A 54,900-nucleotide genomic window follows, 5' to 3' on the forward strand; every position below is an offset into this window, starting at 1 on the left:
GGGCAGTTGGGCTGAGAGACAGATGAAGCCCCTGGTAGCTGGGTTTTCGACCAAGAGAACCATCGGCTTCCTCGCCGCCCGACTGAGGGAACACCGCCGCACTCTCGGAACCCGATGGCGGCGCCTGAACGCAGGACGGCAGACCCTGCTCACCCTTGCCCCTACCCTCGCCGTATCCGTACGAGCGGTGTCGACGAAGGCGTACGTGATGCTGGACGGGGCGCTCCTGCCCATCGACCGAATCGCCGCCGATCGCCCGTTCTGCTCGTGTAGGCGCGGGCGAGGGGGGCGAGCGGGCTGTCGCTCGCAGCGCAATGGCGACGTCTTTCTCGATGGGTCCCGTTCTCGTACAGGTCGGGGGAGTCCCGGCCCTGTCGTGATCCATCTGGCCGGACACAACGCGCTACACGGCCCACAGGCGGCACGGGGAGCGGGCTGGTCGGGTAGTGGTCCGCACGGTGGCCGCCCCACGCCGCCGTCATGGGCACCTACAAGGGACGTGGCGCCCTGACCTCGACCACCTGGCAGGCGGCGGACGGATTCGACCCGAGCGCGACCTGGGCCCGAGCGCACGCCGTGCTGGGGGCGAGCCCGCCGGGGGCCGGATATCCGGCGCATCACACCAGGGACCTGTGGATTCCCCCTCCCCCTGAACGCAAGGTAATTGGGGGTTCAATCACCTAAACGCCCAATTCAGGCAAAAGGTGTTGACTCCCGGTGCGACGGGGGCGGATGGTGGAAATGAAGATCCTGTAGTAGAGCGGTTCTTGGCAGGTGATCTTTATGCAAGCCGTCATCCGTAGGCGCGCAGCCCTCGCCGCGTGCGGCTTCGCCCTCTGTGGAGCTCTGGCCGCACCGCCGGTCATCGAAGCGGCCTCGGCCATATTCGACACCGGGCAGTCTCAGACCCAGGTCGACGCAGAGCGGAAGAAGCCGAAGAAGCCGCCTCGGCACTAGTCCGTCTTATGGATCATCAGGTGGCGGATCGTGGTGTCGGGGATGAGTTGCCATGAACTCACCGATTTGACACGGGAGTCACTCGCTTCTGACAGATGGTCTGCACCCGCTTTCGCCGGCGCAGGTCGCCCTTGTCCACCCTGCGGGCCGCGCGGCCGGTGAGCTGGTGGAGCCGGCCTTCGGCCCACTGCGCCTGGTCCAGGAGTCGCAGCACCCCTCCGCGGGCCGCTACGTGCCCTATGCCATCTCGATCTACCAGCAGGCGGCTTGGCTCCAAGTGAGACGGGAACTGAGGCGGACGACCCGAAGGGCGGTGCCCCATACGGGTACCGCCCTTCGGGTTTTGCCTGGTCAAGTGCTGGAGGCCGTGGCGGGAATCGAACCCACGTAACTCGCTTTGCAGGCGAGTCCCTGAACCACTCGGGCACACGGCCGGGTCGACAGCGTCAGGGGCGTGATTCCTGTCGCTTCGAACTCGATGGAAAGACCGTAGGCCGGGCTCCGGCGGGGGCTCAAGAGGTCCGGGGGCGCTGCAACGGGACTGCCACACGCCGTTCATGAACGGCGGGGCGTACGACCAAGGTCCCGGGTGGTGGGGGACTTCGGACAGGGGCGTATGTCGGTGGTGCCCCTTACGCTGGCGGGCATGGCCGACTCCGAGGCGCGTGACACGGGCGTCACGCCGAACTCCGCCCCGCCCGCAGCCCCCGACGACGCGGACGGTCTGCTGAGCCGCTCCCACCGAGGGCTCAGTGTCGGGATCGTGTCGGTCGTGCTGCTGATCGCGTTCGAGGCGATGGCGGTCGGCACCGCCATGCCGGTCGCGGCGCGGGAGCTGGACGGGATCTCGGCGTACGGGTTCGCGTTCTCGGCGTACTTCACGACCAGCCTGTTCGGGATGGTGCTGGCGGGCCAATGGGCTGATCACCGGGGGCCGTTGGGGTCGCTGACCGCGGGGATCGGTGCCTTCGCCGTGGGGCTGGTGCTGTCGGGGACCGCCGGGGCGATGTGGCTGTTCGTCCTCGGTCGGGCCGTGCAGGGGCTCGGCGGCGGACTGGTGATCGTCGCGCTGTACGTGGTGGTCGGGCGCGCGTACCCGGAGCGGTTGAGGCCGTCGATCATGGCGGCCTTCGCGGCGAGCTGGGTCGTCCCGTCCGTGGTCGGCCCGCTCGCCTCGGGCGCGGTGACGGAACAGCTGGGCTGGCGCTGGGTGTTCCTGGGCATCCCGGTTCTCGTCCTGCTGCCGCTGGGGCTGGCGCTGCCGCAGATACGGCGCAGGGCCTCCGGGCCGGTGCGGACGCGGGGAGCGGCGCCGGCCGACTCCTCCTCGACGTCCACCCCCGCCTCCGTCTTCGGCGGTCGTCGCATCCGGCTCGCCCTCGGGATCTCGCTCGGCGCCGGGCTGTTGCAGTACGCGGCTCAGGACCTGCGGTGGTGGTCGACCGTTCCGGCGGTCGCGGGGGCCGGGCTGCTGGTACCGGCGGTGCTGGGGCTGCTGCCGCGCGGGACGTACCGGGCGGTGCGGGGGCTGCCGTCGGTGGTGCTGCTGCGCGGGGTCGCGGCGGGGTCGTTCGTGGCGGCCGAGTCGTTCGTGCCCTTGATGCTGGTCACCCAGCGGGGTCTGTCGCCGACACTCGCCGGGTTCTCGCTCGCGGCGGGCGGGGCGACCTGGGCGCTGGGGTCCTGGGTGCAGGCGCGGGCGCGCGTGGAGCCGTACCGGGAGCGGCTGATGACGATGGGGATGCTGCTGGTCGCGGCGGCGATCACCACGCTGCCGGGGGTGCTGGTCGACTCCGTCCCGGTGTGGACCGTGGCCGTCGCGTGGGCCTTCGGGTGCTTCGGGATGGGGCTCGTCATCTCCTCCACCGGCGTTCTTCTGCTCCAGCTGTCCGCCCCCGAGGAGGCGGGGACCAACTCCGCCGCGCTCCAGATCTCCGACGGCCTCACCAACGCGCTGCTCCTCGCGGCGGGCGGCGCCGCCTTCGCCGCGCTGGGTGGCGGCGCGGTCGGCCATACGGCCACCACGGCCGCCGGCACCGCCTCCCACCCGGCGGCCTTCGTCGCGGTGTTCCTGCCGATGGCGGGGGTGGCGCTGGTGGGGGCGTGGGTGACCACGCGGCTGCGGGCCGGTCGGCGCGACCTGGTACCAATGTGACCCCATGCGGTGGTACCGTTTTGGTATGGCCATGAACCTGCGTCTCCGCGACGACCAGACCGAAGCCCTGAAGCTGCGCGCCGAGGAGGAGGGCACCAGCATGCACGCGATACTGCTGCGGGCCGTGGACGACTACCTGGCCAGAACGGCCCACGAGGCACTGGTCCGTAAGGCCGCCAAGGAGCAGACCGTCAAGTGGGCCGAGCTGCTGGAGCGGCTGAAGTGAGCTGTGTCTACCTGACGGCCGAGGACGTCCTGGCCATCGCCGAACACGCGGTCGATGACCAGGTCGTCGTGGTGCGCGACGCCGGTCTGCTGGAGTCCGCCGTGCACCGCCCGTCGGCTGCGATGTTCGGGCAGGAGGCGTACGCCGACCTGTTCGACAAAGCGGCCGCACTCCTGCAGTCGCTGGCGATCAACCACCCCTTCCTCGACGGGAACAAGCGCACGGCCTGGGTGTCCTGTGTCGTCTTCCTCGCGATGAACGAGGTGCAGTTGCGGCCGGACATCGACACGGCGGAGCGCCTGGTCATCGGCGTCTCGACCGGTGACCTCGACGAGGTCAAGGCCATTTCCGAGGTGCTGCGGGACCTGGCCGAGTAGGGATGTGACCTCGGTCCCATCCCCGGGCGGCCCGGCGCAGTTCGCGCGTGGACGCGACCGGGGCGCCGGTAGGGTGGCCCGGTTGTCATACGTAGCCGGGGTGTCCGCGTCGCCGCGCGAGTCGCCCGGGGCTGCCACCTGCCGCTCGACCCCCAGACCGGAGACCGTGACTACCACCGCCACCTCCTCGAACCACCACCTCTCTCCCGCCTTCCCCGGCCGCGCCCCCTGGGGTACCGCCAGCAAGCTGCGTGCCTGGCAGCAGGGGGCGATGGAGCGGTACATCCAGGAGCAGCCGCGGGACTTCCTGGCGGTCGCGACCCCGGGCGCCGGGAAGACGACCTTCGCGCTGACGCTCGCGTCCTGGCTGCTGCACCACCACGTCGTGCAGCAGGTGACGGTCGTGGCGCCCACCGAGCATCTGAAGAAGCAGTGGGCCGAGGCCGCGGCACGGATAGGGATCAAGCTGGACCCGGAGTACAGCGCGGGACCGCTCAGCAAGGAGTACGACGGCGTCGCGATCACGTACGCGGGTGTGGGCGTACGACCGATGCTGCACCGCAACCGCAGCGAGCAGCGCAAGACCCTCGTCATCCTCGACGAGATCCACCACGCCGGTGACAGCAAGTCCTGGGGTGAGGCGTGCCTGGAGGCCTTCGAGCCCGCCACCCGGCGGCTCGCCCTCACCGGCACGCCCTTCCGCTCCGACACCAACCCCATCCCGTTCGTGACGTACGAGGAGGGGGCGGACGGGATCCGGCGGTCGTCCGCCGACTACACCTACGGCTACGGCAACGCGCTCGCCGACAACGTCGTGCGGCCCGTCATCTTCCTCTCCTACAGCGGCAACATGCGCTGGCGGACCAAGGCGGGCGACGAGATCGAGGCCCGTCTCGGCGAACCCATGACCAAGGACGCGGTCAGTCAGGCCTGGCGTACGGCCCTCGATCCGCGCGGCGAGTGGATGCCGAGCGTGCTGCGCGCCGCCGACCAGCGGCTCACCGAGGTCAGGAAGGCCATCCCGGACGCCGGCGCCCTCGTCATCGCCACCGACCAGGACTCCGCCCGCGCCTACGCCAAGCTGATCCGCGAGATCACGGGGACGAGCGCGACGGTCGTCCTCTCCGACGACTCGGGTGCCTCGAACCGTATCGACGAGTTCGCTCACGGCACCGACCGCTGGATGGTCGCCGTGCGGATGGTGTCCGAGGGTGTCGACGTGCCCCGGCTGGCCGTGGGGGTCTACGCCACCACCATCTCCACCCCGCTCTTCTTCGCCCAGGCCGTCGGACGCTTCGTACGGTCCCGGCGGCGCGGCGAGACCGCGTCCGTGTTCCTGCCGACCATCCCCGACCTGCTCACCTTCGCCAACGAGATGGAGGTGGAGCGGGACCACGCCCTCGACAAGCCGAAGAAGGAGGGCGAGGAGGACCCGTACGCCGAGGAGGACAAACTCCTCGCGGAGGCGGAGCGGGAGCAGGACGAGGACACCGGCGACCAGGACATGCTGCCGTTCGAGGCGCTGGAGTCGGACGCCGTGTTCGACCGGGTCATGTACAACGGCGCCGAGTTCGGCATGCAGGCGCACCCCGGGAGCGAGGAGGAGCAGGACTACCTCGGCATCCCGGGTCTGCTGGAGCCGGACCAGGTGCAGCTGCTGCTCCAGAAGCGACAGGCGCGGCAGATCGCGCACAGCCGCAAGAAGCCGGACGCCGAGGCCGACCTGGTGGAGCTGCCCGCCGACCGGCGGCCCGTCGTCACCCACAAGGAACTGCTGGAGCTGCGCAAACAGCTCAACGGCATGGTCGGCGCGTACTCCCACCAGTGCGGCAAGCCGCACGGCGTCATCCACACCGAGGTACGGCGGGTGTGCGGCGGACCGCCGAGCGCCGAGGCCACGGCCGGGCAGCTGCGGCAGCGCATCGCCAAGGTGCAGGAGTGGGCCACCCGGATGAAGTAGCCGGCCCTCGGAGCGCGCTCCGAGGGCCGGTCCCACGGAGTGCGCTCTGCAGGTCCTGTACCGGCGTGCGCTCTGCGCTGGTGCGCCCGCACATTTCGCGACAAATACAAGTAGTCCGTACCGGTCACTGCCCGGATTCTGGACGGAGTCTTCCGCTCAGCGAACCGGCTCGTCTACTGTCCCGCTACGCACACGCCCCGTGGCAGCGCCGCCGCGGAGCGCAGCCGTGAAGCGACTCCGCCCGGATCATCCGGGTTCAGCCGATCGGCGGCCTCTGTGGCGCGACACCGACGGGACCGGTGACGCATCAGCCGTGACAGGGGTCGCCGCCTCACCCAAGAAGGAGTGGGTGTCGTGACCGCGGAGACCTCTCAGACACTCGACCGGGGACTGCGTGTCCTCAAGCTGCTGGCCGACACCGATCACGGACTGACCGTCACCGAGCTGTCCAACAAGCTCGGGGTCAACCGAACCGTCGTGTACCGCCTGCTCGCCACCCTGGAGCAGCACTCCCTCGTCCGCCGTGACCTGGGCGGACGTGCCCGGGTCGGGCTGGGCGTGCTGCGGCTCGGGCGGCAGGTGCACCCCCTGGTGCGGGAGGCCGCGCTGCCCGCGTTGCGGTCGCTGGCCGAGGACATAGGGGCCACTGCCCATCTCACCCTCGTCGACGGGACCGAGGCGCTGGCCGTCGCGGTCGTCGAGCCGACCTGGACGGACTACCACGTGGCGTACCGGGCCGGCTTCCGGCACTCGCTGGACCGGGGGGCCGCGGGGCGCGCGATCCTGTCGGGCCGGCAGCAGCCGGGGGACTGGCCCGGGTACACGCTCACGCACGGCGAACTGGAGGCGGGGGCCAGCGGGGCCGCCGCGCCGCTGCTCGGGGTGACCGGGGTCGAGGGCAGCGTGGGTGTCGTCATGCTGGCGGACGCGGTGCCGGAGCGGGTTGGGCCGCGTGTCATGGACGCGGCCCGAGAGGTGGCCGACGCGCTGCGGTGACGCGTGGAGGGTGACGCGTGGAGGGTGACGGGGACCCGCCGTGCTGCCCCTCTCCTCCTTCAGCCGGTCCGGCTGATCCGGCCGGCCTTTCCTGCCTTTCCGGTCTTGTCGCTCCGGTCGGTCTTGTCGGTCCGGTCGCTCCGGTCGTCCAGTGTGCTCAGCCAGTCCAGCAGATGGTCGGTGAAGGCCTCCGGCTGCTCCATGTTGGGGTAGTGGGCCGTGCCCTCGATCGAGACGGCCCGGCCCTCGCCCGCGACCGTCCTGGTCAGGCGCTCGGCCATGGCGATGAGGTCGGGGGCGTCCAGGGCGCCGTTGACGGCGAGGACGGGGACGGCGATGGTGGCGGCGCGGGCCCAGGTGTCGGTCACCGGGACGTGCCAGTCCGTCTCGCCGAGGGTGTGCTTGGCGGCGGTCGCACGGCTCATCTCCCGGACGCGCCGCACGATCTCGGGGTCCACGTCGTCGACCGTGCGGTGCGGTCCCGCGACGGTCTCGCCGACGATGTCCAGCCACCCCTCGATGTCGCCCGACATCAGCGCGCCGTAGTACCGGGCGGTGCTGTCCTTGGTCCACGGGTCCGTGAACTCGGGTTCGCTGGTCCCGACGCCGCTGACGACGAGGGCGCGTACGAGCCCCGGATGTTCCAGTGCCGTGTCGACGGCGGTGCCGCCGCCCATCGACAGGCCGACCAGGATCGCCGGGCCGGTGTCCAGGTGGCGCAGCAGCGCGGCGAGGTCGTCGGTGAACCGGAACGGCCCGCTCGCGTTGGCGGAGGCGCCGTGCCCTCGCGCGTCCGGGGCGATGACCCGGTGGCCGGCCGCGAGGGCGGGCACCAGATCGCGCCACATGCGGTGGTCCGTGAAGCCGCCGTGCAGCAGCACCAGCGGGGGGCCCGAACCGACGTCCTGATAGGCGAGCGGGCCGTCGTCGGACGCGAACGTGCGCAGGGTGACCTGCGAAGTCTCGGTCATGACAACTAGGGTGTCATGTTGATCCCATGATGACAACCAGGTTGTCATCATGGAGGGTGTGGAGTGCGGAGGTGACCGCCCCGTGGCGAAGAACGGAGAATGGCCCCGTGACCCCCGTGACCCCCGTGACAGAGAACGATGAGCCGCTGCCGCCCGACCTGCTCGCCGGACGGCTGTCCGAGGTGTTCGCCGTCCTCGGCCCCCTCTACCGGCGGACGACCCGTGCGCTGGAGCTGAAGGAACGCAAGGAGGGGTTCCCCGTCGGCGTACGCGCCGTCCTGGAGCTGTTGCGCATGGGCGGGCAACCCATGACCGTGCCGCAGATGGGCCGGACGCTGGCGCTGAGCAGGCAGTTCGTGCAGCGCATGGTCAACGAGGCGGCGGGCCGGGACCTCGTCGAGGCCGTCCCGAACCCCGCGCACCAGCGGTCCTCCCTGATCCGGCTGACCGACACCGGCCGGGCGGCCGTCGACGCGCTGGTCGCCCGGGAGCGTGTGCTGCTGCGGCAGGCGGGCGACGACCTGACCGGCGCCGACATCGACGCCTGCGTACGGGTGCTGACGCGACTCCTCGCGCTCTTCGAGGACGTGGACGTCAACTGAGCCCCACGGTCCACGGCCGGTCCATCGGCACACCAGCCACCGGCCCCCCCCGTCGTCGGCTCAGCCCTCGGCCGACCGCCCCCTGGCCGGAACCGGCCTCACGTTAGATTGACCCCGTGCTCTCTCGTCTCTCCAGCCTTTCGCGTCCCGTGGCCGTAGCCGTCTGCGCCCTTCCCGTGGTGGGGCTGCTCGCCACGGCGGTGTTCGCGCCGTTGCCGTTCTCCGTGGCGCAGCCGGGGATGACGGCGAACGTGCTGGGCGAGAACAAGGGGGACCCGGTGATCACGATCAGCGGCGCGGAGGCCCGGAAGACCAGCGGGCAGCTGCGGATGACGACGATCGAGGCGACCGGACCGGACACCCGCGTCGGACTCGGCGACGTGCTCGACGGCTGGTTCCGCACGGACCAGGCCGTCATGCCGCGCGAGGCGGTCTACCCCAGCGGCGACACCACCGAGGAGATCCAGAAACACAACGAGGCCGAGATGAAGGAGTCCCAGGACACGGCCACCGAGGCGGCGCTCGCCTACCTCGGCGAGGACTCCGGCGACATCGAGGTCACCCTGCGCCTCGCCGATGTCGGCGGCCCCAGCGCGGGGCTGCTGTTCTCCCTCGGCATCGTCGACAAGCTCGACGGCGACGGCAGCGGCGGCGACCTCACGGGCGGCCGTGTCATCGCCGGTACGGGGACCATCGACGCCGCCGGCCGGGTCGGTCCCGTCGGCGGGGTCGCGCTCAAGACCCAGGCGGCCCGTCGCGACGGCGCGACCGTCTTCCTCGTCCCCAAGGCCGAGTGCGCCGACGCGCAGAGCGAACTGCCCAAGGGGCTGCGGCTCATCCCGGTGACGACGCTGAAGGGCACGGTCGGCTCGCTCGTGGCGCTGGAGACGGGCAGGGGCAAGGTCCCCAGCTGCTGAACGGCGGCTTCGTCCTCACCCCGTCCCCCCGAACCCTTCCTCCGCCGTCGGGTCCGAGGCCACCTGGTGAGCCGCCTGTGCCGCCTGCGCCGCCTGCTCCACCAGCGGGATGATCCGCAGCGGAACGGGGTTCTCCATGACGATCGCCGTGGCGGCCCGGACGATGCCGTCGATGCCGACGACCCGGTCGATGACCCGCTGGAGATCGGCGTTCGAACGTGCCACGAGCCGGCACAGCATGTCCCCGCTGCCGGTCGTCGTGTGCAGCTCCAGCACCTCCGGGACGGTCGCCAGGTGGGCCCGTACGTCGGCTCCCTGTCCCTGTCTGATCTGCAGCGTCGCGAACGCGGTGACCGGATAGCCGAGCGCGGCCGGATCGACCTCGGGCCCGAACCCGCGGATGACGCCGTGCGACTGGAGCCGGTCCAGCCGGGCCTGCACCGTGCCCCGCGCGACCCCCAGCCGCCGTGACATCTCCAGCACCCCGATCCGCGGCTCCCGCGCGAGCAGGACGATCAGCCGCCCGTCCAGATGATCGATCGCCATCAGACCTCCCCGGATGGTCACCCTGCACAGAACAAGCAGGTGCATGGGTCCTGCCGTGCACAGATTGTCCTGCGTGAACCCGAAGTGTTGCGCACCTTGCGGGCACGGAGGAGCCTGCGGCCATGGCAGCCACCCCCGCGCACACCCGGCGCGTCCCCGGCACCGCCCGGCAGGCGGACCCTGACAGCGCGGGGGAAGAGCTGGGCTGCGCCCCATGCTTCTCAGGCCCGCAGGGCCGTGTCCTTCAGGGGCGCGGGGAACTGCGCGACCAGCCCCCACGCACCCGCACCCGCTGACGAAACCCGGACCCGCACCCGCACCCGCACCCCCACCCCCACCCCCTCACCCGAGACGCCCGCCCATCGCGAGGTACGGGTTCAGCCGCCGCGCCTCCGCCAGATGCCGCCGCGCGGGCGCCGCCAGCCCCAGCGCCTGCTCGATCACCCCCCGGTGATACGCGCGGGCCGCACTCCGCGCCTCCCCACCCCGCGCCCGATCCGTCGCCCGCCGGGCGAACCCCAGCGCCTCCCCGTCCTCGCCGGCCCGATGCAACGCCCACCCGAGCGCATCGGCCACCCGCAACCCCGGCTGACGATCCCACTCGGCCCGCAGCACCCGCACGGCCACCTCCGGATCGCCGTGCTCCGCCTCCAGCGCGCCCAGGACGAGCGACACGTCGACCCCGGCCGCGGCGGACCGTGCCACCAGCGCACGCACCACGCCGTACTGCTCGCGTGCCTCCCTGCGCCGCCCCAGCGACTCCAGCAACTCGCCCAGCCGTAGCGCGACCTCCGCCGAAGGCCGCCGCGACAGCGCGGTCCGGTACGCCCGCACCCCCTCCGCCGGCCGCCCCAGCGCGGCCAGCGCCCGCCCCCGGCAGGCGTCGGCGTCCGGCTCGCTCCGGGCGGCCTCGCAGTACCGCAGCGACTCCTCCGCCTCTCCCCGCTCCCACGCCAGCTCCCCGGCCAGCGTCCACCACGCGGCGCCCGCGGCCGACGGCCCCGCCGGCGTCGTCTCCGAGGCCGCCGCGTCCGAGATCGCCGTGGCCGCGTCCTCACGCGCCCCCTGGTCCCAGTAGACCCGTGCGGCCCGCGCCCGGGCCGCCGGGCCGGAGTGGAGGGCGAGCATCCGGTCCAGGCTCGCGCGGGCCGCCTTGTACCGGCCGAGCCCGTCGTACGCGTCGACGAGCAGCGCGTACGAGGTCCAGCGCGCCGGCGCCACCCGTACGGCCTTCTCGCCCCAGCGCTGCGCCGTCCGGAAGTCGCGGCGGGCGTTCGCGAGAGCGGTCAGGCCTTCGAGGGCGGCCGCGTTGCCGGTGGGCCGGAGCCGCAGCGAGGTCCGCAGGGCGCGTTCGGCCCTCGGGTAGTCGGCGACACGGCCGGTCCGCCGGGCCCGCTCGGTGTACGCCACGCCGAGCACCGCCCAGGAGGCGTGATCACGCGGACGGGCGCGCACCCGGGCCTCGTGTTCCCGCACGTTCGCCGCGATCTCGGCCGGCGCGACGGGCAGCCCGGCGAGGAGCGCGGCCCCCGCCGGGCGCCCCTCGGGCCCGGCCGCGCCCACCACCCGGGCCGCCCGCCCGCCACCACCGTCACCCCCGTCCGGCGGCACCACCATCAGCACCCCTCCGAGCACCAGGCACCCGACGACGGCCCCGGCCACTCCCCGCCCCCGACCCGGACCCTGGGCCCACCCGGCGACCCGGCGCAGCGCCGCCCGCACCTCGTTCTCCACAGACATGCCGCTCACTGTGCGTCAATACGACGAGCACATCCCGTACTCCCGATGGCTCGTGTCGACGGGTTCACACCGATGGCCGTGGATGCGACCCTGTGATCATGAGCCGTAGCGAAGCCCCGCTCATCGAAGACGCCGAGACGACCGGCGACCTCGTCGACCGTCTGCTGAGCGGACTGCCCACGGAGGCGGTCCTCGTCGATCCCGATGTCACGGCCTCGTACGCCAACGACATGGCGAGCTTCTGCGAGGCGGGCGTCCCGGCGGTCGTCGTGCTGCCCCGGACCGTCGAACAGGTCCAGCACGTCATGCGCGTCGCCACCGAACTGCGTGTGCCGGTCGTCCCCCAGGGCGCCCGCACCGGTCTGTCCGGCGGGGCCAACGCCTCCGAGGGGTGTATCGCCCTGTCCCTGACCAGGATGGACCGGATCCTGGAGATCAACCCGGTCGACCGCGTCGCCGTCGTCGAACCCGGTGTGGTCAACGCGACGCTCTCCCGCGCGGTCAACGAACACGGTCTCTTCTACCCGCCGGACCCCTCCAGCTGGGAGATGTGCACGATCGGCGGCAACATCGGCACGGCCTCCGGCGGCCTGTGCTGTGTGAAGTACGGGGTGACCGCCGAGTACGTCCTCGGCCTGGACGTCGTGCTCGCCGACGGACGGCTGATGTCCACCGGCCGGCGCACCGCGAAGGGCGTCGCCGGCTACGACCTCACCCGGCTCTTCGTCGGCTCCGAGGGCTCGCTCGGTGTCGTCGTACGGGCGATCCTCGCCCTGAAGCCGCAGCCACCGCGCCAACTGGTGCTGGCGGCGGAGTTCGCGTCGGCCGCCGCCGCGTGCGACGCGGTGTGCCGGATCATGGCCGGCGGGCACGTCCCCTCACTGCTCGAACTCATGGACCGTACGACGGTGAAGGCCGTCAACGACCTCGGGCACATGGGCCTGCCCGAGACCACCGAGGCACTGCTCCTCGCCGCCTTCGACACCCCGGACCCGGCCGCCGACCTCGCCGCCGTGGGGGCGCTGTGCGAGGCCGCGGGCGCCACCCAGGTCGTCCCGGCGGACGACGCGGCCGAGTCCGAACTGCTCCTCCAGGCACGGCGGATGTCGCTCACCGCCCTGGAGGCGGTGAAGGGCACGACGATGATCGACGACGTGTGCGTGCCGCGCTCGAAGCTCGGCGAGCTGATCGAGGGCGTGGAACGCGTCGCCGGGAAGTACGACCTGACCATCGGGGTCTGCGCGCACGCCGGCGACGGCAACACCCACCCCACCGTCTGTTTCGACGCCACGGACCCCGACGAGTCCCGGCGCGCCCGCGAGTCCTTCGACGAGATCATGGCCCTCGGCCTGGAACTCGGGGGCACGATCACCGGCGAACACGGTGTGGGCATCCTCAAGAAGGAGTGGCTGGCGCGGGAACTCGGCCCGGTGGGGACGGAGATGCAGCGGGCGGTGAAGTCCGCCTTCGACCCGCTGGGCATCCTCAACCCGGGCAAGCTGTTCTGACCCGCGCCCCCTCCGCCACCCCTCACCGGGCGAGGAGTTCCGCCAGGCCGTCGTCGATCCGCAGCATGTCGAACTCCGCACCCGGCGGCACCACCCGCAGGGTCCGCTCCAGCCAGGCCGACACGGCGGCGGCCGGTGCCTCCAGCAGCGCGTCCCCGTCCGGCGAGCTGAGTGCCATCAGCACGACGCTCCGGCCCGACACCTTCGTCGGCCACACCCGCACGTCCCCGTGCCCGCACGGCCGGAACACCCCCTCCACCAGCAGCTCCCGGGCGAACGTCCAGTTCACCGGGCGGTCGGAGTTGATGTGGAAGGTGATGTGGACGGCGTACGGGTCGTCGCTGCGGAAGACGAGCTTGGCCGGTACGGGGATGCTGCGCTCGGGCGACAGGACGAGTCCCAGCTCCAGTTCGCGCTCCACGACGGTGTGCCGCATGGTGATCGTTCCTCTCTCGTGGCGGGCCCTGTGCGCGGGCCCGTACGAGTGAGAGGGGCGAGGACCCCCGCGCATTACGCGGGTTCGCGGAACTTTTTCCGACGGGTCCAGCGGCCGGCTCCCGGTGACCGGCGCCCTCGCGGGCCCGTAGCAGATCCGTGCGTGAATGGGGCGGGTCCGGAGGCAGCGGTCATGGACCGGGCCGGCGTCTGGTAGATCTGGACGCCTCCACCAAACCCACGAGCAGATACGGGACGACGGACATGAGCGCCCCAACCCCGGCCCCCGGTGACGACAGGCCCCGCGAAGGGTATTACCCGGACCCGTCCATTCCTGGATATGTCCGGTACTGGAACGGCGCGGCCTGGGTGCCGGGTACGAGCCGTCCGGCTCCCTCCGACGGCAGGCCGATCGCCCCGCCGTCCGGCTCCGGCCCGTCCGGCGCCGTGGAGGAGACGGGCCCGCACTTCTTCGACGAGGACCCCGCGTCCGACGGGGAACAGGGCCGCCCGGCCTCCGACAACGCCCTGCACGGCTCCCGCCCCGAGCCCGCCTCCGCGTGGGGCGCCGACCGCTCCCGCCAGACCGGCTTCGGCGGCGACAAGGACCGCCGGGTGTCCTGGGGTTCGGCCTCCGTCCCGGACCCGCGTGACCCCAGGGTCCCCCTCGCGGCGGACGCGGGCGTCCCCGCCGACGGCGGTGACCCCGGGCGTACGGCGAGCACGGACGGTACGGCGACGATCCCGCCGGCGGACACCGACGAGGACGCCGGGGCCACCCCGGGCACGGTGGTGTTCCGCCGCCCGGCCCCGTCCGGGGGGCCGCGGACCGCCGAGAGCGCGGAACCCCCGCAGTCCGACGGGGGCGCGCCCGCGTCCCCCGCGCCTTTCGGCTCGCCCCTGACTCCCGCCCAGGTCGCCGCCCAGCAGGCACTGGGTCTCGCCCCGCAGTCCGCCACGTCCTCTGCGTCCGGCCCCCAGCCGGGGCCGCCGCCCGCGCAGCAGGGCCCGCAGCCGGGCACCGCACCGGCGGCGGCCGCCCCGGCCGCCCCGGTGGCTCCGGCCCCGTCGTCGGCGGAGCCGCAGCAGCCCCGGTTCGGCGACGCCTTCCCGCAGCAGGCCCCGCAGACCGCACCGGCCGTCGTCGATCCGCAGATCGCCCCGTCCACGCCCGGCGTACCCCAGCAGGCCGCCGCCCGCCAGGCGGCCGAGACCCCCATGGCCGTCGGGTTCGGCGGCGGGCAGCCCTCCTGGGCACAGCAGGTGCACCGGCTGGCCGGGGGCGAGGACGAGCAGCCGGTCGCGCCGTGGAAGCCGGTGGTGGAGGACCCCTTCCAGGCGGTGGCGCGGCGGCAGGCGGAGGCAAGGCCCGCGGGGCTCGGCAGACGGCTCGCCGCCCGGCTCGTGGACAGCCTGGTCGTCGGCACCGTCACGGCCGCGGCCGCCGTGCCGTTCGGCACCAAGGCGATGGACCACATCGACGAGAAGATCGACGCGGCCAGGCTCTCCGGCGAGCGGGTCACGGTCTGGCTGGTCGACGGCACGACCTCCGTCTACCTGGGCATCGTCCTCGGTGTCCTGTTCCTCGTCAGCGCCCTCTACGAGGTGCTGCCCACCGCCCGATGGGGGCGCACCCTCGGCAAGAAGCTGTTCGGGCTCGACGTCCGGGACATCGAGGGCCACGAACCCCCGTCGTTCGGGCGCTCCCTGCGGCGCTGGCTCGTCCACACCGTCTCCGGGCTGCTCGGCATCGGCGTGATCGGCGTCCTGTGGTGCGTGTGGGACAAGCCGTGGCGTCAGTGCTGGCACGACAAGACGGCGCACACCTTCGTGGCGGGCAGGTAGCGCGCACGGCCGTACTCCGTACGGCCCCGTGCCGGATGCGGAGCCGGGGGGTTCGCGGTCGACTCGGGCCATGAGTACCGAACCGCCGCCCTTCGGCTCCGGTCAGTCCCCGGACAACGACCGGTTCAGGAAGCAGCCGCCCCCGCCGCACCAGGGCGGCGGCTCCCCGTACGACCCGCCGCCCGGGCAGCCGCCGCCGGACGGGGGCGGGCAGCAACCGCCCTACGGCAACCAGCCGCCGCCGTACGGGAGCCAGCCCCCGCCCTACGGCAACCAGCCGCCGCCGTACGGGAGCCAGCCCCCGCCCTACGGCGGCGATCCCTACGGCGGCGGGCAGTACCCCAACGATCCGCTCTGGGGCATGCCGCCGCTCGCCGACAGCGGGAAGCGGGTGCTGGCGCGGATCATCGACATGATCCTGGTGGGGATCGTGGTGGGGCTGCTGGCGTGGGCGTTCAGGATCAGCCAGTACACGGTGGACTCGGACGACTTCGAGTTCGGCAGGTCCCTGGCCCAGGAGGCGCTCGCGGCGGTCCTCTACATCGCGTACGACACGTTCTTCACCGTCAGGAACGGCCAGACCCTCGGCAAGAAGCTGCTGAAACTGCGGGTGGCCGACCTCGACGACGGGTCCACGCCCTCCACGCAGACCGCGCTGATCCGCGCGGCCGTGCTGTGGATCCCCTTCGCCTTCTGCTGCGCCTGCGTCTGGACGGCGATCGCGGGTGGCTGGAGCTTCTTCGACAAGCCCTACAAGCAGGGTCTGCACGACAAGGCGGCCAAGACGGTGGTGGTCAGCACCGCCTGAGCACGCGGTCCCCGAACGACGACGGCGGGTCCGTGGCACACGGGCCCGCCGAGACGTTTCAGCAGACGGTCACCGCGTGCCGGTTCAGGAGCCGGTCCGCTCGTGCACCGGCTCACGGACCGCCTCGGACCGCGTGGCCGGGGAGGCCGGTGCGGGAGCGGCGGACGCGCGGGCGCGGGGCACCGCGGCGCCGGGCGCGGGCTTGGGCTGCGGCACGGTCAGGGAGACGAGCAGGCCCAGGGCCAGGGCGGCCAGGGCGATCACCGCGATGCCCGCGCCGGAACTCGTCTGGGACAGCAGCAGCATGGCGAGTGTGGACAAGATCACGGTGCAGGAGCCGTAGGCGAGCTGTGCGGTCGTCGGACGAGGCATGGCAATCGTGTCCTCGGGTGGGGTCTCCCCGTGCCTCTCAGGATGAAGGGGAGGGTGCGGATACGAATCAAAGGTGAAGCAGGGGTGTCGACTTGGCATTCACCGACTTCCGGCGCTCCGCCAATCGACTCTATTCGCCAGGGTGCCCGAGTGGAACGACGGGTAAGCGTGACCTGACACACGGTGCCGGGGGCACAGGGGGCGCACGGGTTCATGCCGTCCGGCAAGTCGGCGCATATGCGCGCCGGTTCGGACGGCGCGCGAGTGGTGGACGTAACGGCCGTATAACGAACAAGCGCTTCCCGTAGACATCGATAATGCACTTGACCTGTCCAAGTCAAGATCTGTTTTTTATCTCGAAACTCCGGTCGAATGGCGTCACTTGACTACACGCGTATACCGCGCGCGGACTCCTCCACACAGGACCATCCTCCTCCGCGCGAACGGACGCGGGGGAGGACCTCAAGTGACCAGTAGACCCTGGACGTTCAGAGCTGCGGCCATCGGCGTCGCGGTCGCCACTGCGGCGGCGACCATGTCGGCCCTCACGGTGGCGCAGGCCGCCGACGGCGCACCGGCGGCGGCTGTGGACCGGCACGACCCGGCGGACCACGAGCACGCCGGCGAGCACGACCTCGACGGACCTCTGAGCAAAACTCGGGAGGCCCAGCGCGAGGAGGCCCTGCAGCAGGTCATATCCGGCGACGCCACGGTCAAGGACCGTGACGGCTCGCAGGTTGTGAAGCTGGAGAGCAAGAAGGGCAAGAGCAAGTACGTCGAGCTCGGCCGCGAGAAGACCGACAAGATCTTCACGATCCTCGTCGAGTTCGGCGACCAGATCGACAGCCGCTACGGCGGCACCGCCGGCCCGCTGCACAACCAGATCGCCAAGCCGGACCGGGCCAAGGACAACTCCACCGCCTGGCGGGCGGACTACGACCAGAAGTACTTCCAGGACCTCTACTTCGGCACCGGCAAGAACGACGAGTCGGTGAAGAAGTACTACGAGAAGCAGTCCTCGGGCCGCTACTCGGTCGAGGGCGAGGTCTCCGACTGGGTCAAGGTCCCGTACAACGAGGCCCGCTACGGCAACAACAAGTGCGGCCAGACCAACTGCTCCAGCGTGTGGAACATCGTCAGCGACGGTCTCACGTCCTGGGTCGCCCAGCAGAAGGCAGCGGGGCGCACCGACGCCGAGATCAAGGCGGACGTGGCCGAGTTCGACCAGTGGGACCGATACGACTTCGACGGCGACGGCGACTTCAACGAGCCCGACGGCTACATCGACCACTTCCAGGTCGTGCACGCCGGTGAGGACGAGTCCGCCGGCGGCGGCGCGCAGGGCACGGACGCCATCTGGGCCCACCGCTGGTACGCGTTCGGCACCGACGCGGGCGCGACCGGCCCGGCCGGTAACAAGCTCGGCGGCGCCAAGATCGGTGACACCGGCATCTGGGTCGGCGACTACACCGTCCAGCCCGAGAACGGCGGCCTCGGTGTCTACGCCCACGAGTACGGCCACGACCTCGGTCTGCCGGACCACTACGACACCGCCGGCGGCGACAACTCCACCGGCTTCTGGACGCTGATGTCGTCCGGTTCCTGGCTCGGCACCGGCAAGGACGCCATCGGCGACCTGCCCGGCGACATGACCGCATGGGACAAGCTGCAGCTCGGCTGGCTGGACTACGACACGGCGAAGGCGGCGACGAAGTCGCGGCACAAGCTCGGGGTCGCGGAGTACAACTCCAAGGACAAGCAGGCCCTCGTGGTCGAGCTGCCGAAGAAGGAGGTCTCCACCGAGATCGTCGTTCCGGCGCAGGGCTCGACCCAGTGGTGGAGCGGCAGCGGTGACAACCTCTCCAACACGCTGACCCGTTCCGTGGACCTCACGGGCAAGTCCTCGGGCGCGCTCACCCTCGACGGCTGGTACGACATCGAGGCCGAGTTCGACTACCTCTACACCGAGGTGTCGACCGACGGCGGCGCCAACTGGACCGCCGTCGACGGCACGGTGGACGGCGCGGCGATCCCGCGCGACGCCAGCGGCAAGCCCGCGCTGACCGGCTCCTCCGCCGCGTACAAGAAGCTGTCGTACTCCCTGAACGCCTACGCGGGCAAGAAGTTCGACCTGCGCTTCCGCTACCAGACCGACGGCGGCCTGGCCCTCAAGGGCTTCGCGGCCGACCGCATCGCGCTCACGGCCGACGGGGCGACCGTCTTCTCCGACGACGCGGAGAGCGCCGACGCCGCCTGGACGGCCAAGGGCTTCACCCGCAAGGGCGCGAACTACACCTCGGACTACGCCCAGTACTACATCGCCGAGAACCGCCAGTACGTGTCGTACGACGAGACCCTGAAGGTCGGCCCGTACAACTTCGGCTTCTCGACCACGCGTCCGGACTGGGTGGAGCACTTCCCGTACCAGAACGGTCTGTTGATCTGGAAGTGGGACACCTCGCAGGCGGACAACAACACCAGCAAGCACCCCGGCACCGGTCTGGTCCTGCCGGTCGACTCGCACCCGGCGGCGCTGAAGTGGGCCGACGGTACGGTGATGCGCAGCCGGATCCAGTCCTACGACTCGCCGTTCAGCCTCTACCGCACGGACGGTCTGAAGCTGCACAAGGCGGACGTCCTGACGACGATCCCGTCGTCGGCGGGTGTGTCCGTGTTCAACGACCGGACGAACACCTACTACGACGCGGCCACCCCGCTGGCCGGTGTCAAGATCACTGACACCAACACCAAGATCGAGATCGTCAAGGAGGCCGAGGACGGCTCCACGATGTCGGTCAAGGTCGGCCCCGCGGTGAAGTAGCTCGCATTTCCGCAGGTCAGAGCATGTCCGGCCGCGACCCCCTTGGCGGGTCGCGGCCGGACGTGTTTAGGTGCGTGCTGTGGCTTTCTTATTGACACTGACACGCACGGGGGTGTGACCTGCATGGCCGCAGGAGGTTTCTGCAAACTGCCGGACGGCAATGTCGTCGTCGCCCTGAACCTGTCCGGGGCGGCGGCACCGGGTACGACCTGGGTGCCGCAGGACGACGGTGCCGTACGGGTCCTCGTCCTGGCCGCGAACCGCGCCAGGGCCCTGACCCGGCTGCGCAACCTGGGCATGCGAGCGATCTACCTCCGCGGCAACGCGGCGCCCCCGACCCCGGACGAGATCACGGCCGTCCTGCACCATCCCGACGGCCTGATATGGCGCACCTCACCGGTCTGCCCGGCCTCCACGACCCCGGAGCTGTGGCACCCGATCAGAGCGCTGCTGAGGAGGCCCACGGTGCCGGTGTGACCCGTGCGGTGCCCCCGGGGGTCACACCACCGGCTTGCCCGACAGCTCCACGCCCGCCTCCCGCAGCTCCTCCAGGGCCCGCTCGGTCGTCTCCTCGGCCACCCCGGCGGTCAGGTCCAGCAGCACCTGGGTGCGGAAGCCCTCCCGCGCGGCGTCCAGGGCGGTGGCCCGTACGCAGTGGTCCGTGGCGATGCCGACGACGTCGACCTCGGTGATGTCACGGGCGCGCAGCCACTCCGCGAGGGTCACGCCGTTCTCGTCGGCGCCCTCGAAGCCGCTGTAGGCCGCGGAGTACGCCCCCTTGTCGAAGACGGCGTCGACCGCGCCGGAGGCGATCACGGGGGCGAAGTTCGGGTGGAAGCCGACCCCCTCCGTCCCGGCGACACAGTGGGCGGGCCAGGAGTGGACGTAGTCGGGGTTGTCGGAGAAGTGGCCACCGGGCGCGATGTGGTGGTCACGGGTGGCCACCACGTGCTGGTAGCCGGGGCCGGCCGCCTGGCCGATCAGCTCGGTGACGGCGGCGGCCACATCGGCACCACCGGCCACCGCGAGGCTGCCCCCCTCGCAGAAGTCGTTCTGTACGTCGACGACGATCAAGGCGCGGCGCATGGTGTCGGTGTCCTTAGACTCTTCGGTGCTTCGGGGTGGGTGGGGTCGGCCGAGGGCTGGAGCGCGAACGCCGGAGCGCGAACGCCGGGCTTCGCATCTACGAACTTCCGAGCCTAGAGACTTCGGGAGCCGTTCGGGAGGGGGCATCCGGCGCTCGCCCGGTGCGCGGACCGGAGCACGAACCGAACACGCGGGCGCTCGGGGGCTCGCGGGAGAGCGTGCCGGACAGGTTCACTCCGGCCCACTCCCTGTGTGCGCCCGCGGACGGATCAGACGTACTCCGTCGGAAGGACCGCTTCCCCGCGCGACAGCTGCGTCGCCGACAGCGGCAGGTTCGCCCGGGCGGCCACATGCCGGTCGCGTACGACGTCCAAGGGCTCCCGGGAGAGCACCCGGCCGTCCTTGATCAGCGGGACGAGGAGCTGATGTTCCCGCAGCTCCTCGGGCACCGGCCCGGTGCCGATCACCTCGGCCTGCGCGACGCCGTGCTCGTCCAGCCGGCGGGCCGCCCACTTGCGGCCCCCGATGGACGTCTTCCCGCCGCTGGACCTCTTCGCCACCGGCACGAGCGGGTCCGTGGGGTCCGCGGACTCGGCCCTCGCGACGAGCTTGTAGACCATCGAACAGGTGGGGTGCCCGGAGCCGGTCACCAGCTGCGTCCCGACGCCGTACGCGTCCACCGGCGCCGCCGCCAGCGAGGCGATGGCGTACTCGTCGAGGTCCGAGGTCACGATGATCCGGGTGTCCCGCGCGCCCAGCTCGTCCAGCTGCTGCCGGACCCGGTGGGCGACGAGGAGCAGATCACCGGAGTCGATGCGCACGGCGCCCAGCTCGGGCCCGGCGATCTCCACGGCGGTCCGTACGGCCTCGGTGACGTCGTACGTGTCGACGAGGAGCGTGGTGTTCCGGCCGAGGGAGTCCACCTGGGCCTGGAAGGCGTCCCGCTCGCGGTCGTGGAGCAGGGTGAAGGCGTGGGCGCTGGTGCCGACCGTCGGGATGCCGTAGCGGAAACCGGCGGCCAGGTCCGAGGTGGAGGTGAAGCCGCCGACGTACGCGGCGCGCGAGGCGGCCACGGCGGCCAGCTCGTGCGTGCGCCGGGCGCCCATCTCGATCAGCGGGCGCCCCCCGGCCGCGCTGGACATCCGGGAGGCGGCGGCCGCGATCGCCGAGTCGTGGTTGAGGATGGAGAGGATCACGGTCTCCAGGAGGACGCACTCGGCGAAGGTGCCCTCGACCCGGATGACCGGCGAGCCCGCGAAGTACACCTCGCCCTCCTGGTAGCCCCACACGTCTCCGGTGAAGCGGTAGCCGGCGAGCCAGTCGAGGGTCTGCGCGTCGACGATGGAGCGCTCGCGCAGGAAGCCGAGCACGGCCGGGTCGAAACGGAAGTTCTCGACCGCGTCCAGCACCCGCCCGGTGCCGGCCAGCACGCCGTACCTGCGCCCCTCCGGCAGCCGCCGTGTGAAGACCTCGAACACCGAGCGCCGCTCGGCCGTACCCGCCTTCAGGGCGGCCTGCAGCATCGTGAGTTCGTAGTGGTCCGTGAAGAGCGCGGTCGAGGGGACGTCGACCGGCAAACCGAGGTCCGCTGTGTTCATGGCAAGGGATCGTACTCCCATCTCGTCAATCTGACGATTTCAGGGTGGCCGTTTCTCATGTGCCCTGGTCGCGGGGCCGCATTTGTGCGGGGACCCCCCTGTGGTGGCAGCATGGGCGGTGTGACGGCAGCCGTTCCCATGGAGATCGAGAAGACCGAGTCGGCGGAGGAGACCTTCGCCGTACCCGAACCGGACGTTCCGTGGCTCACGATCGTCCACAACGACCCGGTGAACCTCATGAGCTACGTGACGTATGTCTTCCAGGCCTACTTCGGGTACTCGAAGGAGAAGGCCAACAAACTCATGCTCGACGTCCACCACAAGGGCCGCGCGGTCGTCTCCAGCGGATCACGCGAGGAGATGGAACGCGACGTACAGGCCATGCACGGCTACGGTCTGTGGGCCACCCTCCAGCAGGACCGGAAGTAGCGACGCACCTGATGCCAGGACAATTCGAATCGCTCCCCGGCGGCGGCGCGGCCGTCGCGCTCGACGAGGTCGAGATCTCCATCATCCGCTCGCTGGCGGTCCAGCTCCTGGAGCTGATCGGCCCCGGCCCCGCCGAGGACGCCGACGAGGACCCGCTGGCCGAACTCTTCGCCGAGGGCCCGAGCGAGCCGCCCAAGGACCCCGTCCTGCTGCGGCTCTTCCCGGACGCCTACAGCGACCCCGAGGGCACCCCGACGGCCCGGGAGGCGGAGGAGCAGCGGGCGTACTCCTCGGAGTTCCGCCGCTTCACCGAGAACGACCTGCGGGCCGGCAAGCGCGAGAAGGCCCTCGCGGTGATCCACTCCCTGGACGCGCTCTCCGCGACCGGGGAGGGCGGGGCCGTGCTGAAGCTGTCGGCGGACGACTCCCGGCACTGGCTCGGCTGCCTCAACGACCTGCGGCTCGCCATCGGCTCCCGGCTGGACGTCGTCGACGAGGAGGACACCGACCTCCTCTACCGCCTGCCGGACGAGGACCCGCGCAAGCCGATGGTGATGGCGTACCTGTGGCTGGGCGGCCTCCAGGACTCGCTCGTCACGACACTCATGCCCTGAGGGTGCCGATTCTCTGAGGTTCCGGGGCTCCGGGGCTCCGGGTCCGGGTTCCGGGTCCTCTCCACGCCCGCCGCACGGGCGTTCCACGTCTTCTCCACGGACGCTCAGTGTTCGCTCAGAGGACACTCAAATCCGGATAACGATCGCGTCACCACGCCCGCGAGGGATGCCCTCGCGGGTGTTCTTTGTCCGCTTCTCCCTGTGTTGTGCGCCACAGAAGAACCGGTGGATCAAGATGGCGGCCGTGATAGATCTGCACGATCGCTCGACCGGACGACACCCATGTCCGCTCGGGTGCGCCACCGGCCGACGACCGTCGGCCAGGCACGAGCGGGCTCGGTGAAGAGCCCGCTCAGCTCCATCACATCCGGGGGGATCGGAACCCGATCCGGGGTCGGCGAACGGCCCGGATCGGCCCAGCGTGGAGAAAGGCGCACAACACATGACCTCCGCTCAGGTCAACAAGAACGGCGACGAAGCCGTGCGCGGCGACGCACCCGAAGAGGGGTACGAGCGCGGGCTCGGCAGCCGTCAGGTCCAGATGATCGCGATCGGCGGCGCCATCGGCGTCGGCCTCTTCCTGGGAGCCGGGGCGAACATCGCCAAGGCCGGCCCCAGCCTGATCTTCATGTACGCCCTCGCCGGCGTCATCATCTTCTTCATCATGCGCGCCCTCGGCGAGCTGCTCCTGTACCGCCCGGTCTCCGGTTCGTTCGCGGAGTACTCCCGCGAGTTCCTCGGCCCGTTCTTCGGCTACTTCACCGGCTGGACGTACTGGCTGATGTGGGTCGTCACCGGCATGGCCGAACTGACGGCCGCCGCGATCTACGTCAACTACTGGTGGCCGGACGTCCCTCGATGGGTCACCGCCCTGGTCTTCCTGGTGGTCCTCTTCGGCGCCAACCTGATCTCGGTGAAGCTCTTCGGCGAGATCGAGTTCTGGTTCTCGATGGTCAAGGTCACCGCCCTGCTCGGCATGATCGTGATCGGCCTCGGTGTCCTCACCTTCGGCTTCAGCAGCGCCGGCGACACCGCCGCGGTCTCCAACCTGTGGGCCTTCGACGGGTTCTTCCCCAAGGGCGTCGGCTCGTCCCTGATGACGCTCCAGGGCGTGATGTTCGCCTACCTCGCCGTCGAGCTGGTCGGCGTCACGGCCGGTGAGTCGGAGGACCCGGAGAAGACCCTCCCCAAGGCCATCAACACCCTGCCCTGGCGGATCGCGCTCTTCTACGTCGGCGCCCTCACCGTCATCCTCTGCGTGGTGAAGTGGACCGAGTTCGCGCCCGGCGTGAGCCCCTTCGTCGCGGCCTTCGCCAAGATCGGCATCCCGGCGGGTGCCGCCATCGTCAACTTCGTGGTGCTGACGGCGGCCCTGTCCTCCTGCAACTCGGGCATGTACTCCACCGGCCGCATGCTGCGCACCCTCGCGGACAACGGCGAGGCCCCGCGCGTCTTCAGCAAGCTGTCGTCGACGAAGACCCCGGCGTTCGGCATCACCGTCTCCGTGCTCTTCATGGGCATCGGCGTGATCCTGAACTACATCGTCCCGGAGAAGGCCTTCGGCTACGTCGTCTCCGTCGCCACCGCCGCCGGCATCTGGACCTGGCTGATGATCCTGATCAGCCACGTCCTCTACCGCCGCGCAGTGGACGCCGGCCGCCTGCCCGCCTCGTCCTTCCCGGCCCCGGGCGGCGCGAAGTGCAGCTGGGTCGCCATCGTCTTCCTGCTCTTCGTCACCTGCCTCATCGCCTACGACGCCGACTCCCGCGTCTGCCTCTACGTCATGGCGGGCTGGGCGGCGGCCCTCGGCATCGGCTGGGCCGTGCTCAAGAGCCGCAACCCCGCGGTCACCGAGCGCCGCGAGACGGAGTTCGAGAAGATCGGCTGACCGGACGAGCACGGGTCCCCGAGGCCCTGGTCCCAGCATGTGGGCTGTTCCGTACCACCCCCCGGTACGGAACAGCCCTTCTGCTTATCCTGGCGACCATGCTGACCATCACCCAGGACCTCGTCGACCAGATCGTCGCCCACGCGCGCAAGGACCACCCCGACGAGGCGTGCGGCGTCGTCGCGGGACCGGCGGGCTCGGACCGCCCCGAGCGCTTCATCCCGATGCTGAACGCGGCCATGTCGCCCACGTTCTACGAGTTCGACTCCGGCGACCTGCTCAAGCTCTACCGCGAGATGGACGACCGCGACGAGGAGCCGGTGGTCATCTACCACTCCCACACCGCCACCGAGGCCCGCCCGTCCCGCACGGACATCTCCTACGCCAACGAGCCCGGCGCCCACTACGTCCTCGTCTCGACCGCCGACACCGACGGTCTCGGCGAGTTCCAGTTCCGCTCGTTCCGGATCGTCGAGGGCGAGGTGACCGAGGAGGAGGTGAGCATCGTGGCGGCCTACTGACCGGCGGCACAGGAATTTCGCGGCTACGGTGTCCGTACGCACGCGCACGCACGCTCACACAACTGCCCGCCACGGAGACGGCTCTTGACTCGACAGACGCGGCGACCGCACGGCCGGCGCCCCACGCTCGACGACGTCGCCCGCGGCTCCGGGGTGTCCAAGTCCACCGTGTCACGAGTGATCAACGGCGAGGACAAGGTGCGCGCGGCGGTCGTCGAACGGGTCCGGGAGGTCATCGCCGAGCTGGGCTACGTACCGAACTCCGCCGCCCGCCAGCTGGTCACCCGCCGCAACAACGCCATCGCCGTCGTCGCGAGCCAGCCGCAGAACCGCCTCTTCATCGACCCCTTCTTCGACCTCCACCTGAGGGGTATCCGCAAGGAACTGGTCGCCCACGGCGCCCAGCCCGTCCTCCTCTTCCTGGAGGAGCCCGAGGAGTACCCGCGCGTCGGCGACTTCCTGGGCGGCGGCCACGTCGACGGCGCGCTGCTGTTCTCCCTGCGGTCCGACGACCCGCTGCCCGGCATGATCGACCGGCTCGGCCTGCCCGCCGTCTTCGGCGGCCGGCCGATGCTGCGCGACGGCGAACCCGTGCACGACCGTGTGTACGTCGACGCCGACAACCGGGGCGGTGCCCGCGAGGCCGTCCGTCATCTGCTCGCCCTGGGCCGGGAGCGCATCGCGACGATCACCGGCCCGGTCGAGCGGGAGGCGTCCGCCTTCGACCGCCTGGACGGCTACCGGGACCTCCTGCCGGACGCGCCGCCCGAGATGATCGAGCACTCCGACTACACGCGGCAGGGCGGCGTCACCGCCATGACCGCGCTCCTCGACCGCCGCCCCGACCTGGACGCCGTCTTCGTCGCCTCCGACCTGATGGCCTCCGGTGCGCTGCAGGTGCTGCGCGAGCGCGGACGCCGGGTGCCGGACGACGTGGCCGTCGTCGGCTTCGACGACCTCACCCCCATCGCCGAGCACACCGACCCCCCGCTCACCACCGTCCACCAGGACATCGAGGGCATGGGCCGGCTGATGGCCCGGCTGCTGTTCCGTCACACGGAGGACCTGGCGGGCCAGGGGGAGCCGGGGGCGGAAAGCCCCCTGTCCTCGGTGGTCACCCCCACGCGGCTGGTCGTCCGGCGGTCCGCCTGACCTGCGTCCGACGGGGGTGGTTCCGCCCTCCATCTCAATCTCCGGCCCGAATCCGTCCGGCATGTGGGATCACATTCCGGGACCCGGACCGGGAATCGATACGATGAGCGCATGGTTTTTGACGACGTGAGCGAGAAGACGCCGGGCGCACTGCTCGTGGCGCGGCTGCACGTCGACCTGTGCAGGCTTGCCAGCGCCATCTGTTGACGCCGGCCCCGCCGCCGTACGGCCGTGAGCCGATGGGGGTACCTCTGGTTCGAGCGAGTCGAGAACCGGGGGAGCCGACACCCGTGTGACCACGCACTTCGCGCTGCCGCGCGCCACCGACCACCACTCCCGACAGGAGCCGCACACCATGGCCATCGAGGTCCGCATCCCCACCATCCTCCGCCAGTACACCGACGGTCAGAAGGCGGTGGAGGGAGCCGGTGCCACCCTCGCCGACCTGTTCACCGACCTGGAGAGCCGTCACACGGGCATCCAGGCCCGGATCGTCGACCAGGCAGCCGGCGGTGAGCTGCGCCGCTTCGTCAACGTCTACCTGAACGACGAGGACGTCCGCTTCCTGGAGGGCATCAACACCAAGCTGTCCGACGGCGACAACGTGACCATCCTGCCGGCGGTGGCCGGCGGCATGGTCTGATCACCCATGCGCTACGACTCCCCGCTGGCCGCGGTGGGCAACACCCCTCTGGTGCGCCTGCCGCGGCTGTCGCCGTCCGCCGACGTCCGTATCTGGGCGAAACTGGAGGACCGCAATCCGACGGGTTCGGTCAAGGACCGGCCCGCCCTGCACATGATCGAGCAGGCGGAGAAGGACGGCCGTCTGACGCCCGGCTGCACGATCCTGGAGCCCACCTCGGGCAACACGGGCATCTCCCTGGCCATGGCGGCGAAGCTCAAGGGCTACCGCATGGTCTGCGTCATGCCCGAGAACACCTCCCAGGAGCGGCGTGAGCTGCTCGCCATGTGGGGGGCCGAGATCATCCCGTCCCCGGCGGCGGGAGGCTCCAACACGGCCGTACGCGTCGCCAAGGAGCTGTCCGCCGAGCACCCCGACTGGGTGATGCTCTACCAGTACGGCAACCCGGACAACGCGGGCGCCCACTACGCGACGACGGGTCCGGAGATCCTCGCGGACCTGCCCTCCATCACCCACTTCGTCGCCGGTCTCGGCACCACCGGGACGCTGATGGGCGTGGGCCGCTTCCTGCGCGAGCAGAAGCCGGACGTCAAGATCGTCGCCGCCGAGCCGCGCTACGACGACCTCGTGTACGGCCTGCGCAACCTCGACGAGGGGTTCGTGCCGGAGCTGTACGACGCGTCCGTGCTCACGACCCGGTTCTCGGTCGGTTCGGCCGACGCGGTGACCCGCACGCGTGAGCTGCTGCAGCAGGAGGGCATCTTCGCGGGCGTCTCCACGGGGGCCGCGCTGCACGCGGCGATCGGGGTCGGGAACAAGGCGGTGAAGTCCGGGGAGCCGGCCGACATCGTGTTCGTCGTCGCCGACGGCGGGTGGAAGTACCTGTCGACGGGCGTCTACACGGCGGCGACCACGGAAGAGGCGATCGAGACGTTGCAGGGGCAGCTCTGGGCGTAGGCGCTCTGCGGGGCGTGGACTGGTGTGGGCCGGGTGCGTTCGTGGGGTGCGGGTCCGGTGGGGCTTCTCGCGCAGTTCCCCGCGCCCCTGAGAAGCAGGGGCTGCGCCCCGTGCTTCTCAGGCCCGCAGGGCCCGATGCTTCAGGGGCGCGGGGAACTGCGCGACCAGCCCCCACCGGACCCGCAGTCGAACAACCGGCCGCCCCTCACTTCGACAGGTGGCGGACCTGGGCCCACAGGGCCGGGTCGGCCACCCCCGCCTTGCGGCGGAAGTCACGCAGCCGCACCTCCCGCAGCTCGTCCGTCTCCAGGAAGCTGGGGCGGCCGCGGGCGTCACCGACCGCGCCCGGGGGCAGCGGGATCACGCCGGGCCGTTCGTCACGGCGGCGACTGGTGATCTTGGCGACGCGGGCACGGTTCCCGCGTACCGTCAGTACGAGACAGGGCCGGTCCTTCTCCCCGGGCCCGTCCTCGAAGGGCACGCTCGCCCACCAGATCTCGGCGGGCCTGGGTCCCGGCACCGGCCCGCGCACCCGCTCGGGGCGCCCAGGGGGCCGAGTCCGCCCCGTCCGCCCAGTCCGCCGAGGCGGCCGTCGCGAACGTCCCCACCCGTCGACGACCGCGGCGAGCAGGGCCAGCAACACCACAGCCGCGAGCGCCGGCCACCATGACGTGTCCATAGCCACGACCGTACCGGCGCACACCACGTAACGTCCGCCCCCTCACGCGCTCGCGCGCTCCTGAGCACCACCTCACCCCGGCCCACGCGCGCCCCAATGGCCCTATGACCAGCCGAACCGGTGACACCACAGGTGAGTTCGCCCACAACGGCCCCTGGCGGAGGAGCGACCCACCCTTTCGCGCCTTACGCTCAACGGACCGCACCACTCTCGTTGCACCCACGCCCGAACGTCGCAACCCCGCTAACTGCAATCCGCAACCCGTCTGCACGTCACGACTGACACGACTGTCACGACTTCACGCCAGCGCGGAGGTTCCAGCTCTCATGAAGCTCACCGTCGTCGGCTGCTCGGGGTCGTTCCCTTCCGCGGAATCGGCCTGCTCGAGCTACCTCGTAGAGGCCGACGGCTTCCGGCTGCTCCTCGACATGGGCAACGGTGCCCTCGGCGAGCTGCAGCGCCACTGCGGTCTCTACGACCTCGACGCGATCTTCCTCAGCCATCTGCACGCCGACCACTGCATCGACATGTGCGCGTACTTCGTCGCACGCTACTACCGCCATGACGGCGGCCGCTGCGACCCCATTCCGGTCTACGGACCGGAGGGTACCGAGCAGCGCCTGACCACGGCCTACGCCGACACCCCGTCCGCCTCCTCCATGAGCGAGGTCTTCGACTTCCACACGGTCAAGCCGAGCACGTTCGAGATCGGCCCCTTCACCATTCACACGGAGCGGGTCGCCCACCCCGTCGAGGCGTACGGCATCCGCATCGAGCACGGCGGCCGGGTCCTGACGTACTCCGGGGACACCGGTGTCACCGCCACCCTGGACGAACTGGCGCGCGACGCCGACCTGTTCCTGTGCGAGGCCGCCTTCACGCACGGCAAGGAGGACATCCCGGACCTCCACCTCAACGGACGCGAGGCCGGTGAGACGGCGGCCCGGGCGGGCGCCCGCCGTCTCGTCCTCACCCACGTCCCGCCGTGGACCGACCCGCAGGTCAACCTCGTCGACGCCCGCGCGGTGTACGACGGCCCGGTGGAGCTGGCGGTGCCCAGGGTGACGTACGAGATCTGAGCCCGGTACGCGAACGGCGGCGGGGGGGCCCCCGCGCCCCCCCGCGCGCCCCCCCCGCCGCCGTTCGGCCGCCGCGGCTCACGCCTTCGTGAGGTCCTCCACCTCCTCCTCGGGCTCACGGCCCGGCGTCGGCAGGTTGAACCTGGTGATGGCGAAGCGGAAGACGGCGTAGTAGATCGCGCCGAAGACCAGGCCGATCGGGATGATCAACCAGGGCTTGGTGGCCAGGCTCCAGTTGAGGCCGTAGTCGATGGCGCCCGCGGAGAACGTGAAGCCCGCGTGGACACCGAGCGCCCAGGTGACCGCCATGGAGATGGCGGTGAGCACCGCGTGGATCACGTACAGCAGCGGGGCGATGAACATGAACGAGAACTCGATCGGCTCGGTCACACCGGTCACGAAGGAGGTCAGCGCGAGCGAGATCATCATGCCCATCACGGCCTTGCGGCGCTCTGGGCGAGCGGAGTGCGCGATCGCGATCGCGGCGGCCGGCAGACCGAACATCATGATCGGGAAGAAGCCCGACATGAACTGACCGGCGGTCGGGTCACCGGCGAAGAAGCGGTTCAGGTCACCGTGCACGACGGTGCCGGCGGAGTTGGTGAAGTCGCCGATCTGGAACCAGGAGACGGTGTTGACGAACTGGTGCATGCCGATCGGGATCAGCGCGCGGTTGATCAGACCGAACAGACCGGCACCCACCGAGCCCAGCCCGGTGATCCACTCGCCGGCGTCGGAGATGACCCCACCGATGGGCTCCCAGACCAGACCGAAGAAGACGCCCATCGCGGTACCGACGAAGGCCATGATGATCGGGACGAGCCGGCGGCCGTTGAAGAAGCCGAGCCAGTCCACCAGCTGCTTGCGGTGGTAGCGCTGCCACAGCACGGCGGAGAGCAGGCCCATGAGGATGCCGCCGAGGACACCGGGGTTGTTGTAGGTCGCGGCCGCGTCGGCGCCGGCCTGCACCTTGGCCTCGGTGACGGGGAAGGCCTTCAGGACGTTGCTGTAGACCAGGAAGCCGACCAGGGCGGCCAGCGCGGTCGAGCCGTCCGACTTCTTGGCGAAGCCGATCGCGACGCCGATACAGAACAGCATCGGCAGGTTGTCGAAGATCGCGCCACCGGCCGTGGCGAAGACCGCCGTGACCTTGTCGGGCAGGTTCAGCTTCTCCTGTACGTCGGCCTGGCCGAGGCGGAGCAGGATGCCCGCCGCCGGCAACACGGCGATGGGCAGCTGCAAGCTGCGGCCGACCTTCTGCAGGCCCTGGAAAAGACCGGATCCCCACTTCTTCGCGGGGGCCGCCGTTGGCGCGGTGGCAGTGCTCATGGACTTCCTCCATCGGGTGGTGGTCTACACCACTCAGTGGTGTAGACCTGTTGTAGCAGATGGGGGACGGGATCAGGAAGCCTCGATTCCTACCAGGATTTTGACCGCGATTCCGACCGGGATTCCGACCGGGATTCCGCGCCGCTCCCGGACGGCTCGCGCAGGTCCGGGCCCCGTCCGGAGCACGCCGCACAGCGCGAGCGGCCTCTCGGCCGGCGGGCGCACCGCGAACCCGGTGCCGCCGTAGGGGACTTCGGCGTACGGGCCCTCGTCGTCGTACGCGGGCGCGGCGATGTCCGGATGGGCCCAGCGGGACCCCGGCGGCGACGAAGTCCTGGAGGAAGGCCGTCGCCGGCCGGGGAGAGTTCCAGGCGGAGGGTGCCGACCGGGCCCGCGGCCTGTACCGTGACCGCCGCCGCTGCGCGGAACGTGGCCGCGCCCACGGGCCCCGGGCCCGCGCTCAGTACCACCGAACGTCCGTCGGCGGACGGCTCGGCGACCACCTGCCCGGGCCGGGCCACGAAACCCCGGCGGCGACAGAACGCGCTGACGGCGACACCGGTGCGGCGGCCGTGACGTCACCGGCCACGACCCGGGTCATGCGGTCATCCGCGTGCGTACCGGGTGCCCGACTCGTCGCGCCGCAGCAGTTCCTCGTCCACGAGCGCCCTGCGCAGGGTGACCCAGTCGTCGAACCACTGCCCGCAGATCGCGTTGACCTTGGCCTCGGAGTAGGTGACCCCGGCCTCGAAGGAGCCGGCCACGACGGTGAGGACCCGGGTGCGGACCTCGGCCTTGCCGGGGATCGACGTCAGCCGTCCCTTGCGGAAGTAGGCCCCCGCGCCGTCGCCGCCGCCCCGCCCGGAGATCCGCACCTCCGCCTGGACGGCCAGCCGGAACGTGTCGTCGATCAGCCGGTAGGCGCGCGCGGCGGCGTCGTACGCGGCGATGCGACCGTCGACGAGCTTCTGCAGGGCGACGGCGGCGGCCGCCGGGCGCAGGCCGGCCCGCTGAGCCACCTCGGTCACGGAGGTCGCGCCGAGCGCGAGGGCCGCGAAGGCGTCGCGCCGGTCGGTCTGGGCGAGGATGCCGATCAGATCGCGGCAGGACGGCGGCAGGTCCTCGGCGCGGGGCTGGTCCTCGGCGGGAGCCGTGGTCATGGTGATCAACTTCCGGTGAGGGGGGCGGCGTTGTGCGGGGCGCTGTGCACGGTGATCCTCTACGCGTACCGCGTGATCTTCTACGCGTACCGCGTGATCCTCTACGAGTACCGCGCCGACGGCCGGTCACCGCAATCGGAAAACGCCGTACGGGACCGATTTCAGCCAGACCGCGGTGCGGAGGGCGCGGCGGTGAGCGTGGGCGGCACGGCGGTCCGGGATCTCCGGGGAGTCCCTTCGCGGGGCGGTCCGGCCCGCACCCCGCCACCTCGACACGGGCCCGGCGGCTCCGGCGATCCCCGGCACCGGCCCCGGCGAGCCCGTGCACCGGCACCACCATCCCCGCCGGGGCTCCGGGACCGCCGAGACGACATCGGGCTGAGCCCCGGTCGCGTTTGGCGACCGCTCCCACAGTGGTGTAGACCAGTCGCGGACAGTCCCGCAGACTGTCAGCGTACGGTTCCGCACCCCGTTCCGCCGGGGAAGACAGGGAGAGTGCCATGGCCAGTAAGGCTGAGAAGATCGTCGCCGGGCTCGGCGGCCTCGACAACATCGAAGAGGTCGAGGGCTGCATCACGCGCCTGCGCACCGAGGTCCGAGACGCCTCCCTCGTGGACGACGCCGCCCTCAAGGCCGCCGGCGCCCACGGCGTCGTCAAGATGGGCACCGCGATCCAGGTCGTCATCGGCACGGACGCCGACCCCATCGCCGCGGAGATCGAAGACATGATGTGAGCCACACGCGCCCACACACGGGCCCTTTTCCCCGGACCGCCGGGGGAGGGGCCCCCTCCGTATGTGCCGATAGGCTCAGCGCCATGTCTCGAATCGACGGCCGCACCCCCGAACAGCTCCGCCCGGTCACCATCGAACGCGGGTGGAGCAAGCACGCCGAGGGCTCCGTCCTCGTCTCCTTCGGCGACACGAAGGTCTTCTGCACCGCCTCCGTCACCGAAGGCGTCCCCCGCTGGCGCAAGGGCAGCGGCGAGGGCTGGGTCACCGCCGAGTACTCCATGCTGCCCCGCGCCACCAACACCCGCGGCGACCGCGAGTCCGTACGCGGCAGGATCGGCGGCCGCACCCACGAGATCTCCCGCCTCATCGGCCGCTCCCTGCGCGCCGTCATCGACTACAAGGCGCTCGGCGAGAACACGATCGTCCTGGACTGCGACGTCCTCCAGGCCGACGGCGGCACGCGTACGGCGGCCATCACCGGCGCGTACGTCGCGCTGGCCGACGCCATCACCTGGGCCCAGGGCCGGAAGCTGGTCAAGGCCGGCCGCCAGCCCCTGACCGGCACCGTCTCGGCCGTCTCCGTCGGGATCGTCGGCGGCGTCCCCCTCCTCGACCTCCGCTACGAGGAGGACGTGAAGGCCGACACCGACATGAACGTCGTCTGCACCGGCGACGGCCGCTTCATCGAGGTCCAGGGCACCGCCGAGGCCGAGCCGTTCGCCCGCGAGGAACTCAACTCGCTGCTGGACCTGGCCGTTTCGGGCTGCACGGAGCTGGCCCTCCTGCAGCGCAAGGCGCTTGATACGGTCCTCGAAAGGTAAAGGGCACCCCAAGAGCGCGGCCGCGGACGGCAACCACGGCGGCCCCGCCCGCGTCCTTGCCCATACGGGCGCACGGCACACCACCGTGCGCCCGGCCACACGGCGCCAGCCGTACCCGGGGCCGTCAGGCCTGCAACCAGTAGGAGGACCGTTCCATGGCCGCGAGTCGACGACGTCGCATGACCACCATCGCCGGAGCCGTAGCTGCCGTCGCCCTCACGGCCGGGCTCACCACCGGCTGCGACGCCGTGAACAAGGCCCTGGACTGCGTCCAGACCGCCGATGCCATCGCCCGGAGCGTGGACGACCTCCAGCAGGCCGTGCAGAACGCGGCGGACGACCCCACGCAGCTGGAGGAGTCCCTCGCCTCCATCGACAAGAACCTCGACGAGATCGGTGACAAGACGGACAACACCGACGTCAACAAGGCCGTGGACTCCCTCCAGAAGGCCGTCACCGACACCCGCACCGCCGTCGAGAACGGCGACGCGACGCCCGACATCAGCGGCATCACGGACGCGGCGGGCGAACTGACGAACGTCTGCACCTCGTAACCCATGCGAACCGGGCGGCGGGGATCGCGATACTGGTGGGCATGACCCGCCTGATCCTCGCCACCCGCAACGCCGGAAAGCTCACCGAGCTGAAGGCCATCCTCGCCGACGCAGGCCTCGCGCACGAGCTCGTCGGCGCGGACGCCTACCCGGACATCCCCGACGTCAGGGAAACCGGCGTCACCTTCGCCGAGAACGCCCTGCTGAAGGCCCACGCCCTGGCCACGGCCACGGGCTTCCCCGCCATCGCCGACGACTCGGGTCTGTGCGTGGACGTGCTGAACGGCGCCCCGGGCATCTTCTCCGCCCGCTGGGCCGGCCGCCACGGCGACGACAAGGCCAACCTGGAACTGCTGCTGGCCCAGCTCGGCGACATCGCCGACGAACACCGCGGCGCCCACTTCAACTGCGCGGCGGCCCTGGCCCTCCCCGACGGCACGGAAAGGGTGGTCGAGGGGCAGCTGAGGGGCACCCTTCGCCACACCCCGGTCGGCACGAACGGTTTCGGCTACGACCCCATCCTCCAGCCGGAGGGCGACACCCGAACCTGCGCCGAGCTGACCGCCGAGGAGAAGAACGCGATCAGCCACCGGGGGAAGGCGTTCGGGGGGCTGGTGCCGGTGCTGCGGGAGCTGGTGGGCTGAGCTGCAAGAGAGGGACCGCCAGATTGTGCGGTCCCTCTTCTGCGTGCGTGCGGCCGGTGGGACTCGAACCCACACGGGTGTGAACCCACTGGGACCTAAACCCAGCATGACTGCCAAATTCCATCACGGCCGCTCAAAAACGGTCATCAGGTTCGACCGGCGGCACTCAGTGTACGGGGCTGTCGGTCACCCGGCGAGGGGGACTCGGCCCTTCTGACGGCACCACGTTTCTGTCACGGCATGGCAGTTGGGACACAGGTAGCGCAGGTTCTCCCGGCGATTGTCCCGCCAGTTCCCGTTGACATGGTCGATCTGCAAGGTGACGGAGCGCCCCATCCACTGTAACGAGTCGCTGGTCGGGCGGTCATGTCCGGGATGCGGAACGGCTCGTACCGGGGCGGTCCGGGTACGAGCCGTTGTCGGGCGGGCGGGTGGGCTCAGATGCCCAGGTCCTTGATGATCTTCGCTACGTGGCCCGTCGCGCGGACGTTGTAGAGGGCGTGGGAGACCTTGCCCTCCTCGTCGACGATGATCGTCGAGCGGATGACGCCCATGTAGGTCTTGCCGTAGTTCTTCTTCTCGCCGAAGGCCGCGTAGGCGTCGAGGACCGTCTTGTCGGGGTCGCCGAGGAGGGTGACCCTCAGGGACTCCTTCTCGCGGAACTTGGCGAGTTTCTCGGGCTTGTCGGGGGAGATGCCGAGGACGTCGTACCCGGCGTCCGCGAGGAGCTCCAGGTTGTCGGTGAAGTCGCAGGCCTGCTTGGTGCAGCCGGGGGTCAGGGCGGCCGGGTAGAAGTAGACGATGACCTTGCGGCCCTTGTGGTCGGACAGGGACACCTCGTTGCCGTCGGCGTCCGGGAGGGTGAAGGCGGGGGCCACGTCGCCGGGCTGGAGTCGCTCGCTCATCGGTCCAGCGTAATGGCGGGCCCTGGCGGTGCGGCGCGGGGTGGAGCTGACAGACTGTCCGCAACCAAGAGAATTCACCGACAACCGACAACGGGAGGCCGCGCGGTGGCGGAGACCTCGGACATCAGAACCCCGGCCGAGATCGAGGCGGACATCAAGCGCCGCCGCGACAACCTCGCCGAGACGCTCGACGAGATCGGCGTCCGCGTGCACCCCAGGACGATCGTGGGCGACGCCAAGGCCAAGGTCGTCTCGAACATCGACCACACCCTCGGCAAGGCCTACGTCTCGGTCAACCGAGTCGTCAGCGACGTCAGGGGTCAGTTCGTCGACGAGGACGGGGCGCCCCGGGTCGAGCGCATCGTGCCGGTGGCCCTCGTGGTCGTCGGTGTCGTCGGCCTCCTCGCCCTCGGCACCCGGCGCCGCAGGTCCTGACGCGGACAGAGGCGCGGGCCGGGACGAGGACGGGGACGAAGGCAGGTAGGTTCGGGGCGTGAGCGAGAAGACCCAGCACGACGACAAGCTGCCCATCCGGATGCTGCACGACCGCGTGCTCGTGCGGCAGGACACCGCCGAGGGCGAGCGGCGTTCCGGCGGCGGCATCCTGATCCCCGCGACCGCGGCCGTGGGCCGGCGCCTCGCCTGGGCCGAGGTCGTGGCGGTCGGCCAGAACGTGCGGACCGTCGAGCCCGGCGACCGTGTCCTCTACGACCCGGAGGACCGCGCGGAGGTCGAGGTCCGGGGTGTCGCGTACGTCCTGATGCGCGAGCGCGACCTGCACGCCGTGGCCGCGGACCGGTTCGAGGGGTCGGAGGACTCCACCGGCCTGTATCTCTGAACCATCTCTGCATCATCTTTGAATCATTGCTTTGACGGGCGTGAGGGGCTGGTGACCATGATCACCAGCCCCTCACGCCTTCGTTTTGCTACCTTTGACGGAACCCGACGAGACGCGCCGTACCGGGATCCGCAAAGACGACGCACCCCGATTCCGCTCATGGATCACGGAGGTGCCCTCATGGCCTGGGTTCTGCTCGTCGTCGCCGGACTGCTGGAGGTCGGCTGGTCGATCGGCATGAAGTACACCGACGGCTTCACCCGGCCGCTGCCCAGCGTGCTCACCGGCGCCGGGATCGTCGCCAGCATGCTGCTGCTCTCGCACGCCGCGAGGACGCTCCCCATCGGTACCGCGTACGGCGTGTGGGTGGGGATCGGTGCGGCCGGGGCGGCGGTGTGCGGCATGGTGTGGCTGGGGGAGCCGGCCACCGCCGCCCGGATCTTCTTCGTGTGTCTGCTGCTCGTGGCCGTGGTGGGGTTGAAGGCCACCTCCGGCCACTGAGCAGCCCCGGTCAACCGAACGGCCCCACCGAGGTGTCGCCTCCCGTGGTGGCCCCGCCGTCCGTCGTACCGCCGTCGGTGGTGGGGCCCCCGGTGGAGCCTGTGCCTCCGTCGGTCGTGGCACCGCCCGTCGACGTGGCGCCGCCGTCCGTCGAGGTGCCGCCGGTGGACGTGGTACCTCCGTCCGTCGCCGTGCCGCCCGTGGACGTCGTGCCGCCGTCCGTGGTGGGCGTGCCGCCGGTGGTGGTGCCGTTGCCGGTGTCGTCGTCGGACGGTCCGCCGGTCTCCTCGTCGCCCGTGGCGCCGCCGGTCTCCTCGTCGCCGGTGGCCCCCGGCTCGTCGGCGGGCGTGCTCGGCGGGGTGTAGACGACGTCGGCGCCGACCTGGAGGTCGAGGTCGAACTGCTTGACCTTCTTGCCCTTCAGGGCGGTCTTGGTGAACTGCGCCCAGATGTCGGTGGGCGCCCCGCCGCCGTTGACGCGTTGCAGACCCATCGCGCCGTACAGGGGCTTGTGGGCGCCCGTCTTGGGGTCCTGGCCCATGACGGAGACGACGGTGGCGAGGTCGGGGGTGTAGCCGGCGAACCAGGCGGCCTTGTCCTCCTCGGCGGTGCCGGTCTTGCCGGCGACCGGGTGGCCGGAGGCCTGCGCGGCGGTGGCGGTGCCGCTCTGGACGACGCTCTGCAGCACGGAGGTGGTGGTGTCGGCGGCCTGGCGGCTGACGGCCTGGGTGGACTCCGTGGAGGGCAGGTCGACCGCCTGGCCGTCCTTGCTGATCTTCTCGATCATCGTGTACGTGCCGTGCCGGCCGTGGTTGGCGAGCGTGGCGTACACCTCGGCCATGTCCAGGACGCTCGCGGTGGCGGTGCCCAGGGCGATGGAGGGGTACGGGTTCATGTCCGGGGTGTTCTTGGGCAGGCCGAGGTCGATCGCGGTCTTCTCGACCTTCTCGGGGCCCACGTCCACGGCCATCTGCGCGTACACCGAGTTCACCGAGCTCTGGGTGGCCTGGCGGACCGTGATGTTGCCGTAGTTGACGTAGTCCTCGTTCTCGGGGGCGTACGCCGGGCCGGGCCAGCCCACGACGGGGCGCTTGTTGGTGCCGTCGTAGACGGTGTTGGGGGTGATCGCCTGGCCGCTCTGGGTGTTGGAGGAGTTGTCCACGGCGGAGGCGAACACGATGGGCTTGAAGATGGAGCCGTCCTGGAAGTCACGGCGGGTCGCGTTGTTCACGTACTGCTTGGTGTAGTCGATGCCGCCGTACATCGCGATGACCTTGCCGGTCTTCGGGTCGATGGAGACGCCGCCGGCGCGGACGTATTTGTCGGCCTTGCGGTTCTTCTTGTCGAGCTTGTCCATCAGCTGGTCGTCGACGGCCTTGATGAAGGCGTCCTGCATCTTGGGCTGGATGGTGGTGGTGATGCGGTAGCCACCGCCGTTCTCCAGCGCCTTCTCGTCGATGATCTTGTGCTCGATGAGGTACGACTTGATGGCCTCGACGAGGTAGCCGCGCTGGCCGGAGAAGGCGGTGGAGGTGGTGGCCTGCTTCGGCATCGGGAACTTCGCACCGGTCCGCTCGGACTGCTTGAGCCAGCCCTCCTTGACCATGCCGTCGAGGACGTAGTTCCAGCGGGCGAGCGCCGCCTTCTTGTTCTCGGGGTGGGCGACGACGTCGTACATGCTGGGCGCGTTGACCAGGGCGGCGAGGTAGGCGCCCTGCTCGGCGGTGAGTTCGTCGGCGTCGATGCCGTAGTAGGCCTGGGCGGCGGCCTGGATGCCGTAGGCGTTGCGGCCGAAGAAGCTGGTGTTGAGGTAGCCCTCCAGGATCTCGTCCTTGGTCACCTCGCGGTCCAGCTTGATGGAGATGAAGAACTCCTTCGCCTTGCGCGTGACGGTCTGGTCCTGGGCCAGGTAGTAGTTCTTCACGTACTGCTGGGTGATCGTCGAGCCGGACTGCTTGCCCTTGCCGGTGGCGGTGTTCCAGCCGGCGCGGAGCATGGCCTTGAGGTCGATGGCCGGCTCGGAGTAGAAGTCGCGGTCCTCGGCGGCCAGTACGGCGCGCTGGGCCTCCTTGGAGACCTTCGACAGCGGGACGTTCTCGCGGTTGACCTCGCCGTCGCGGGCGATCTGGGAGCCGTCGGCGTAGAGGTAGACGTTGCTCTGCTTGGTCGCGAACGCGTTCGCCTTGGGGATGTGGACCATGTTGTAGCCGAGCACGAAGGCGCCGACGATCAGCATGAGTCCGATGACGAAGGCGCCGAGCACCATGCGCCAGGTGGGGAACAGTCGTCTCCAGCCGGTGCGCTTGGGCCGCTTGCCCTTCTTGGCCTTGCCGCCCCCGGCCTGGGGAGCGGGGGAGACGGCGGGCACGGCGGCGGGTGCCGGGGCCGGTGCCGGGGCGGCGGCCTTCGTGGCGGAGACGACGCCCAGGGCCTGGGTCGGCGTGTCACCCCCGGCCCCCGCGGACGCCGCGGCGGGCTTGCGGCCCGGGGTGATGGCGAGGGTGGTGGTGGGGGTGTCGTCCCCGGCTCCGGCCGCCGTTCGGGGGGCGGCGCCGACGGAGCCGCCCTCCGCGGTCGCGCCGGCGGCCTTGGCGGCCCTGGCCGCCCGAGCGGCTCTGGCCGCCCTGGCGTCGGGGACGCCGGCGGCGCTGCCACCGCTGCCGGCCGCGGGGCTGCCGGCGGCACCGGCGACGGACTTGCCGTCGAAGCCCGGGGCCTTGGCCTCCGGCGTACGGCCGGATCCCGAGCCGGGCTTCCCCCCGGGCGCCGAGCCGGAGGGAGCCGAGCCGGACTTCCCACCGGATGCCGCGCCGGACTGCGCGCCGGCCTGCCGACCGGATGCCGCGCCGGACTGCGCGCCCGGCTCACGCCCAGGTGCCGCGCCGGGCCGTCCACCGGACGTCGCACCGGACTGTGCACCGGCCTGCCGACCGGCCGCCGCGCCGGACTGCCCACCAGGCACACCGCCGGTCACGGCGCCGGAGCTCCCGCCGGCCGCCGAGCCGGACTGTGCGCCCGGCTTACCGCCGGACGCACCCCCGGCCGGACCGGACCGGCTGTCGGACCGTCCACCGAACGCCGAGCCGGACTGCCCGCCAGGCCTCCCGCCACCAGCCGCGCCGGACTGCCCACCTGGCGCACCGGACTGCCCACCCGGCGCACCGGACTGCCTTCCGCGCTGCCCGCCGACCGCCGAGCCGGACTGTCCGCCGGATGCCGAGCCGACCGCCGAGCCGGACTGTCCGTCAGAAGCCGGACCGGAGCCACCCGACGACTCCCCGGCCGCCGCGCCCGACCGTCCCCCGGTCGGCCCAACGGACCGTCCGTCCCGCCCCCCGCCGGGCGTCGTGCCCGGTCGCTCGGTGGACGGCGTGCCGGGCTTCCCGGTGGACGCTGCGTCGGACCCCCCGGTGGACGCCCCGTCAGGCTTCCCCGGGGACGCCGCGGCGCCCCCGCGCGGGGCGGCCGTGTCGGGCCTCCCCTTCGGGCTGTCGCCCGGTGCCGGGCCGGGTCGGCCGTCGGTGTTCCCCTTGGCGGCGTGGTCGCCGGACCCCGGAGTCGTGCCCGGAGTGCGTCGCTCCGGGTCTCTCGGTGTCCAGCCCGGGCCGTTCCGCTTCGGCTGCGGCTCGTCGCTCATCGTGCTGCCGTGCTCCTGTTTTCGCGTCGTACGTTCATTTCCGTACGGACTCGTACGCTTTGCGCCCACTCCGGGTCGGTTCTGCACCCCGGAGTAAGACTCCCGTTCCGCTCGATCCGTTCCCGGATCCCGGTACGTGCCCCGCACACCACAACGAGCACCACCGTCCGCCCCCGAAAACGCGTGGCAGGCCCCTCCGGCCGCGGACTAGGCTTCTTCGCTTCGGCCCGAATCGGTCCAGGCCTCGGCCTTTCGCCTAACTCTTCGCAGCGGATGGGAGTTTCCTCGTGGGCACAGGGCGGTTGTACGCCGCCGTCGCCGCCGGTGGTTTCAGGCGGTACGCGACATATCGGGTGGCCACCGCCGCGGGAGTGTTCACCAACACCGTCTTCGGCTTCATCCTCGCATACACCTACCTGGCGCTCTGGCACGAGAAGCCCCACCTCGGCGGCTACGACCAGGCGCAGGCCCTCACCTATGTCTGGGTCGGTCAGGCCATGTTCGCGGTGATGGTACTGGGCAGCGTCGGCTTCGAGGAGGAGGTGATCGAGCGGATCCGGACCGGGGACATCGCGGTCGACCTGTACCGGCCCGTCGACCTCCAGCTGTGGTGGCTCGCCGCCGACCTCGGCCGGGCCCTGTTCCAGCTGCTCGGACGCGGTGTCGCCCCCATGGTGTGCGGCGCCCTCTTCTTCGACCTGGCCCTGCCCGACGGCCCGCTGCCCTGGCTCGCCTGTCTCGTCGCGGTCGCCCTGGGGGCCCTCGTCAGCTTCGCGATCCGGTACATCGTCGCGCTGTCGGCGTTCTGGCTCCTCGACGGCGCCGGAGCGATGCAGATCACCTGGCTCACCGGAGTCTTCTTCTCCGGGATGCTCCTCCCGCTGAGCGTCTTCCCCGGCGCGCTCGGCGACCTCGCACGCCTCCTGCCCTGGTCCGCGCTGCTCCAGGCCCCGGCGGACGTCCTGCTGGGCGAGGCCGACCCCTGGGGGACGTACGCCTTCCAGCTCGCGTGGGCGGCGGTGCTGCTGGCGGTCGGTCGGCTGATCCAGTCGGTGGCGACGCGGAAGGTCGTGGTCCAGGGTGGCTGACGTCGACGAGCGCCCCGTCGCGGGCGCCGAGCGGGAGAACCCGTTCGACGAGTACGGCACGTACAGCCGGGTCCGCGACGGGCTGCGCGCCTACCGCATGATCGCCGCCATGTGGATCCGCTCCACGATGGCCTACCGCGCGTCCTTCGCGATGACCACCTTCGGGAACTTCGCGGCGACCTCCTTCGACTTCGTCGCGATCCTGCTGATGTTCTCGCAGGTCGACGAGTTGGGCGGGTTCACCCTGCCCGAGATCGCCCTGTTCTACGGCACCTCCGGCGTCGCCTTCGGCCTCGCGGATCTGATGATCGGCTCGATGGACCGGCTCGGCCGCCGGATCCGGGACGGCACGCTGGACACCCTCCTCGTCCGCCCCGTACCGGTGCTCGCCCAGGTCGCCGCCGACAAGTTCGCGCTGCGCCGCCTCGGCCGGATCACCCAGGGCCTGTTCGTCCTCGGATACGCCCTGACCACGCTCGACATCGCGTGGACACCGGTCAAGGTGCTGATGATCCCGCTGATGGTGGGCAGCGGCGGACTGATCTTCGCGGCGGTGTTCGTCGGGGGCGCGGCCTTCCAGTTCGTCGCCCAGGACGCCTCCGAGGTGCAGAACGCCTTCACGTACGGCGGCGCGACACTGCTGCAGTACCCCCCGGCCCTCTTCGCCAAGGACCTGCTGTGCGGTGTGACCTTCGTCCTGCCGCTCGCCTTCGTCAACTGGGTGCCGGGGCTGTACGTCCTGGGCCGTCCCTACCCCCTCGACCTGCCGGCCTGGCTGGCCTTCGCACCGCCGCTGGTCGGTGTGGCCTGCTGTGCGCTGGCGGGGGTCGCGTGGCGGGCGGGGCTGCGTTCGTATCGGAGTACGGGGAGTTAGGGAGCCAGGCGTGGAGTCAGGTGTGACGGACAGCGGGTTCATCGAACTCGACCAGGTGGAGAAGGTCTTCGACGTCCGGAAGAAGACAGGGTTCCTGCGGCGGGAGCGGCGTGAGGTGCGGGCGGTCGACTCGATCTCCTTCACGGTGGCGCGGGGCGAGATGGTCGGCTACATCGGGCCGAACGGCGCCGGGAAGTCGACGACGATCAAGATGCTGACCGGCATCCTGACGCCGAGCGGGGGCCGGCTGCGGGTCGCCGGCATCGACCCGTCCCGCGAGCGGACGCGGCTGGCCCGGCGCATCGGGGTGGTGTTCGGGCAGCGTACGACCCTGTGGTGGGACCTGCCGCTCATCGACTCCTACCGCCTGATGCACCGCATGTACCGCATCCCCGACGCCCGGTACCGCGAGAACCTCGACCGCTGCGTCGAACTGCTCGAACTGGGCGACCTGCTGGACGTACCCGTGCGGCAGCTCTCGCTCGGCCAGCGGATGCGCGGGGACATCGCGGCGGCCCTGCTGCACGACCCCGAGGTGCTGTACCTGGACGAGCCCACGATCGGGCTCGACGTCATCAGCAAGGCCAAGGTCCGGGAGTTCCTCAGGGAGCTCAACACCGAGCAGGGCACGACCGTGCTGCTGACCACGCACGACCTCCAGGACATCGAGCAGCTGTGCCGCCGGGTGATGGTCATCGATCACGGGCGCCTGATGTACGACGGGCCGCTGACCGGGCTGCACGAGGTGGGCGAGAGCGAGCGGACCCTCGTCGTCGACCTGGAGCGCGAACTGCCGCCGATCGAGGCCGCGCCCGCCCGGGTCGTCCGGGTGGAGGGCCCCCGGCAGTGGCTCGCCTTCCCGGCGTCGGAGTCGGCGGCCCCGCTGGTGGCGCGGATCGCCTCGGAGTATCCGCTGGTGGACCTGTCGGTGCGCGAGCCGGACATCGAGGCAGTGATCGCCCAGATGTACGCGCAACAGGCCGAGCGGGTGGGGGAGCCGGAACAGGCCGTGTCATAGCCCGGCGCGAGGGTTCCTCGTACGCTGATCCGTATGACGGACGACCTGCCGGATGTTCCGGCCGCCGCGGATCTTCGTGCCTCCGACGCCGATCGTGAACGAGTCTCCGAGCAGTTGCGGGACGCCCTCGCGGAGGGGCGGCTCGACATGGAGGAGTTCGAGGAGCGGCTGGACGCGACGTACAAGGCGCGGACGTACGGCGAGTTGGCGCCGATCACCCGGGATCTGCCCGGCGCGGGAGCCGTGGCCCCGCCGGCGCTCGTGTCGCCGCCGTCCGTGTCGCTGGTCAAGGGGCCTGCGGGGGAGGCGAGTTGGCCCGAGCGGATCGTCGGCGGCGACGGGACGTCCACCTGGGGCGTGGCGGTGCTGTCCGGGTTCGAGCGCAAGGGGCGGTGGACCGTGCCCGAGCGGTTCGACTGCTTCGCGTTCTGGGGCGGCGGTGAACTGGACCTGCGGGACGCGAACTTCGCTAGCCGCGAGGTCACGATCAACTGCGTGGTGATCATGGGTGGGATCAACGTGGTCGTGCCGCCCGGCGTCGAGGTGGTCGTCCGGGGCGTCGGGATCATGGGCGGCTTCGACCACGGCCAGGAGGGCGTGCCGGGTGAGCCCGGCGCGCCCCGCGTGATCATCACCGGCTTCGCGTTCTGGGGCGGGGTCGGTGTGGAGCGGAAGGTGCCGAAGGCGGAGCGCCAGCGGTTGAAGGAGGCGCGGCGGCAGGAGCGGCTGGAGCGCCGGCGGGCCCGCCGCGAACTGCACGCCTCCCATCGCGACCACACGCACGAGGCGCACCGCGAGGCCATGGACCAGATCAGGGACGCGGTGCGCTCGCGGCGCGAGGAGGAGCGGGAACGGCGGCGGAGACGGGAGCGGTAGGCCGGCCGCCGGACGCCGGACGTGGTCGCGCCGCGGCCGGTCGCGCGGTTCCCCGGGACCGGACCGGGCCGGGCCACGGCTCCGGCCCAGGCCCCCGGCTTACAGCTCCGCCGGTGCCGCGCCCTTCAGTTTCTCCAGGTCGAAGACGTCCGCCATCCGCTCGTACCCCTTGTCGCTCGGGTGGAGGTGGTCGCCCGAGTCGTAGTCGGGGCGCAGGCGGCGGGGGGCGTAGGGGTCGCGCAGGGCCTTGTCGAAGTCGACGTAGGCGTCGTAGACCTGGCCGGAACGGATCTGGGCGTTGATGGCCTGGCGGACGGATTCGCGCTGGTCGGAGTAGCCGCGGTGGCCGTGGAAGGGCATGAGGGTGGCGCCGACCACCCGCAGGCCGCGGGCGTGGGCCCGGTCGACGAGCCGGCGCAGGCCCGCGGTGATGGCGTCGGGGTCGGCCCGGCCGGGGTTCTTCAGGATGTCGTTGACGCCGAGGTCGATCACGACGGCCTTGACGCCCGTGCGGCCGAGGACGTCGCGCTGGAAGCGGGCGAGGCCGCTGGGGTTCTCGGCGGGGCGGCCGTAGCCGTCGGTGAGGACGCGGTTGCCGCTGATGCCCTCGTTGACCACGCTGTAGCGGGGCGCGTCCGAGGAGCCGGTGGCGGCGCGCAGGCGGCCGGAGAGGACGTCGGTCCAGCGCCGGTTCTCGCCGACCGTGGAGGTGACGCCGTCGGTGAGCGAGTCGCCGAGGACCACGACCGTGCCGTCGGACTCGTTGCTCAGGACGTCCAGGGCGGTGACGTAACGCCAGTGCAGGGACTGTGTGGTGTACGGCTCCCCGGTGACGTCCTCGGCCCGGTCGCCCTCGGCGGTGTACGAGATCTGCCGGGCGTGCGCGTGGTAGGTCGCGGGGCCGGAGGGCGTGGGGGAGTAGGTGGTGATCAGTACGTCGCCGTCGTGCGGGATGGCCACCCGTACGGCGTCGCTCACCACCTGCTGTCCCGGCGGGACGACGACCGTCGGGTTGCCGGCGAAGGTGAGCCGGCGCATGGTGTCGGCCGCCGCGGCCGGGGTGTCCGTCGAGGCGGCCACGGCGAGCGAGGCGTGGGTGATGGTCAGCGGCTGCTGGCCGTAGAGGTTGGACAGGGTGACGCGGGCACTCGTACCGGCGGCGGTCGTGTGCACCACGTTGCGCACCGAGCGGCCGGCGAGGCCGTCCTGCTCGGTGCCCGGCTCGGAGCCGCTCGGCGACGCGGCCCAGGCGCCGACCCAGACGCCGGTGGAGGCGGGGGCGGCGCTGTTGTGGGGCGCGCGGGCGAAGGTCTCCTGCCGGGGGGTGCCGTGGTCGGTGCCGACACCGGTGTATATCGCGGCCGAGATCGCCACGACCAGGGCGGCGACGGCCGCCAGAAGTGCATAACCGTGACGCTTGGTCATGCGGTGGGTTACTCCTCGGGCTGTGGAGCCCGGGGGCTCCGATGTGATCACCCCATGATGCGGCATGGGATGGGGGTTGCTTGCGTGAACCCCCATCGGTTCCCCCGCCCGGACAGACGCGGGGAACTCCTGTTTCGTTCCAGGAGTAGGTCTCGGTAGGCCTATGGAGTACGTCACCAAGAGTCGCAGCGCCGGGGAAGGCGTCGAAGAACGGACAATGTGTACGGGGGACAGGAACGGGTGGAGCGAATGAACCGTACGGAAGCGGAACAGGCAGAACCCGCAGAGCCCGCGGAACCGGCCGGAGGGGCCCGGCGGGCGGCGGAGGCGGCCGGTGCCCCCGCGCGCGCCTCGCACCGCACCATGACCACGTTCAGCGCCGCCGACGAGGAGAAACAGCGGGGCGTGCGGCAGATGAAGCTCATCGCCGCCGGGCTGCTGCTCTTCGTGGCCGTGGTGTACGTGCTGGCCAAGTGGGCCTCGCACGAGGGCGCGGGCGCCTGGGCCGGATATGTCGCGGCGGCCGCCGAAGCGGGCATGGTGGGCGCGCTCGCCGACTGGTTCGCCGTGACCGCGCTGTTCCGGCATCCGCTCGGACTGCCCATCCCGCACACCGCGATCATCCCCACCAAGAAGGACCAACTGGGCGTCTCGCTCGGTGAGTTCGTCGGTGAGAACTTCCTCTCCCAGGACGTCGTACGGCAGCGGCTGCGGGCCGTCGGCATCGGCAGCCGGCTCGGTGCCTGGCTCGCCGAACCGCAGAACGCCGACCGGGTGACGGCCGAACTGGCGACCGCCCTGCGGGGCGCGCTGACCGTGCTGCGCGACTCGGACGTGCAGGCCGTGGTCGGGGAGGCGATCACCCGGCGGGCCAACGCCCAGGAGATCGCGCCCGGTATCGGCAAGATGCTGGAGAAGATCGTCACGGACGGCGGCCACCGGCGGATCGTGGACCTGATCTGCGCCCGCGCCCAGAACTGGCTGATACTGCACGACGAGCAGGTCATGGACGCGGTCGAGGGCGGAGCCCCCGGCTGGACCCCGCGGTTCGTCGACCGGCGCATCGGCGAGCGGGTCTACAAGGAGCTGCTGCGTTTCACCACCGAGATGCGCGACTCGCCCACCCATCCGGCGCGTGGCGCCCTGGACCGCTTCCTCACCGACTTCGCCACCGACCTCCAGTCCGACACGGAGACCCGGGCACGCGTGGAGCGGCTGAAGGGCGAGGTCCTCGGCCGGGGCGAGGTCCAGGACCTCATCGCCTCCGCCTGGACGGCCGTACGGTCGATGATCGTGTCCGCGGCCGAGGACGAGCGCAGCGAGCTGCGGCTGCGGGTCCGCTCGTCCCTGCTGTCGCTGGGCACCCGGATGGCCACCGAACCGAGCGCGCAGGACAAGCTCGACAAGTGGATCGAGGGGGCGGCGGTGCATGTCGTCACCACCTACCGCGCGGAGATCACCTCCCTGATCACCGAGACCGTCGCGGGCTGGGACGCCGAGCACACCACCAGGAAGATCGAGGCCAACATCGGCCGCGACCTGCAGTTCATCCGGATCAACGGCACGGTCGTGGGCTCCCTGGCGGGCCTGCTGATCTACACGGTGTCGCGGGCGCTGGGGGCGTAGGAGGCGGTGGGAGCACGGGCGCTCCGCCGGCGGTCGGGGCGTAGTTGCTGCTCGTCGGGGCACACGGATCGGGTTCGCTCAGGTGGAGGGAGCCCCAGCCCATGTCCGTCACTGACTCGAAGTCACCGGGTGTGATCACCACGGCCGTTCCGGCGCGCCTGGACCGTCTTCCCTGGTCGCGCTGGCACTGGACGATCGTCATCGGTCTCGGCACCGTGTGGATCCTCGACGGTCTGGAAGTGACCGTCGTCGGCAACATCGCGGGCCGGCTCTCCGAGGAGGGCAGCGGACTGCCGATCACGTCCGCGCAGGTCACCGGTATGGCGGCCGCGTTGTACGTGGCGGGCGCCTGTGCGGGCGCCCTCTTCTTCGGCCGGATGACCGACCGGTTCGGCCGCAAGAAGCTGTTCATGGTGACCCTGCTGGTCTATCTGGCGGCGACCGCGCTGACGGCCGTCTCCTTCTCCACCTGGTGGTTCTTCCTCTTCCGCTTCCTCACCGGCTTCGGCATCGGCGGCGAGTACGCGGCCATCAACTCCGCCATCGACGAGCTGATCCCGTCCAAGTACCGGGGCCGCGTCGACATCGTCATCAACGGCAGTTTCTGGCTCGGCGCGATCGGCGGCTCGCTGCTGTCGATCGTCGCCCTGAACACCGACATCTTCCCGGCGAACGTCGGCTGGCGGCTGACCTTCGCCCTCGGCGTCGTCCTGGGCCTGGTGATCCTGCTGGTCCGCCGCAACGTCCCCGAGAGCCCACGATGGCTGCTGATCCACGGCCATGAACAGGAGGCCGAACGCCTCGTGGGCGAGGCGGAGGAGAGGGTCGAGGCCGAGAAGGGCCGCCCGCTGCCGGCGACCGACCAGGAGATGACCGTCCATCAGCGCGAGAGCATCGGCTTCGGCACGATCGCCCGTACGGTCTTCTCCCGGTACCGCCGCCGCGCGATCCTCGGCTTCTCCCTCTTCATCGGCCAGGCGTTCCTCTACAACGCGATCACCTTCGGCTTCGGCGCGATCCTCACCACCTTCTACGACGTCCCGACCTCCGACACCGGCTACTACTTCGCCGTCATCGCCGCCGGCAACCTGCTCGGCCCGCTGCTGCTCGGCAAGCTGTTCGACACGGTCGGCCGCAAGATCATGATCTCGTCGACGTACCTGCTCTCCGGGCTGCTGCTCTTCGTCACCGCCTGGCTGTTCGGCCGGGGTTCGCTCGACGAGGTGACCCTGACGGCCTGCTGGTGCGTGGTCCTCTTCTTCGCGTCGGCCGGCGCGAGCAGCGCCTACCTGACGGTCTCGGAGGTCTTCCCCATGGAGACCCGCGCGATGGCCATCGCCTTCTTCTACGCCCTCGGCACAGCCGCCGGCGGTATCAGCGGCCCGCTGATCTTCGCCGAGCTGACGGAGTCCGGCGTCGTCGGCGACACCGTCCTCGCCTTCCGGATCGGGGCGAGCCTGATGTGCGCGGCGGGCCTGGTGGCGGCCTTCCTCGCGGTACGCGCGGAGCAGCGCTCGCTGGAGGACATCGCGGAGCCGCTGTCGGCGCGGAGCTCCGCCTAGCGGGGGCCGGGGCGGGGCAGGCCGGGGCGGGGCGGGGCGGGCAGGCCGGATCGATCGGATCGGATCCAATCGGACCGGACCGGATCGGACCGGATCGGATCGTTCGTCGGCTGCCGCGCCGTCGGGGCCGGTCGCGCGGTTCCCCGCGGCCCCTTCGGGCTATGGCCCTTCGAGCCGTGGCCCTTTCGGGAGGCGGCCCACCCGGGCGCCTTCTGGGTACGGGGGAGCAGGCCGGTCTGAGTACCCGTACTCTGTCGGCCCGCCACCCGCCCCGGAACCCTCATACGCATGACCGAGAAGCTGCTCCGCCCCCTGCGCACGCGCCCCTGGCCGGAACGCTGGCTGACCCGCCTGCTCGGCGCCGCCCTCGCCGCGGCCGCGTACCGCCTCTGTCTTCCGTGGGACCTGCGCGACCGGCCCGAACTGGAGGGCGCCCTCACGCAGACGACCCCGGTGACGGTCACGCGCGTGATCGTCCTCGCCCTCGTCCTCCTGCTCCTCGCGGCCTACTTCGGCCACCGGGACGCCCTGGCCTGGCCCGTGCTCCTGGTCGCCGTCCCGCCGGCCGCCCTGATGTACGTGTCCTTCCACGCCCCCGCCGAGCCCCCGGACGCTGCCGTATGGCCCCTGTCCTGGGCCTTCTTCACGCTGGTGCTGGGCGCGTGGGTACTGGTCGCGGCTTCGGTGGCGCGACGGTTCCGGACGGAGCCGGTGGACGAGAGGTGGCTGATCCACAGCCGGTCCCAGGACCGTTCGGCCGCCGGTCAGCCGTAGAAGTACCGCCGGGCCTTGTCCTCGAAGTACGAGGAGTAGGCGAGGCCGACGACCGGGGTGCCCCGGTACGAGCCCACGTACTGCTGGGTGCTGTCGACCACCACGGGCCGGGCCATGCACGCCCACTTGTTGCGCTGCTGGGCCTCCGCCCACCGGATGGCCGCCGGGTCCACCCGGTCGCTGACCAGCACGGGGAACGCGCCGACGCCGTTCTGGATCCCGGCCGGCAGCCCGCCCTTCGTCTTCTTCGCGTACGTCAGCACCTGGTCGGTGAAGGTCTCGATGGTGGGGATGGTGATCTCCTGGACCGCCGCCGCGACCGTGAACAGGTGCAGCTTCGTCCCCATCCAGCTCCACCGGAAGTCGGCCCGGCGCCCGACGAGCACGGGCACCCCGGCCCACTCCTCCCACCACGTACGGCATTCGTCGGCGGCGAGACGGGCGGCCACGGAGGTGACGTAGGCCTGGGAGGGCGACTGCTGTGGATGCATGGCCGGATCATGCACCCACCCGAGCACCGCTGGGAAGGCGGGGTCGAGTCACGCTCCCGTGGTCGAACCGGGCCGCACGATCATCAGGACCGTGACGGTCGCCCACAGCAGGTTGAACACCCCGGTGAACATGGCGAGTCGGGCCGTGGTCCGGGCGTCGACGGTCGTGCCCTTGGCGTCGACGGCGGTGCTCGCGAGGTCGACGGCGGTGCTCGCGAGGTCGACTGCGGTGTCCCTGGCGTCGACGGCGGTGCCTCCGGTGGTGCCCGCGACCCCTGCCAGGATCTCCTCCTGCCGGGGCAGCACCAGCGCCAGCAGGACCATCGCCGCGAGGGCGGTCAGCAGCATCGACACGATCAGCCAGGCGTCGTTCAGCACCCCCATGCTCATCGCCGTGGCGAACCCGAGCACCGGCACGGCGATGCCCACACCCCCGTACACCCGGCAGATCCGGTGCAGCAGCCGTACGGCCGCCACCGCCCGCTCGCCACCGGGTTCGGCCAGCGCCTTGCGCGCGCTCGGCGGGAACATGCTGGCGGCGACGGTGACGGGCCCGACGGCGATGATCGCGGCGAGGACGTGGAGGGAGAGCAGGAACTTGGTCACGGAGGGACGGTAGGACGCGCCGAGATCCCGTGGAAGTGGCGGGATTGCCAGAGGTCAACGGATTCTCGCCAGCCGGGTTTCCGGGCGATGGTGAGGAGCGCCCTCGGTGAAGCAGGCAGGGCGAGCAGCGCTTGGCGGAAAACCGGCGCAGGCCTACGCTCCCGCCATGCACACCGTGGCCGTACTGGCGCTCGACGACGTGATCCCCTTCGACCTGTCGGCCCCCATCGACACCTTCGGCTGGGCCCGGCTGCCGGACGGCCGGGAGGCGTACCGGGTGCGGGTCTGCTCGGTGGAGGGAGGCGGGGAGGTCAAGGCGGGGCCGTTCAGCGTGCGGGCGCCGTACGGGCTTCAGGCGCTGGCCGAGGCCGACACGATCATCCTCCCGGGCACGGCCGACCCGACCGCGCCGCTGCCGCCGGGCGTGACGGAGGCGCTCCACGCGGCGGCGGCGAGCGGGACGCGGATCGCCTCGATCTGCGTCGGCGCGTTCCTCTTCGCGGCGACGGGCCTGCTGGACGGGATGCGCGCCACCACCCACTGGATCGCGGCCCCCGATCTGGCGGCCCGCCACCCCGAGGTCACCGTCGACCCGAACGTCCTCTACGTCGACAACGGCCAGTTCCTCACCTCGGCGGGCGCCGCCGCGGCCATGGACATGTGCCTGCACATGGTCCGCAGGGACCACGGGTCGGCGGTCGCCGCGTTCACCGCCCGGATGTGTGTCATGCCCCTCGAACGGGAGGGCGGTCAGGCCCAGTTCATCGTCCAGGACCAGCCCCCGGCCCCCGCCGGCGCGACGATGGAGCCCCTGCTGCGCTGGATGGAGGAGAACGCGGAGCGGGATCTGACCCTGGACGACATCGCCCTGCACGCCGGCACCAGCGCCCGCACCCTGAACCGCCGCTTCCGCGAACAGACCGGTACGACGCCCCTGCAGTGGCTGCACCGGGCGCGGGTCCGCCGCGCCCAGTACCTCCTGGAGTCCACCGACCACACGGTCGAACGCGTCGCGGCCCAGGCGGGCTTCGGCTCCCCGACGGCGTTCCGGGACCGCTTCAAGAGGGTGGTGGGGACGAGCCCGTACGCGTACCGGCGGGCTTTTCGGGGGGAGGGGGAAGGGAGTGGGCCGCGGGGGCGGTGAGTGGGGCTCGGGGGCGGTCTTGAGAGGAGGTGCGGTCTTCTGGGCCGAGCCCCGCCGGGGGTGCGGGGCTACGTGCGCACCCCCTGGCATGCCCCGTCAGGGGCGCGAGGAACTGCGCGAGCAACCCCTGGCGTGCCCCGTCAGGGGCGCGGGGAACTGCGTGAGCAGCCACGGAACCGACCCGCACCCATCGACCGGACAAGGACCCCTACCCCTTCCGGTCGGCCACCACCCACGAGGCCAGCGCCACCGCCCCGGCCACCCCGAACACCGCCGGCCAGGCGCCCACCTTCTTCGCCAGCGGATGCGACCCGGCGAACGCGGCCACGTACCCCGCGGTCAACGCCCCCGCCGCCCGGCCCCCGGCCGCCTGCTGCCACTGCCGGGCCGCCGCGGCCCCGGCGACGGCCAGCACCGCCCCGCCGAGCGGCCGCTTCTTCGTCCAGCGGGCCACCCCGTACCCACCGATGAGCCCGCTCGCGGCCACCGCCGCCGTGGGGACCTTCGCCATCACTGCCTCCTGCTGTTCCCGACGTGCGTGCGATGCCCTCATCGCCGCTGCCGACCGGCGTGATCGAGGCTAGCTCCGGGGTGCCCGCGACCGACGAACCTGAGTCGGGGGTTGTCAAGTTTCCTCCTCCGAGCTATATAAGAAGCCGTAGGAATTCAGAGGGCATCGCACCCAACGTCAGAAGAGAGGAGTGCCCGTGATGCTCATGCGCACCGACCCTTTCCGCGAATTCGACCGACTCGCGCAGCAGGTGTTCGGTTCCGACAACCGGCCCGCCGTCATGCCGATGGACGCCTACCGGTCCGGCGACGACTTCGTCGTCCACTTCGACCTCCCGGGCGTCGACCCGGAGACCATCGACCTGGACATCGAGCGCAACGTCCTGAACGTCCACGCCGAGCGCCGCTCCCCGGCCCCCGAGAGCGCCGAGATGGTCGCCGCCGAGCGCCCGACGGGTGTCTTCAGCCGCCAACTGTTCCTCGGGGACACCCTCGACGCCGACCGCGTCGACGCCTCGTACGATGCCGGCGTCCTGACCCTGCGCATCCCGGTCGCCGAGAAGGCCAAGCCGCGCAAGATCCAGGTCGGCGGCGGCACCGACCGCCGCCAGCTCAACCGCTGACCCGGCACCGCGCCCACTGCGGAGGGGCGGGAGGGTGAGAGGCGCAGCCCCTGTGCCTCTCATCCCTCTCGCCCCTCCCGTGCGTCCGCGTCCGGGCGTCCGCTCGCGAGCGCCGACCCCTGGTCGACCGCCTTCCGCAACTCCCCTTCCGCAACTCCCCTTCCGAGTAAGACAGTTGAGTCCCGTCGAAATGTGATCCACGCCACTGCGAAGGTGCGGGGGAAGTGGTTCGCGGCGCCCCGATGGCCTGGCATGCTCATGCATGGCTACTGGGAGGTAACCACCGCGTGCGCGCTGTCATGAGGACAGCTGTGCCGCCCGGCCGACCCCCCACCGCCAGGTGCTGCCTCACCACTCGCGCCTGCTCTCCGGCATGCCGTCACGGCCCTTCGCCATGACGCCCAGCCGTCCCTCCTGTCCCCCCTGTTCCTCCCGTCCCTCCTGCAGCGCACCCCCCTGTCACCGCTCCCGAGGACTCACGCGTGCACATGCTCAGAAGACATGCCCTGGTCACGGCACTGTCGGCGATCACCGTCGCGACCCTGCTGGCCACCGGCTGCTCCACCGAATCCCCCGCCACCACCGGCAAGGCGGCCGCCACGACGGCCGAGACCCCCGACCCCGGGGCGGCCGAGGAACAACTCGCCGTCGTCGCCGCCCCGAACGGCGACGCCACCCCCACCGCCGTGGCCGACGCGAACGCGCCCGACCGGGGCAAGGCCGAGAGGTCCGCGCTCAAGGTCGCCTCGTACGACCAGAAGAGCGGCCGGGCCGTCATCGCGGCACCGCCGTCCGGCGACGCGGACGCCGAGCCGTCGGCGAGCCCGTCGCGGACCGGCACACCGGGCACCTCCGCTCCGGACGACCCCGACACGTCCCCGGACACGGGCTCCGGCGCCGCGAAGCCCAAGGCCGCCGTGGCCGTCGGCGACGTCATAGCCAGCGCTCCCGCCCCCGGCGCCCCCGACGGCGTACTGGCCGAGGTGACGGAGATCGTCGACACCGCGGCGGACGGCGGCGCGACGGTCGAGACGGAGCCGGCCGAACTCGACGCGGTCCTGGGCGAGAGCGAGGCGGACGGCACGGTCCCCGTCGACCCGTCCACCATGGAGGTCGACCCGCTCGTCCAGGGCGTGAAGGTCTCCTGGGCGAAGACCGGCGACCTCACCTTCGGCCCCGAGGGCGCGAAGCTCCCGCTGGGCAGCCTGCGCATCGACGTGGGCGCCGCCGTGGAGACCGCCCCCGACGCCCCCGCCTCGGCCGCCGCGTCGGTCGAGG

55 protein-coding genes, 2 tRNA genes, 1 pseudogene and 1 riboswitch (1 of these 59 cut by a window edge) are annotated in these 54,900 nt (G+C 71.3%); of the genes and pseudogenes, 40 read left to right on the forward strand and 18 right to left on the reverse strand.

Going from position 1 to position 54,900, the window contains the following annotated elements:
• Positions 1-22 precede the first annotated feature (22 nt).
• Positions 23-436, forward strand: a pseudogene (locus ACWCRJ_RS16110) (hypothetical protein); the annotation flags it as partial.
• Between the two features lie 880 nt (positions 437-1,316).
• Here the strand turns inward: ACWCRJ_RS16110 and ACWCRJ_RS16115 are convergent.
• Positions 1,317-1,391, reverse strand: a tRNA-Cys gene (locus ACWCRJ_RS16115).
• 212 nt (positions 1,392-1,603) lie between these two features.
• On the opposite strand from ACWCRJ_RS16115, the gene ACWCRJ_RS16120 reads away from it, so the two are divergent.
• The 5 genes from ACWCRJ_RS16120 (at position 1,604) to ACWCRJ_RS16140 (ending at position 6,671) form a co-directional block, all read left to right on the forward strand.
• Positions 1,604-3,112 (forward strand): MFS transporter, encoded by a 1,509-nt coding sequence (locus ACWCRJ_RS16120; protein WP_450939860.1) that lies wholly within the window; start codon positions 1,604-1,606, stop codon positions 3,110-3,112.
• 25 nt (positions 3,113-3,137) lie between these two features.
• A complete protein-coding gene (locus ACWCRJ_RS16125; RefSeq protein ID WP_037710693.1) occupies positions 3,138-3,338 on the forward strand; it encodes a ribbon-helix-helix protein, CopG family in 201 nt (66 codons plus the stop codon).
• Positions 3,335-3,715, forward strand: a complete 381-nt coding sequence (locus tag ACWCRJ_RS16130) for a type II toxin-antitoxin system death-on-curing family toxin (protein WP_450939861.1) — start codon at positions 3,335-3,337, stop codon at positions 3,713-3,715. Before ACWCRJ_RS16125 ends, ACWCRJ_RS16130 begins: the two co-directional genes overlap by 4 nt.
• Positions 3,716-3,881: 166 nt before the next feature.
• Positions 3,882-5,675, forward strand: coding sequence for a DEAD/DEAH box helicase (locus tag ACWCRJ_RS16135; RefSeq protein WP_450939862.1), 1,794 nt, complete (start codon positions 3,882-3,884; stop codon positions 5,673-5,675).
• A gap of 354 nt (positions 5,676-6,029) precedes the next feature.
• Entirely contained in the window at positions 6,030-6,671 is a 642-nt protein-coding gene (locus ACWCRJ_RS16140) for an IclR family transcriptional regulator (RefSeq protein WP_013003228.1), read from the forward strand.
• 59 nt (positions 6,672-6,730) lie between these two features.
• Here the strand turns inward: ACWCRJ_RS16140 and ACWCRJ_RS16145 are convergent, their stop codons facing one another.
• Entirely contained in the window at positions 6,731-7,642 is a 912-nt protein-coding gene (locus tag ACWCRJ_RS16145; protein ID WP_450939863.1) for an alpha/beta fold hydrolase, read from the reverse strand.
• A 125-nt stretch (positions 7,643-7,767) separates the two neighbouring features.
• Here ACWCRJ_RS16145 and ACWCRJ_RS16150 point away from each other — a divergent pair, with 125 nt between their 5' ends.
• The gene (locus ACWCRJ_RS16150) at positions 7,768-8,244 is read left to right on the forward strand and encodes a MarR family winged helix-turn-helix transcriptional regulator (protein ID WP_450939864.1); all 477 of its coding nucleotides are present in this window, start codon (positions 7,768-7,770) and stop codon (positions 8,242-8,244) included.
• A gap of 116 nt (positions 8,245-8,360) precedes the next feature.
• A complete protein-coding gene (locus tag ACWCRJ_RS16155; RefSeq protein WP_450939865.1) occupies positions 8,361-9,161 on the forward strand; it encodes a S16 family serine protease in 801 nt (266 codons plus the stop codon).
• 15 nt (positions 9,162-9,176) lie between these two features.
• Here the strand turns inward: ACWCRJ_RS16155 and ACWCRJ_RS16160 are convergent, their stop codons facing one another.
• Positions 9,177-9,707, reverse strand: a complete 531-nt coding sequence (locus tag ACWCRJ_RS16160; protein WP_450939866.1) for an Lrp/AsnC family transcriptional regulator — start codon at positions 9,705-9,707, stop codon at positions 9,177-9,179.
• A 122-nt stretch (positions 9,708-9,829) separates the two neighbouring features.
• Here ACWCRJ_RS16160 and ACWCRJ_RS16165 point away from each other — a divergent pair, with 122 nt between their 5' ends.
• Positions 9,830-10,003 (forward strand): hypothetical protein, encoded by a 174-nt coding sequence (locus ACWCRJ_RS16165; RefSeq protein WP_450939867.1) that lies wholly within the window; start codon positions 9,830-9,832, stop codon positions 10,001-10,003.
• 46 nt (positions 10,004-10,049) lie between these two features.
• Here the strand turns inward: ACWCRJ_RS16165 and ACWCRJ_RS16170 are convergent, their stop codons facing one another.
• Positions 10,050-11,447 carry a tetratricopeptide repeat protein gene (locus ACWCRJ_RS16170; protein ID WP_450939868.1) on the reverse strand — a complete coding sequence of 466 codons (1,398 nt, stop codon included), beginning with the start codon at positions 11,445-11,447 and terminating at the stop codon, positions 10,050-10,052.
• 92 nt (positions 11,448-11,539) lie between these two features.
• Here ACWCRJ_RS16170 and ACWCRJ_RS16175 point away from each other — a divergent pair, with 92 nt between their 5' ends.
• The gene (locus ACWCRJ_RS16175; RefSeq protein ID WP_450939869.1) at positions 11,540-12,955 is read left to right on the forward strand and encodes an FAD-binding oxidoreductase; all 1,416 of its coding nucleotides are present in this window, start codon (positions 11,540-11,542) and stop codon (positions 12,953-12,955) included.
• Between the two features lie 22 nt (positions 12,956-12,977).
• On the opposite strand, the gene ACWCRJ_RS16180 is transcribed toward ACWCRJ_RS16175, so the two are convergent.
• Positions 12,978-13,391: an SsgA family sporulation/cell division regulator gene (locus ACWCRJ_RS16180; RefSeq protein ID WP_450939870.1), complete on the reverse strand. Its 414-nt coding sequence runs from the start codon at positions 13,389-13,391 to the stop codon at positions 12,978-12,980.
• Positions 13,392-13,654: 263 nt separating this feature from the next.
• On the opposite strand from ACWCRJ_RS16180, the gene ACWCRJ_RS16185 reads away from it, so the two are divergent.
• Positions 13,655-15,235 carry an RDD family protein gene (locus ACWCRJ_RS16185; RefSeq protein WP_450939871.1) on the forward strand — a complete coding sequence of 527 codons (1,581 nt, stop codon included), beginning with the start codon at positions 13,655-13,657 and terminating at the stop codon, positions 15,233-15,235.
• Between the two features lie 70 nt (positions 15,236-15,305).
• Positions 15,306-16,043, forward strand: a complete 738-nt coding sequence (locus ACWCRJ_RS16190; RefSeq protein ID WP_450939872.1) for an RDD family protein — start codon at positions 15,306-15,308, stop codon at positions 16,041-16,043.
• Between the two features lie 84 nt (positions 16,044-16,127).
• Here ACWCRJ_RS16190 and ACWCRJ_RS16195 read toward each other — a convergent pair whose 3' ends face one another.
• The gene (locus ACWCRJ_RS16195) at positions 16,128-16,415 is read right to left on the reverse strand and encodes a hypothetical protein (protein ID WP_450939873.1); all 288 of its coding nucleotides are present in this window, start codon (positions 16,413-16,415) and stop codon (positions 16,128-16,130) included.
• A 466-nt stretch (positions 16,416-16,881) separates the two neighbouring features.
• Between ACWCRJ_RS16195 and ACWCRJ_RS16200 the strand changes: the two genes are divergently transcribed.
• Both ACWCRJ_RS16200 and ACWCRJ_RS16205 read left to right on the forward strand, forming a co-directional pair.
• Positions 16,882-19,236 (forward strand): immune inhibitor A domain-containing protein, encoded by a 2,355-nt coding sequence (locus ACWCRJ_RS16200; RefSeq protein WP_450939874.1) that lies wholly within the window; start codon positions 16,882-16,884, stop codon positions 19,234-19,236.
• A 123-nt stretch (positions 19,237-19,359) separates the two neighbouring features.
• A complete protein-coding gene (locus ACWCRJ_RS16205) occupies positions 19,360-19,713 on the forward strand; it encodes a hypothetical protein (protein WP_450939875.1) in 354 nt (117 codons plus the stop codon).
• Positions 19,714-19,734: 21 nt separating this feature from the next.
• On the opposite strand, the gene ACWCRJ_RS16210 is transcribed toward ACWCRJ_RS16205, so the two are convergent.
• Entirely contained in the window at positions 19,735-20,322 is a 588-nt protein-coding gene (locus ACWCRJ_RS16210) for an isochorismatase family protein (protein ID WP_005486741.1), read from the reverse strand.
• Positions 20,323-20,591: 269 nt separating this feature from the next.
• Positions 20,592-21,920 carry a nicotinate phosphoribosyltransferase gene (locus tag ACWCRJ_RS16215; protein ID WP_450939876.1) on the reverse strand — a complete coding sequence of 443 codons (1,329 nt, stop codon included), beginning with the start codon at positions 21,918-21,920 and terminating at the stop codon, positions 20,592-20,594.
• Positions 21,921-22,031: 111 nt separating this feature from the next.
• Here ACWCRJ_RS16215 and clpS point away from each other — a divergent pair, with 111 nt between their 5' ends.
• The 8 genes from clpS to ACWCRJ_RS16255 all read left to right on the forward strand — a co-directional run bounded on the left by clpS (position 22,032) and on the right by ACWCRJ_RS16255 (position 28,124).
• Entirely contained in the window at positions 22,032-22,349 is a 318-nt protein-coding gene (gene clpS, locus ACWCRJ_RS16220; RefSeq protein WP_013003244.1) for an ATP-dependent Clp protease adapter ClpS, read from the forward strand.
• Between the two features lie 11 nt (positions 22,350-22,360).
• Positions 22,361-22,963, forward strand: coding sequence for a DUF2017 domain-containing protein (locus ACWCRJ_RS16225; RefSeq protein WP_450939877.1), 603 nt, complete (start codon positions 22,361-22,363; stop codon positions 22,961-22,963).
• Between the two features lie 442 nt (positions 22,964-23,405).
• The gene (locus ACWCRJ_RS16230; RefSeq protein WP_450939878.1) at positions 23,406-24,851 is read left to right on the forward strand and encodes an amino acid permease; all 1,446 of its coding nucleotides are present in this window, start codon (positions 23,406-23,408) and stop codon (positions 24,849-24,851) included.
• A 98-nt stretch (positions 24,852-24,949) separates the two neighbouring features.
• Positions 24,950-25,372, forward strand: coding sequence for a Mov34/MPN/PAD-1 family protein (locus tag ACWCRJ_RS16235; RefSeq protein WP_450939879.1), 423 nt, complete (start codon positions 24,950-24,952; stop codon positions 25,370-25,372).
• Between the two features lie 84 nt (positions 25,373-25,456).
• Complete coding sequence (locus tag ACWCRJ_RS16240; RefSeq protein ID WP_450939880.1) at positions 25,457-26,524, forward strand: LacI family DNA-binding transcriptional regulator; 1,068 nt, start codon at positions 25,457-25,459, stop codon at positions 26,522-26,524.
• A 111-nt stretch (positions 26,525-26,635) separates the two neighbouring features.
• Positions 26,636-26,731: a putative leader peptide gene (locus tag ACWCRJ_RS16245; protein WP_020115562.1), complete on the forward strand. Its 96-nt coding sequence runs from the start codon at positions 26,636-26,638 to the stop codon at positions 26,729-26,731.
• Positions 26,732-26,879: 148 nt separating this feature from the next.
• Positions 26,880-27,167 carry a MoaD/ThiS family protein gene (locus tag ACWCRJ_RS16250; RefSeq protein WP_450939973.1) on the forward strand — a complete coding sequence of 96 codons (288 nt, stop codon included), beginning with the start codon at positions 26,880-26,882 and terminating at the stop codon, positions 27,165-27,167.
• Positions 27,168-27,173: 6 nt separating this feature from the next.
• Positions 27,174-28,124 (forward strand): PLP-dependent cysteine synthase family protein, encoded by a 951-nt coding sequence (locus ACWCRJ_RS16255; protein WP_450939881.1) that lies wholly within the window; start codon positions 27,174-27,176, stop codon positions 28,122-28,124.
• Positions 28,125-28,329: 205 nt separating this feature from the next.
• Here the strand turns inward: ACWCRJ_RS16255 and ACWCRJ_RS16260 are convergent, their stop codons facing one another.
• The gene (locus ACWCRJ_RS16260) at positions 28,330-28,803 is read right to left on the reverse strand and encodes a type II toxin-antitoxin system PemK/MazF family toxin (protein ID WP_450939882.1); all 474 of its coding nucleotides are present in this window, start codon (positions 28,801-28,803) and stop codon (positions 28,330-28,332) included.
• A gap of 326 nt (positions 28,804-29,129) precedes the next feature.
• On the opposite strand from ACWCRJ_RS16260, the gene ACWCRJ_RS16265 reads away from it, so the two are divergent.
• Positions 29,130-29,882, forward strand: a complete 753-nt coding sequence (locus tag ACWCRJ_RS16265) for an MBL fold metallo-hydrolase (protein ID WP_450939883.1) — start codon at positions 29,130-29,132, stop codon at positions 29,880-29,882.
• A 78-nt stretch (positions 29,883-29,960) separates the two neighbouring features.
• Here the strand turns inward: ACWCRJ_RS16265 and ACWCRJ_RS16270 are convergent, their stop codons facing one another.
• Positions 29,961-31,211: a PTS transporter subunit EIIC gene (locus tag ACWCRJ_RS16270; RefSeq protein WP_450939884.1), complete on the reverse strand. Its 1,251-nt coding sequence runs from the start codon at positions 31,209-31,211 to the stop codon at positions 29,961-29,963.
• Positions 31,212-31,816: 605 nt separating this feature from the next.
• On the reverse strand, positions 31,817-32,371 hold the full coding sequence (locus ACWCRJ_RS16275) for a DUF2087 domain-containing protein (RefSeq protein WP_450939885.1): 555 nt from the start codon (positions 32,369-32,371) through the stop codon (positions 31,817-31,819).
• Positions 32,372-32,871: 500 nt separating this feature from the next.
• On the opposite strand from ACWCRJ_RS16275, the gene ACWCRJ_RS16280 reads away from it, so the two are divergent.
• From ACWCRJ_RS16280 to rdgB, 4 genes are all read left to right on the forward strand, one after another.
• Positions 32,872-33,105 (forward strand): glucose PTS transporter subunit EIIB, encoded by a 234-nt coding sequence (locus ACWCRJ_RS16280; protein ID WP_059081259.1) that lies wholly within the window; start codon positions 32,872-32,874, stop codon positions 33,103-33,105.
• Positions 33,106-33,188: 83 nt separating this feature from the next.
• Entirely contained in the window at positions 33,189-33,926 is a 738-nt protein-coding gene (rph, locus tag ACWCRJ_RS16285; RefSeq protein ID WP_450939886.1) for a ribonuclease PH, read from the forward strand.
• Between the two features lie 155 nt (positions 33,927-34,081).
• Positions 34,082-34,480 (forward strand): hypothetical protein, encoded by a 399-nt coding sequence (locus ACWCRJ_RS16290; protein WP_450939887.1) that lies wholly within the window; start codon positions 34,082-34,084, stop codon positions 34,478-34,480.
• Between the two features lie 41 nt (positions 34,481-34,521).
• Positions 34,522-35,124, forward strand: a complete 603-nt coding sequence (rdgB, locus tag ACWCRJ_RS16295) for an RdgB/HAM1 family non-canonical purine NTP pyrophosphatase (RefSeq protein ID WP_450939888.1) — start codon at positions 34,522-34,524, stop codon at positions 35,122-35,124.
• Between the two features lie 48 nt (positions 35,125-35,172).
• Here rdgB and ACWCRJ_RS16300 read toward each other — a convergent pair.
• A tRNA-Leu gene (locus tag ACWCRJ_RS16300) sits at positions 35,173-35,257 on the reverse strand.
• A 304-nt stretch (positions 35,258-35,561) separates the two neighbouring features.
• Positions 35,562-36,029, reverse strand: a complete 468-nt coding sequence (gene bcp, locus ACWCRJ_RS16305) for a thioredoxin-dependent thiol peroxidase (RefSeq protein WP_450939889.1) — start codon at positions 36,027-36,029, stop codon at positions 35,562-35,564.
• A 105-nt stretch (positions 36,030-36,134) separates the two neighbouring features.
• On the opposite strand from bcp, the gene ACWCRJ_RS16310 reads away from it, so the two are divergent.
• From ACWCRJ_RS16310 to ACWCRJ_RS16320, 3 genes are all read left to right on the forward strand, one after another.
• Complete coding sequence (locus tag ACWCRJ_RS16310; RefSeq protein ID WP_450939890.1) at positions 36,135-36,464, forward strand: DUF3618 domain-containing protein; 330 nt, start codon at positions 36,135-36,137, stop codon at positions 36,462-36,464.
• Positions 36,465-36,522: 58 nt separating this feature from the next.
• Positions 36,523-36,867 (forward strand): GroES family chaperonin, encoded by a 345-nt coding sequence (locus ACWCRJ_RS16315; RefSeq protein ID WP_005486682.1) that lies wholly within the window; start codon positions 36,523-36,525, stop codon positions 36,865-36,867.
• A gap of 86 nt (positions 36,868-36,953) precedes the next feature.
• A riboswitch (guanidine-III (ykkC-III) riboswitch) is annotated at positions 36,954-37,014 on the forward strand.
• A 33-nt stretch (positions 37,015-37,047) separates the two neighbouring features.
• Positions 37,048-37,368, forward strand: a complete 321-nt coding sequence (locus ACWCRJ_RS16320; RefSeq protein WP_020115549.1) for a DMT family transporter — start codon at positions 37,048-37,050, stop codon at positions 37,366-37,368.
• A 10-nt stretch (positions 37,369-37,378) separates the two neighbouring features.
• Here ACWCRJ_RS16320 and ACWCRJ_RS16325 read toward each other — a convergent pair whose 3' ends face one another.
• Positions 37,379-40,342: a transglycosylase domain-containing protein gene (locus tag ACWCRJ_RS16325; RefSeq protein WP_450939891.1), complete on the reverse strand. Its 2,964-nt coding sequence runs from the start codon at positions 40,340-40,342 to the stop codon at positions 37,379-37,381.
• A gap of 950 nt (positions 40,343-41,292) precedes the next feature.
• On the opposite strand from ACWCRJ_RS16325, the gene ACWCRJ_RS16330 reads away from it, so the two are divergent.
• Genes ACWCRJ_RS16330 through ACWCRJ_RS16345 form a run of 4 tightly spaced genes read left to right on the forward strand, consistent with a single transcriptional unit; the run spans position 41,293 to position 44,861 of the window.
• The gene (locus ACWCRJ_RS16330; protein ID WP_450939892.1) at positions 41,293-42,093 is read left to right on the forward strand and encodes an ABC transporter permease; all 801 of its coding nucleotides are present in this window, start codon (positions 41,293-41,295) and stop codon (positions 42,091-42,093) included.
• Positions 42,086-42,967: an ABC transporter permease gene (locus ACWCRJ_RS16335; protein ID WP_450939893.1), complete on the forward strand. Its 882-nt coding sequence runs from the start codon at positions 42,086-42,088 to the stop codon at positions 42,965-42,967. Before ACWCRJ_RS16330 ends, ACWCRJ_RS16335 begins: the two co-directional genes overlap by 8 nt.
• A 10-nt stretch (positions 42,968-42,977) precedes the next feature.
• A complete protein-coding gene (locus ACWCRJ_RS16340) occupies positions 42,978-43,985 on the forward strand; it encodes an ABC transporter ATP-binding protein (protein WP_450939894.1) in 1,008 nt (335 codons plus the stop codon).
• A 33-nt stretch (positions 43,986-44,018) separates the two neighbouring features.
• Positions 44,019-44,861 carry a DUF1707 SHOCT-like domain-containing protein gene (locus tag ACWCRJ_RS16345; RefSeq protein WP_450939895.1) on the forward strand — a complete coding sequence of 281 codons (843 nt, stop codon included), beginning with the start codon at positions 44,019-44,021 and terminating at the stop codon, positions 44,859-44,861.
• A 99-nt stretch (positions 44,862-44,960) separates the two neighbouring features.
• Here the strand turns inward: ACWCRJ_RS16345 and ACWCRJ_RS16350 are convergent, their stop codons facing one another.
• A complete protein-coding gene (locus ACWCRJ_RS16350) occupies positions 44,961-46,286 on the reverse strand; it encodes an SGNH/GDSL hydrolase family protein (RefSeq protein ID WP_450939896.1) in 1,326 nt (441 codons plus the stop codon).
• Between the two features lie 249 nt (positions 46,287-46,535).
• On the opposite strand from ACWCRJ_RS16350, the gene ACWCRJ_RS16355 reads away from it, so the two are divergent.
• The 3 genes from ACWCRJ_RS16355 (at position 46,536) to ACWCRJ_RS16365 (ending at position 50,248) form a co-directional block, all read left to right on the forward strand.
• Positions 46,536-47,912, forward strand: coding sequence for a DUF445 domain-containing protein (locus ACWCRJ_RS16355; protein WP_450939897.1), 1,377 nt, complete (start codon positions 46,536-46,538; stop codon positions 47,910-47,912).
• A 101-nt stretch (positions 47,913-48,013) separates the two neighbouring features.
• Complete coding sequence (locus ACWCRJ_RS16360) at positions 48,014-49,474, forward strand: MFS transporter (protein WP_450939898.1); 1,461 nt, start codon at positions 48,014-48,016, stop codon at positions 49,472-49,474.
• Positions 49,475-49,762: 288 nt separating this feature from the next.
• Entirely contained in the window at positions 49,763-50,248 is a 486-nt protein-coding gene (locus ACWCRJ_RS16365) for a hypothetical protein (protein ID WP_450939899.1), read from the forward strand.
• Here the strand turns inward: ACWCRJ_RS16365 and ACWCRJ_RS16370 are convergent.
• Positions 50,239-50,739: a levansucrase gene (locus tag ACWCRJ_RS16370; protein WP_450939900.1), complete on the reverse strand. Its 501-nt coding sequence runs from the start codon at positions 50,737-50,739 to the stop codon at positions 50,239-50,241. The two genes, ACWCRJ_RS16365 and ACWCRJ_RS16370, sit on opposite strands and share 10 nt — an antisense overlap.
• Positions 50,740-50,787: 48 nt before the next feature.
• Complete coding sequence (locus tag ACWCRJ_RS16375) at positions 50,788-51,345, reverse strand: protease (protein ID WP_450939901.1); 558 nt, start codon at positions 51,343-51,345, stop codon at positions 50,788-50,790.
• 166 nt (positions 51,346-51,511) lie between these two features.
• On the opposite strand from ACWCRJ_RS16375, the gene ACWCRJ_RS16380 reads away from it, so the two are divergent.
• Entirely contained in the window at positions 51,512-52,489 is a 978-nt protein-coding gene (locus ACWCRJ_RS16380) for a GlxA family transcriptional regulator (RefSeq protein ID WP_450939902.1), read from the forward strand.
• A gap of 208 nt (positions 52,490-52,697) precedes the next feature.
• Here the strand turns inward: ACWCRJ_RS16380 and ACWCRJ_RS16385 are convergent, their stop codons facing one another.
• Entirely contained in the window at positions 52,698-53,000 is a 303-nt protein-coding gene (locus tag ACWCRJ_RS16385) for a hypothetical protein (protein WP_450939903.1), read from the reverse strand.
• Positions 53,001-53,199: 199 nt separating this feature from the next.
• Here ACWCRJ_RS16385 and ACWCRJ_RS16390 point away from each other — a divergent pair, with 199 nt between their 5' ends.
• Together ACWCRJ_RS16390 and ACWCRJ_RS16395 are read left to right on the forward strand one after the other, a co-directional pair.
• Positions 53,200-53,622 (forward strand): Hsp20/alpha crystallin family protein, encoded by a 423-nt coding sequence (locus tag ACWCRJ_RS16390; RefSeq protein ID WP_450939904.1) that lies wholly within the window; start codon positions 53,200-53,202, stop codon positions 53,620-53,622.
• Positions 53,623-54,104: 482 nt separating this feature from the next.
• Positions 54,105-54,900, forward strand: partial view of a hypothetical protein gene (locus tag ACWCRJ_RS16395; protein WP_450939905.1) — the 5' portion only. It continues 701 nt past the right edge of the window; only the first 796 of its 1,497 coding nucleotides appear in the window; its start codon is at positions 54,105-54,107; its stop codon lies beyond the right edge, outside the window.

It is taken from the genome of Streptomyces sp. NPDC002324, from assembly GCF_053593335.1.

What these genes read in the sequence shown, in the direction of transcription:
- ACWCRJ_RS16160 (WP_450939866.1), bottom strand. Translation starts at nt 9,707, where the DNA reads ATGGCGATCGATCATCTGGACGGGCGGCTGATCGTCCTGCTCGCGCGG.
- ACWCRJ_RS16260 (WP_450939882.1), bottom strand. Translation starts at nt 28,803, where the DNA reads ATGGACACGTCATGGTGGCCGGCGCTCGCGGCTGTGGTGTTGCTGGCC.
- ACWCRJ_RS16365 (WP_450939899.1), top strand. Translation starts at nt 49,763, where the DNA reads ATGACCGAGAAGCTGCTCCGCCCCCTGCGCACGCGCCCCTGGCCGGAA.
- ACWCRJ_RS16345 (WP_450939895.1), top strand. Translation starts at nt 44,019, where the DNA reads ATGACGGACGACCTGCCGGATGTTCCGGCCGCCGCGGATCTTCGTGCC.
- ACWCRJ_RS16180 (WP_450939870.1), bottom strand. Translation starts at nt 13,391, where the DNA reads ATGCGGCACACCGTCGTGGAGCGCGAACTGGAGCTGGGACTCGTCCTG.
- ACWCRJ_RS16210 (WP_005486741.1), bottom strand. Translation starts at nt 20,322, where the DNA reads ATGCGCCGCGCCTTGATCGTCGTCGACGTACAGAACGACTTCTGCGAG.
- ACWCRJ_RS16355 (WP_450939897.1), top strand. Translation starts at nt 46,536, where the DNA reads ATGAACCGTACGGAAGCGGAACAGGCAGAACCCGCAGAGCCCGCGGAA.
- ACWCRJ_RS16275 (WP_450939885.1), bottom strand. Translation starts at nt 32,371, where the DNA reads ATGACCACGGCTCCCGCCGAGGACCAGCCCCGCGCCGAGGACCTGCCG.
- ACWCRJ_RS16145 (WP_450939863.1), bottom strand. Translation starts at nt 7,642, where the DNA reads ATGACCGAGACTTCGCAGGTCACCCTGCGCACGTTCGCGTCCGACGAC.
- rdgB (WP_450939888.1), top strand. Translation starts at nt 34,522, where the DNA reads ATGACCCGCCTGATCCTCGCCACCCGCAACGCCGGAAAGCTCACCGAG.
- ACWCRJ_RS16380 (WP_450939902.1), top strand. Translation starts at nt 51,512, where the DNA reads ATGCACACCGTGGCCGTACTGGCGCTCGACGACGTGATCCCCTTCGAC.
- ACWCRJ_RS16125 (WP_037710693.1), top strand. Translation starts at nt 3,138, where the DNA reads ATGGCCATGAACCTGCGTCTCCGCGACGACCAGACCGAAGCCCTGAAG.
- ACWCRJ_RS16385 (WP_450939903.1), bottom strand. Translation starts at nt 53,000, where the DNA reads ATGGCGAAGGTCCCCACGGCGGCGGTGGCCGCGAGCGGGCTCATCGGT.
- ACWCRJ_RS16185 (WP_450939871.1), top strand. Translation starts at nt 13,655, where the DNA reads ATGAGCGCCCCAACCCCGGCCCCCGGTGACGACAGGCCCCGCGAAGGG.
- ACWCRJ_RS16230 (WP_450939878.1), top strand. Translation starts at nt 23,406, where the DNA reads ATGACCTCCGCTCAGGTCAACAAGAACGGCGACGAAGCCGTGCGCGGC.
- ACWCRJ_RS16255 (WP_450939881.1), top strand. Translation starts at nt 27,174, where the DNA reads ATGCGCTACGACTCCCCGCTGGCCGCGGTGGGCAACACCCCTCTGGTG.
- ACWCRJ_RS16245 (WP_020115562.1), top strand. Translation starts at nt 26,636, where the DNA reads ATGGTTTTTGACGACGTGAGCGAGAAGACGCCGGGCGCACTGCTCGTG.
- ACWCRJ_RS16235 (WP_450939879.1), top strand. Translation starts at nt 24,950, where the DNA reads ATGCTGACCATCACCCAGGACCTCGTCGACCAGATCGTCGCCCACGCG.
- rph (WP_450939886.1), top strand. Translation starts at nt 33,189, where the DNA reads ATGTCTCGAATCGACGGCCGCACCCCCGAACAGCTCCGCCCGGTCACC.
- ACWCRJ_RS16360 (WP_450939898.1), top strand. Translation starts at nt 48,014, where the DNA reads ATGTCCGTCACTGACTCGAAGTCACCGGGTGTGATCACCACGGCCGTT.
- ACWCRJ_RS16320 (WP_020115549.1), top strand. Translation starts at nt 37,048, where the DNA reads ATGGCCTGGGTTCTGCTCGTCGTCGCCGGACTGCTGGAGGTCGGCTGG.
- ACWCRJ_RS16215 (WP_450939876.1), bottom strand. Translation starts at nt 21,920, where the DNA reads ATGAACACAGCGGACCTCGGTTTGCCGGTCGACGTCCCCTCGACCGCG.
- ACWCRJ_RS16390 (WP_450939904.1), top strand. Translation starts at nt 53,200, where the DNA reads ATGCTCATGCGCACCGACCCTTTCCGCGAATTCGACCGACTCGCGCAG.
- ACWCRJ_RS16250 (WP_450939973.1), top strand. Translation starts at nt 26,880, where the DNA reads ATGGCCATCGAGGTCCGCATCCCCACCATCCTCCGCCAGTACACCGAC.
- bcp (WP_450939889.1), bottom strand. Translation starts at nt 36,029, where the DNA reads ATGAGCGAGCGACTCCAGCCCGGCGACGTGGCCCCCGCCTTCACCCTC.
- ACWCRJ_RS16170 (WP_450939868.1), bottom strand. Translation starts at nt 11,447, where the DNA reads ATGTCTGTGGAGAACGAGGTGCGGGCGGCGCTGCGCCGGGTCGCCGGG.
- ACWCRJ_RS16190 (WP_450939872.1), top strand. Translation starts at nt 15,306, where the DNA reads ATGAGTACCGAACCGCCGCCCTTCGGCTCCGGTCAGTCCCCGGACAAC.
- ACWCRJ_RS16350 (WP_450939896.1), bottom strand. Translation starts at nt 46,286, where the DNA reads ATGACCAAGCGTCACGGTTATGCACTTCTGGCGGCCGTCGCCGCCCTG.
- ACWCRJ_RS16290 (WP_450939887.1), top strand. Translation starts at nt 34,082, where the DNA reads ATGGCCGCGAGTCGACGACGTCGCATGACCACCATCGCCGGAGCCGTA.
- ACWCRJ_RS16370 (WP_450939900.1), bottom strand. Translation starts at nt 50,739, where the DNA reads ATGCATCCACAGCAGTCGCCCTCCCAGGCCTACGTCACCTCCGTGGCC.
- ACWCRJ_RS16280 (WP_059081259.1), top strand. Translation starts at nt 32,872, where the DNA reads ATGGCCAGTAAGGCTGAGAAGATCGTCGCCGGGCTCGGCGGCCTCGAC.
- ACWCRJ_RS16265 (WP_450939883.1), top strand. Translation starts at nt 29,130, where the DNA reads ATGAAGCTCACCGTCGTCGGCTGCTCGGGGTCGTTCCCTTCCGCGGAA.
- ACWCRJ_RS16195 (WP_450939873.1), bottom strand. Translation starts at nt 16,415, where the DNA reads ATGCCTCGTCCGACGACCGCACAGCTCGCCTACGGCTCCTGCACCGTG.
- ACWCRJ_RS16205 (WP_450939875.1), top strand. Translation starts at nt 19,360, where the DNA reads ATGGCCGCAGGAGGTTTCTGCAAACTGCCGGACGGCAATGTCGTCGTC.
- ACWCRJ_RS16165 (WP_450939867.1), top strand. Translation starts at nt 9,830, where the DNA reads ATGGCAGCCACCCCCGCGCACACCCGGCGCGTCCCCGGCACCGCCCGG.
- clpS (WP_013003244.1), top strand. Translation starts at nt 22,032, where the DNA reads ATGGGCGGTGTGACGGCAGCCGTTCCCATGGAGATCGAGAAGACCGAG.
- ACWCRJ_RS16120 (WP_450939860.1), top strand. Translation starts at nt 1,604, where the DNA reads ATGGCCGACTCCGAGGCGCGTGACACGGGCGTCACGCCGAACTCCGCC.
- ACWCRJ_RS16225 (WP_450939877.1), top strand. Translation starts at nt 22,361, where the DNA reads ATGCCAGGACAATTCGAATCGCTCCCCGGCGGCGGCGCGGCCGTCGCG.
- ACWCRJ_RS16270 (WP_450939884.1), bottom strand. Translation starts at nt 31,211, where the DNA reads ATGAGCACTGCCACCGCGCCAACGGCGGCCCCCGCGAAGAAGTGGGGA.